Below are 57,671 nucleotides of genomic sequence, written 5' to 3' on the forward strand. Positions count from 1 at the left end.
CAGATACTGCGGGTCGTCATACATCAGGCGCTTGCCGATCCAGGTGCTGCGCAGCTGCGGATAGCGCTGCGGCTGCTGGCCGTAGCGCGCCAGCACCTGGCCGGTGAGCGCGTCCAGATCGTCGGCGGTGCCCAACGTATTGCTGGCCACGCCCTGGTAGATCGACTGCTCCAGCTGCGCCTCCTCGGAGGACGTAAACAGCTGCAACACCATGTCGTCGAGCAGCGACTTCAGGTAGTACGCCTTGGCGCGCGGATCCTGCGCCTGCTGGTACAACTGGTCACGGAAGCGCAGCTCGTTGTAGATGGCGAACGCCTCGGTCATCCACGCACTGCCATTGAGATGCAATGGCGAGGCACGCCCGCGCAGCATCCACTGCCCATGCATGGAGTGACCTGCTTCATGGGCGATCTCCACGTCACTTTCCAGATCGCCGCTGCGCAGCCCCACGAACAGCAGCGCCGGCGTGTCCGGTGCGAATATATGGAACGCGTCCTGGCTGCGGCTGCCCAGCACGGTGGCCAGGTCCATGCGCTTGTGCGCAGGATCCAGCAGCGCGCGCAGCTCGGCGACATACTCCGGCCCCAGCGGCTGCATGGCGTCGGCAGCGGTATCGCGCAGCTGTTCCAGGCTCAGCACCGGTGGCGTATAGCCAGCATCCGGCACGGTGGTATCCCACAACTGCGGCGACATCACACCGCTGCGCCCGGCGTGCTGCAGCAGCATGTCCTGATATCCACGACGCTCTGCCGCGTGGCGCTCGATCGCCGCCAGCGTCGCGTCGACCGTCTGCGTATCCATGCCCATGCGTCGATAGCCGCGTGCGGTGGCCGAGCCGTCGCCCTGCAGACGCGCGGCGGCATCATTCACCTGCACCAGGCCCAGCAGTACCGACGCCATCGGTTCACGGCGCGACTGCACGCCCTGCCAGTACCCCTTCCAGCCGGCCTCACGCAGCGCGCGGTCGGGATGCTGGGCCAGGGCCTGCTTGTCGGCGCCGGTATCCCAGCTGCGGCCAGCACCTTCGATACGCGGGAATTCCGCGCTGTGCATGATCTGCCGACGCAGGCGCGCGAACGTATCCAGCGCCGGATCGGCCAGTGCATCCACGGCATCATCCAGCTGCGCATTGGCCGGCGCCGCGCCTTCCTGCAGCGCGCGGGCGCGCAGGAATCCATAGGACGCCAGCCAGGGGGCATCCGCCGGCGCCTCACGCAGGGCGGCCCTGCCGGTACGGGCGATACGGCTGCACAGCCCCATCACCTGATCCAGCGCCTGCGCCGGGCGACGATCACGTGCGTTGCGCGCGGCCTGCAGATGCAGATACGCATGGTGACGCATGCACTGTGCCTGCAGCGCTTCGGCCTGGCGGAAGCGCGTGGCCGGCGCGCCCGCCGTGGCGCTCTGCAATGCCTCAACGCGCTCGCCCAGGGTGACCCGTGCCGCCTGTTCGGCGGCGGCGCTGGGGAAGTAAGCGCGGTCATCGGCGTGCAGCGACTGTGCGTGGGCGCCGAGGGAGGTGGTCATCGCCCACAGCGTGGCGATGACTACGGTAGTGGTGCGCATCCTGCGGGCCTGCATCGGCGTCTCCGTGCCTTGATCGGGCTTCGAGCCTAGCAGCCGCCGGTAGTCCGCGCCTGTCCCGATCTGGCCTCAGATCGACTCGTCTTCACGCTTGACCAGTGTCCAGCACGGCTTCTGCGCGAAGGTGTAGGTCTGCTGGTCGCTGCTGTCCGGCGTGCGGATCTGCACCTGCATCTGCCCATCGGCCACGGCCGTCACCTGCATCTCCCGGCCCTGCCCGGCCAGCCCGGCTGGATCGGGCATCACCGGCCATTCGACATCGGCCAATGCAGCCGGGCGTTCCACAGTGCGCGGCTCAGGCTCGGCGCCAGCGTCAACGTAGCTGTCCATCAGCGGATCGGCCGTTGCCTTTTCCTGCAGGGTGATCTCGTTGCCGAAGTGCTTCAGGAAGGTATCGAACGCCGGATGGGGGCACGCCGCGGTCGCCACTGCGGGCGCGGGTTCCACCGCCGTCGCTGTGCTGGCAGGTGCCGCTGCAGGGGCCGGGGCCTCAGCAGGCGCTGGCTGCGGCGCAGGCGTGCAGGCGGACAGCGCAAGGCCAAGGGCCGGTGCCAGCAGAGCAAGGGAACGGCGGGGCTTCATGGGATCGTCCTGATTCCGGTTTGGTCGCGCCATCCTATCCTGCCGCCTACAATCGCGCCTTCCCGCCTGTTCGAGATGCCCATGCGCCGCCTCCTGCTCCTGATCGGCCTGCTGCTGCCCGCCCTGTGGCCAGCCTTGGCGATGGCCATCGAGGTCCGTGAAGGCGACCTGCTGTTCGTCACCGCGGGTCACGGTGGCCTGAGCGCGGCAATCGACGATGCGACGGGAAAACAAGGGGCGCCCAGCTTCGACCATGTCGCGCTGGTGGCGTCGGCACCGCAGGGCTGGGAGGTGCTGCATGCCGACGAGAAGGGCTCGCGCCGGCAGACGCTGGACCAGTTCCGCCAGGATGCGCGTGGCAAGCAACGGCAGGTCGTGGTCTATCGCCTGCGCGCGCCGCCAAGGAATGCCATCACCGATGCAGTGGCCACCGCACGCACGATGCTGGGCAAGCCGTACAACACCGCCTATGTGTTGAACGACGAAAGCTACTACTGCTCGGACTTCATCGAACGCGCATTCCGTGCGCACCATGTGTTCGCGCTGCAGCCGATGAACTTCCGCAACCCGCAGACCGGTGAGATCTCCCAGCATTGGGTTGATCTGTATCGCGGCATGGGCCTGGACGTACCGCAGGGCCTGCCCGGTACCAACCCCAACGACATGGCCGCAGCGACGGTGCTGCAGCGGATCGGTGTGCTCGAATAAGCGAAGCCCCGCACGGGGCGGGGCTTCGTCGGTGATGGATGGCGGCTGCCAGGATCACTCTTCCTCGTCCTGCCCGCCCTGCTGCTGGTTCTGGTTGCGCTTCTGCTGTTCCTGCTGCTGTTGCTGCTGCTGGTCGCGGCCGCGTTCCTGCTGCTGATCCTGCTGGTTCTGCTGGCCCTGCTGCTTCTGGTTCGGGTTCTGGTTCTGCTGTGCCATGTCCGATCTCCAAATGCCACGCGCGGAATGCGGTGGACGGGGCCATCGTCGGCAGCGATTGGTTAACCATGCGTTGTGAGCGGGCTACACCTGTGTGTACGCGCGTGAATGAACCCGCGCCAGCCCTTGCGGCACAAGCCACTGAAGGATTCATGCGGGTTTGGAATGTGGTCATGCTGCAGCCGGAAACGAACGCATTCAGCAGCCTGCACCGGCGTAGCGCGCGCAGAGGGGCCTGCCCCTTCGGTCCCGTCTGCAGCACGCAGGCAGGTTTGCGGATCGAGCGCGGGCTCGGCGCTGCACCCGTTACGGCATCACCGGCGGCACATAGACCAGCGTCATGCCCAGCAGCCACAGCAACCCCAGCACCAGCGGGATGTGCACCAGCAACTGGATGAAGGTGAAGCCGACGATGTCGCGGGCCTTCAGGCCGAGCACGCCCAACAGCGGCAGCATCCAGAACGGATTGATCAGGTTCGGCAGCGCTTCGGCCGCGTTGTAGACCTGCACCGCCCAGCCCAGGTGCGCCTTCAACTCGTTCGCGGCCTGCATCACGTACGGCGCTTCGATGATCCACTTGCCGCCACCGGACGGCACGAAGAAGCCCAGCACCGCCGAATACACGCCCATCACCAGCGCGAACGTATCGGTGCTGGCCACGTGCACGAACAGGCTCGACAGCCGATGCGCCAGGGTCTGGCCATCGCCACCGGCGGCGTGGGTGAGGATCATTGCGATGCCGCCGTACAGCGGGAACTGGATAAGCACACCGGTGGTGCTGGGTACCGCCTTGGCCACCGCGTTGAGGAAGCTGCGCGGGCGCCAGTGCAGCAGCAGGCCCAGCGAGATGAACATGAAGTTGTAGGTGTTGAGGTTGGCAATTGCGCTGACCAGGGGCTTGTTGGCGAACTCGTTGAACAGCCAGCCGAAGGCCAGCAACGAGAGCAGCACGGTCAGCAACGGGCTGTATTCCAGCCACTCACCGGGCCGCGTGCGGCGCTGCAGCGGTTCCGGTTCGGCCTGTGCGGCACCCGGAAAATCCTCGGCGGTGCGCGCACTGCCGGCGGCAGGTGCGGTCAGCCAGGCGATCAGCAACGAGACCAGAATCAACACGGCGGTCAGCACAATCGACTGCCACAGGAAGATGGTTTCGGTGAACGGCAACACGCCGGTGATCTCCACCAGCCCCGGCGGCATGCTGGCCGGATTGGCCTGCAGCTGTGCAGCCGACGAACTCAGGCCCATCGCCCACACCGCGCCCAGGCCCAGATAGGCCGAGGCTCCGGCAGCGCGATAATCCATGCGCAGCTCGCTGCGGCGGGCCAGCGCGCGCACGAGCAGACCACCGAACACCAGCGAGAAGCCCCAGCTGAGCAGCGAGGCCAACATGCTGACCAGGCCGACGTACACCACTGCGCCGCGACCGGTGCGCGGTACGCGGGCGAGGAAGTCGATGAAGCGCGCCACCACTGGCGCAGTGGCCAAGGCATAGCCACCGATGACCACGAAGGCCATCTGCATGGTGAAGGGAATCAGGCTCCAGAAGCCGTCGCCGAAGGCGCTGGCGGTGGCCTGTGGGGTGGCGCCAAAGCCCATCGCCGCCACCGCGACGATGACCACGCCGAGCACCGCGAACACATAGGCATCGGGGAACCATTTTTCCGCCCAGGCGGCCGAGCGCAATGCTGCACGCGCCATCCAGCCGTCCTGTACTGCTGCCGTCGAAGCCATCACCTACCCTCCCAGGTTCGATGGCCTGATTCTGGGCGGTGGGGTGCGGGCTGTCTGCCACCTATTGGTCGTAGGTGGCAGGATGCCCGGCGCTGTGCGCCGCCGCCCGAGCATGGGCTCGGGCGCTACGCATAATCCGTGTAGAGCCGAGCCCACGCTCGGCTGCGCTTCTCAACGCAGCGCCAGATCCACGGCGATACCGGCAAACAGCGCGGCGCCCACCCAGTTGTTGTGCAGGAACGCCTTGAAGCACGGTCCACGCTCGCGGTCGCGGCAGATCCAGAATTCGTACACCACCAGCAGCGTCGCCAGCGCCACGCCGGCCAGGTAGTAACCGCCCAGCCCACCGCGCACGCCCACCAGCGCCATCGTTGCCAGGAACAGTGCGTACAGCACGCCCTGGATGACCAGGTCCAGATCGCCGAACAGGATCGCGGTGGAGTGCGAACCCATCTTCAGGTCGTCTTCGCGGTCGACCATGGCGTACCAGGTGTCGTAGGCGGTGGACCACAGGATGTTGCCGGCATACAGCAGCCAGCCCAGCATCGGCACCTCGCCCTGCACGTCGGCGAAGGCCATCGGAATGCCCCAGCCGAACGACATGCCCAGGTATACCTGCGGCAGATGCGTGTAGCGCTTCAGGTAGGGATAGCTGACCGCCAGGAACACGCCGATGAAGCTCAGGGCGATGGTCAGGCCGTTCAGGGTCAACACCAGGCCGAAGGCCACCAGCATCAGTACCGCGAACAGTGCCAGCGCCGCACGGCCGCTGATCGCGCCGGTCGCCAGCGGCCGCGCCTTGGTGCGCTCGACATGCGGGTCGAGCCAGCGGTCGGCATAGTCGTTGATGACGCAACCGGCCGAGCGGGTCAGCCAGACGCCGGCGGTGAACACGAACAGGGTCCACAGCGGCGGCAGGCCGCCCGCAGCCAGCCACAACGCCCACCAGGTGGGCCACAGCAGCAGCAGCGTGCCGATCGGGCGATCGGCGCGCATCAGACTCCAGTAATGCCGCCAGCGCGGCGTCGGCACCGTATGCGGCGCGGAAAGGGGGGTATCAGCCATGGCACTAGGATACTCCTGTGCCTTCTGACCGACTTTGCCGGCGGGGGGAGATTTGTGCGGCGAAACTGGATAGAATGCCCATCCCGCACCGCCTCATTGCGTTGCGATGCCCGCCCCGGCCCTGGCCGACGGCGCGGCGGTTCCACCACGCGCTCGTAGCTCAGCCGGATAGAGTAGTGGCTTCCGAAGCCATTGGTCGGGGGTTCGAATCCCTCCGGGCGCGCCATCTTCCCTCAGTCTTCCGCCCCCGCCCGCCACCACGGCATGGCGCGCTGGTCGTGGATTCATTCGGCTTCCCGATCCCCCGCTGCGGCTCTGTTGACGCCAGGCTGGAAGGGAACCGAGCGGTGAGCGCAGCCCTGCACGTCGCGGACGATGATCGAGAATTCCTCCGCAGCGCCGATCGCGCCGGGCAGAAACGCGCCGTCGCCGTCGAACAGCACCGTCATTGCCTCGCCAGGGGCGATCGACAGCCGTGCTGCCGGAGGCGCAACTTCTTCGAGGATGACATTGAAGGACCGCCACGCCTGTTCGTCAATCCGACGAACCTCTACGGTGGCTGCCCTGGCATACAGGCGTCTGTCGGCGCTGGCCAGCAACAGCTGCAGTGGCCGAGAACCATGCGGATTGATCTGGAAGCGGCCGTAGGTCATGCCATCCACCCGTGCGATGCCGGCATAGGTGATGACGACTGTCGGGCATGAGTCCGCGCGTGGTTCTTGGGCAGCGCATGCGGTCAGGCCAATGGCCAGACAGAGGACGAGATGCTTGGTCACGCCGCAGATCCTCCATTGATGTTCCGCGTGCCGCCTACCGGATGATCCGGCAGCGACGGCAGGGCACCTGCACCCTGCCGCTGCTCGACTCTTCAACGCACTAAAGCGCCGCCGAGCATCTGCCGAACACGTTGGCGGGCTTATCCCGCAGGCTCACGGCAACCACCCGGTGCTTCTGCTCGCCGCACCCACCCATGACCCCATACATGATGAGAAGTCCCTTGTCGTTGACGTAGCCGATGAACGTGCCATTCCCTTCATCCGAAGCGGCCCTGACGAGATAGAGGCTCTCCCCGGGTGCTGGCTTCAGGCCACTCAACGGCCTTGAACCGATCTTCCCTTCAACCTCTGATGCCGATACCGCGACCAGTGAATTCTTCAACATCCACTCCGCAATGGCGGCTTCACTATCCGGATCAAGCGTGGAAATGCGGTCAAGCGGCAGAGTCGTGGAATTGCCAGGGAAGATCGCATCGGATGAAACATCTACCCAGTCCGATCTCCATTCCGTATGTTGAAATTTGTTGATGCTGCACCCGCCCAGCATTGGCAAGAGCAGCAGCGCTGCGCGCAGCATGGCTTCTATTTGCACTTTAATCTCCTCTTAATGCTCTCCCTAACCCGATCATCAGGCAGACCCAGATGCTCTGCCATGATGTTCCCCTCCCACCCGGGAACGGGGGCTGTGCTGCGCGGATTCGTTGACGTCACGTCATACATGTCCGTTCGTCCATCGATCATGAACTTCATTAGATGCCCAGCCTCATGGGCAGCCGTCCATTCACTTGCACCTGCATACCATGTCCCGACGCTCCCCCCTCTGACGTTGGAGACGCCATTACCCAAGGGAACATCCACTCGATTCATCCGGCCTTTCGTGGGCTGACTAACTGTGACCTTGAATCCTGGAGCGGACCATGTGGATTCAATAGAGTTAATCATTCTGTTCACCACTTCAGGACTTGCGCCGTCCCCACTGAACTTAATCGGGATGTCAATGTTGACTCCGCCATCCTCACACGTGCAATTTGCCATCAAGCCTAGCGGATCTGAGGAACCCAGCGAGTTGCTCGAGACATAAGAATACGTCGAAATCCCGCCGTCCAACCCAATCGGATCACTCTGCGAGTACCGCCCCACCGCCGGGTCGTACTCCCGCTGGTAGTTGTAGAACAAGCCACTCGCATCCGTCGCCTGCTGCCCCGGGAAGCGCAGCGCCAGATCAAACATCACGCCATCCCCATCGGGATCATTGGCCGGTGCCTGATCGCCAAACACCTCACTCTTGTTGCTCCACTCCCAGATCGCGACATCCCGCACGGGGTCGATCACTACTCGCGGCGTACCCAAGTGATCGGGCTGGATGTACGCCAGCTCCGGCACGCCCGCGGCTGGTGTCTGGATCAACGCCACCGGGTAGTTGTCCAGCCAGATCGCCTGCTGCTGCGCCTGCCCGGTCGCCGAATAGTTGCCAACCCACTGCCCGGCTTCGTCATAGACCGTGACCTGCGCATTGCCACTGGCCGGTGCGCGCAGCACGCGCTCACCGCGATGGTTGTAGCCGTAACTCTCCACTACAGCAGCGCCCTGCTTCACCGCATTCATGCGGTTGGCATCGTTGTAGGCAAACGTCTTGCTGCCAATGCTGGTGGTGTTGCCTGCGGCATCCTGGTTGCGCGCCTGACCATCCACAGCAATCAGGCGATGGCTGTCAACCGGATAGGTGTAGCTTGCGGTCCCGACCGAGGTGGTCAGTGAGGTACGGTTGCCGGTGGCGTCGTAGCCATAGGTTTCAATCGGCGTACCCGTGGCGCCATCCTGGGTCTGGGTCAGGCGGCCCAGTGTGTCGTAGGCGTATTTAGCAAGCACCTCAGAACCTGCACCGCTCTTCAGCTCGGTGATCGAACCAACGGGATCGTAGCCATAACCCAGTGACAGGCCGCCTGCCGCGGGGTCATGCACCGCCTGCGGGCGGTAGTCCAGATCCAGTGGGCGCTGCAGTTGGCGCCCATTGCCGTAGGTCCAGCCGGTCGCCGGCCCGAAGGCTGCATAGGTCACGTTGTTGACCACCACCTGCCGGGCCTGTCCCGGGCGAGTCAGCCCAATCTGGCTGATACGACCCAGGGCGTCGCGTACGTAGTCCGCCACACTTCCGTCCGGGTAGGTCAATGCGGTCAGGCGACCAGATTTACTGTACGCATAGCGCAGTGTGCTGGCCACGCCATTGATCGTCTGCACCTTGCGGGTGACCTGGCCGAAGCGGTCATGGCAGTACACGGTGCTGCCATTGGCGTGCAGCACCTGACCCAGGCGACCCTTGGCGAAACGCTCGTCACTGGCACATACCGCTGGCGCGGTGTCGTAGTGATAGCCCACGTCCAGGTTGGGATCAGGATAGGCGATACCGACCAGTCGATTGAGCGCGTCGTAGCTGTAGGTGGCAGTCACGCCGCGCGCATCGGTGCGGGTCTTGCGATTGCCAGCAGCATCAACAGTGAAAGTAGCACTCCCACTGTCCGGGCTGACCTGCCCGGTCAGATCACCAAAACCATTGTAGGCATACGTGGTGTGCAGCCCCTTCGGGTCGGTCACCTGGGTGACTTGATCCAAGGCGTTGTAGCTGGAGCGGATCTCCGCAGCAACGCCGCCCACGTCCTGCAGGGTCTGCGCCAGGCGGTTCAGCGGATCGTACTGCTGGCTCGTCACCCGCTGCAGAGCATCGGTGACCGACTGCGGATTGCCATTGGCGTCGTACGCAAAGCCGGTGGCGTTGTTGCCGGCATCCTTCAGCGTGGTCAACTGCCCTAGAGTGTTGTAGACGCGGGCCAGCGTGCGGCGCAGCGTCCCCCCTGCATCGACCGTATTTTCCTGCAGACGGTTGCCGGCATTGTCCAGGGTGTAGTGAATGGTGTTGCCGGCACTGTCCGCAATGTCCGTCAGCCGCTGGGCGGCGTCGTAGACATAGGTGACGCTGCTGCCGTCGGGCTCGGTGACCTGCTGCACGTGGCCGGTGGGCCAATAGCTCAGTTGGGTGCTTCGGTCTTCGGCAGTAGTGGCGCCACGCGCGGTGATCGACGTCGGCCAGCCACGCGGATGATAGGTGTAGTCGGTCACCACGCCATTGGCATCGCGCACCGATAGTGGGCGCCCCAAGGCATCGTAAGCGAGTGTTTCAACGGTATGGCCCAACGCACTGGTGATGCTGCGCAGATCACCCTTGCGGAACGCACAGGTACCGTTGGTCGCACACCCCGCATCATCGGCGGTGTACCAGGCATACGTCACAGTATCGGCCACGTCCGTACGCGGACCGTCGATGCTTCGCAGTAGGCCCACCTGCGGGCAATCCGGACCTTCGGCCTCGCAGTAGTTCTGCGTGGTCACGCGGGTCTGGTTGGTCGTGGTATCGCGCACGGTGACGCTGGTCGGCTGCAGGCGCGCGTTGCGGGTGATGCGGGTCTCCTGGTTACCGACGGTCTGCTGCACCAGGCGATTGCTGTCGAGCGCGACACGCGTCTCGCTGACGCGTTGCTGGGGTGTTCCAGACGCTTCGGTGGTGGTTGTCACGGTCACAGCACCGGCCGTAGGGTCGTTGGCCTCGGTGTAGGCGTACTGGGTAACCACGCCACGTCGGTCGGTGGAGGACTGCAGGCGACGGCGGAAGTCCGTGCCCTCTGGGAGGTAGGTACGGCCGGCGGTGCCGTTGCTGTCGGTGATGCCATTGACCTTGCGTGGCAGGCCACTGCTGCCACTTGCGGTAAGCGCGTACGTGCTCTGCTTGCCGAGTGCATCGGTGACGATGACCGGGCCGGCAGTCGTGTAATCCAGCCGTACCCCATCAATGCCGACGTCAGCCTGTGTGCAATCGCCCGAATGACGGCTACAGGTCACCCGCCCCTTGGCATCGTAGCCATACCAACTGTAGCGCCGGTTGTCCTCGGCCGTAACGCCGGTCAGATGTCCAGGGAAGCGCGTGTCTTCGTAGTGATAGGTCCTTGCTCCACCGTCAGCATAGGTGACAGTGGTCAACTCGCCTGTCACGGAGTATCCGTACGCCGCCACCAGTTGGCCGGCTATCGACATCGTCGAGATCAGTGCATCGTCGCCAGGCGCAGCGTACTGGATATCCAAACGACGGCCAGTGGAATGGGTGATGCTGAGCAGCCGGCCACGAGCGTCATGCGCATAGACCAATGACGTGCCGTCCTCGAAGTCGCGGCGCTGCATGCGACCTTCCACATCGAACAGAACGCGCTCTTGGACACGCGATAGCAGCCAGTTACCCCCCTGCTGCATGGCACGATCACCACTGCCGTCAACAGCTTCGTATTGCGCTCCCACCTTTTGGAAGGCTATCTGGCCGCCATCTCCCTCGATCAGCCCGACTTTCAGCTCGGTGCTCGGGGGGAACGTCGAGTCATCCACCGCAGCCGCAAGCCGGAGATTGTGCGAGTGCGTCCAGCCTGTGCCCAGCGCCCCGCCTGCGGTATTGGTAAGGGAATGATAGTGGCGACGGAAGCTGATCCAGCCGAGATCGAAATCAAGTTCTGGTTGGGATTTGTCACCTGTTGTCGGGTCACAAGGATTTCCCACTGGACACTGCTGAGGCGGGATTGGAGTGCTCGTATAGGCGAACATCGGCGACATCATGGGCTCATCCTGCTGAAGCAACGAGCACATCTGGATGGATTCATCCCACTTCATGCTGGAACGGTTCGGACACACGGCAGTTCTGTCGCGCCGCGCGTGCTCCCAGCTCTTCACCTCCCTGCATTTCTGCGTACTAGCGAAGAAGTAATTGGCTGTGTAGTGAAACTTTTTGTCTTCGTGAGTGATGCTTCCGTCGTCACCTTGCCCAAGTCCCGGAAACTCCGCCCAGTCCTCCTCCACAAGCGTGGTGGCCGGACACTGGGGATCGCTCACGCGAAGGGCGAGGATCGCACTGCGGACTTGATCTTCGGATGCATACTCCTGTTCTGAGTATGTGTAGACCCAGTCGGTGCTGACGATCGCTTCCGGCTTTGCGCGGTAGTCGTAGATGACCTTGCTTGCCAGCACGCGCTGCCGCTTGACCTCCCAGACGAACGGCTTGTCGACCTCATACCGGGCAAAGAAGGCCCTGATGTCCTTCTGCACCGCAGCTTCGGTGCCCCGCGGCTGGCCCATCGACAGGTAGCTCTCCCACTTCTTCTGCACCTCCTGCGCCTGCACCGCAGTGGTACCTACGCACCCCAGCGCGGTCATCGCCAGCGCTGCGTACGAAAGATCCTTCAATCGCTTCAACATCCCTGTTCTCCATCCTGGGCGGTTACCGCGCCGGGAGGAACGAAGGCGCTTGGGCAGCCATTGCCCCTTCCCGCCCTGCTTCGGATCGTCCCTGTTCCGGATTGCAGCGTGGCCGCATGGGGACGTTATCTCCGATATGGGTTACGCATTCAAGTCAGAAACTGTGGAACAGGTTGAATTTCAGAGTTTTCTGATAGTCGCCAGCCATCTATGACGGACGGCAGATACAAAAACGCCGGGCAGTACCCGGCGTTTCCGTCACAACGTGGAAGGGTGCAGACCTCAATACTTACCATCAAACGCAAAGATCGGCTTGCGCTGCTTCCACGCACCCGCAGTGAAATCCGGGAACTCCAGCGTCTGGAAACTGTTGGCGATCGACTGCTCGCTCAGCGGCGTGATCGCGCTCCAGGTCACCGCATCGTAGATGTCGATCGGCATCGGTGCCTTGGCCTTCAGCGCTTCCACGAACGCATGGATCACGAACCAGTCCATGCCACCGTGCCCTGCACTCGCAGCAGTGTCGGCATTCTGCTTCCACAGCGGATGCTCGTACTGGTCCTGGTACGTCTTGAACTCTTCCCACTGGTGCGGCGGGCTGCGGCCTTCGATGTGGATCGAATGGTTCACGTCCATCCACAGGCCCTTGGTGCCCTGCACGCGGAAGCCCATCGAATACGGTCGCGGCAGCGAGGTGTCGTGCTGCAGCAGGATGGTCTCGCCGTTCTCGCAGGCCAGCGTGGTGGTGACGATGTCGCCGAGCTTGAACTTCACCTTGGTGCTCGGGTGGGTGGTGCCACCACTCTTGGCTACGGTGTAGTCGTGCAGCCCGCGCGCCTTGGTGGCGAATGCGTTGATGTGGGTGAAGCGGTTGCCGCGGTTGATGCCGGTATACATCGCGCACGGGCCGATGCCGTGGCTGGGATACAGCTCGCCATTGCGCTCCACCGAATGCTCGGTGCGCCAGCGTGCTTCACTCCAGCCCTTGGGGCCGAATTCCACGCCGCTGTCGTAGGGCTGGTTCGGGTCGCCGGAATTGAACTTCACCCCGCGCAGGTCGTGCTGGTAGCCGGCCTGCAGGTGCACCAGCTCGCCGAACAGGCCCTGCCGCACCATCTGCAGCGCGGCCATCACGTCGCGGCGGTAGCAGACGTTTTCCAGCAGCATGTACGGGGTGCCGGTGGACAGCTGGGTCTTCAGCACGTCCCAGTGATCCTGCAGGGTGATGCCGGCCACCACTTCACAGCCTACGGCCACGCCGGCCTGCATCGCGGCAATCGCCATCGGTGCGTGGTATTCCCACGGTGTGGCGATGATCACACCGTCGATGCCCTTCTGTTCCAGCAGGCGCTTCCATGCATTGATGTCACGGTCCTGGCCGTAGGTCTTCGGCGCAGGCTTGCCCGCCTTGCTGACCATCTCCACCGCGCGACCGAGCATGATCGGCTCGATATCGCACAGGGCAACGACTTCCACGTCGTCGCGGCGCACCAGTTCCTTCAGCAGCACCAGGCCACGCATGCCGGTGCCGATCACGGCCAGGCGCACCTTGCGGCCACGTGCCCATGCCGGGGTCTGCGGCAACAGGCTGCTGGCGGCGACAGCGGCGCTGGCCGCGATGAATTCCCTACGCTTCATGGCAAACACTCTCCTCTTGAAGGCGCGCCAGCCTTGGCCGGCGCGCCTGGTCACGCAAACGGAATTACTTGAACCGGTAGCCGATGGTCACACTGTAACCACGACCGAAGATGGTGGCGTAGTCACTGGAGTCACCCAGGAAGCTGTTCGGATCGTAGAACGGCAGGCGGTTGAACAGGTTCTTGACGGTGAAGCTCAGGTTCCAGGCATCGTCCGGGCGCCAGGTGACGCTCATGTTGGCCGTCCACCACGACGGTGCACCATCGCACTTGCTCTTCTGCAGTGCCAGGTAGCCGCCGGTGCAGGTTTCCTTGTTGTTGCTCACTTCGTCGACCTGGTCGGTGGCCCACTTGGTGCCACCCACGTAGTTGACGAACATGCTGGTGGTGACCTGCTTGTAGGTCCAGTCGGCATTCAGCGTCGCGCGCAGGCGCGGGTTGTTGTAGTAGCCCACCACGTCGCCGTAGAACCAGCCGTTCTGTTCATCCATGTAGAAGCGGTTGCGGTTGGCGATGGTCGCGGCCAGGCCGATGTTCAGCCCACCCCATTCACCCAGCGAGAAGCGGCTGCGCGCGTCGATGTCGAAGCCATCGATCAGGGTCTTGCCGCGGTTCTTGTACTGGCCCACCACGCTGGCCACGTTGCCGGCCGAGTAGCCCGGCAGCGTTCCCGGGCAGCTCACACCGCTTGCCGGGTCGGCGCACATCGCCGCCAGCTGCGCCAGATTGGCGCGATCGCTGTCGGTGATCGGCGAACGCGACGACGAGATGATGTCTTCGGCGCGGCGGTAATCCGGGGCGACGATCTCGTTGTCGCGGTAGATGAACCAGTAGTCGGCCGACACCGACAGCCAGGTGGCCGGCTCATAGACGAAGCCCAACGTGACGATCTTTGCCTTCTCCGGCTTCAGGTTCTGGTTCGGCTGGGTCATGCGCGCCACGGTGCGGCTACAGTCCACGTTGAGCAGGCTCTTGCCCAGGTCGACATCACCGCCGCGCTGCGATTTCAGCAGCAGGTTGGCGATGGCGTTGGTCTCGGCGCAGCGCAGTTCATCGCGGAAGCCACCCAGCTGCGCATACACGCCGCCGTTGCCGGACTCAGCCAGGCTGGGGGCGCGGAAGCCGGTGGAATAGGTACCACGCAGCATCAGCTGGTCGAAGGCCTGGTACTTGAAGCCGATCTTCGGCGCGACGTTGGCGCTGAAGTTCGGATACTTGTCCACGCGCACGGCGGCATCCAGTTCCAGCTTCTCGGTGATCGGCGCCACCGTTTCCGCGAACAGTGCATAGGTGTTGCGCGCGCCATCGAACCACGAGCCACCCTGCTGGGTGATCAGGCCGGCGGCCGCGTCGGCGTTGCCGGGGGTGTAGAAGGTTTCGCGGCTGGCGTTGAAGCCGAACGCGGCGCGCATGTCACCGGCCGGCAGCTTGAACAGCGGGCCCTCGATCTTGCCGTCCAGGGTATGCAGGCGCGTCCACGACTGGATGTCGAACGTCGGGAAGGCGCCGCGGATCAGTGCGCCGTTGGCCTCGCTGATCTCGCCGAACTTGTACGCCGGATGATCGGAGATGATCACCCGGCCTGTGCCCGGGTCGATGCTGTACGGGCCGAAGGCCTTCTCGAAGCCCTTCACGTTGACGTTGATCGTCTGGTAGGTGGTCGAGTGCGTGCCGGCGGTGGCGAATGCGGTTTCCCAGTTCCAGTCACCGACGTTGCCACGCGCGCCGGTCAGCACGCGGTAGCTCTTGTCGGTGTTGCGCTGGCCGAAGTAGTTGGCGCCGGCATCCTGCAGCAGGTACTGCAGGCCGACCACGCCACCCATCATGGCCTTCAGCTGAGGGCTGGCGTGGTTGTACTCGTTGTTCGGGCCCAGGAACGGATACAGGAACTGGTTGACGTTGTTGCCGGTATCGCGCGAGAACCAGCTGGTCGGGTTGCCGGTGGTGGTGCCGTAGCTGCGCGGCGTACCGCCGTTGGCACGCAGATCGATATCGGTATAGGTGGCCTCGGCGAAGATCTCGGTGCTGTCGCCCACCAGGAAGGTGCCGTTGAGGTAGGCGGTGTTGCGCTCGGATTTGGCGCCCGCGTCGATCTCGTTGTTCATCCAGGTTTCCCAGACGCAACGCGGACCGGCGGCTTCACCCTGCAGTACGTTCTGGCAGCCCGGCGCGGCTTCCTGCACGCGGCGGCCGGTGACCGGATCGAAGGCGAAGTAGCTGCCCGGGTTGAACTGGCCCGGCTTGCTGCCCACGCCCAAGCGCAGGTTGTTCAGATAGTTGGGGTTGTTGACGTAGTACTGGTCCGGGCGCTTGTCATAGAAGTCGGCCAGCGGGATCGCGTCGCGGCGGTACATGTTCACCGCGCCGTAGATGTTGAAGCGGTTCTCGGTGAGGTCACCGAAGCCGGCGGTGATGCTGGCCTGGCGCTCGCCGTAGGAATCGATGCGCGAGGAGGTGTCATTGGTGAAGCTGATCTCCGCGCCCTGGAAGTTGCGCTTGGTGATCACGTTGATCACGCCGGCCACTGCGTCGGTGCCGTACACGGCCGAGGCGCCGTCGGTCAGCACTTCCATGCGTTCGATGGCGGCGGCGGGAATCGCATCGATGTTGACAAACTGGGTCTGGAAGCCGGCTGGCGCGCCGTAGTACGACAAGCGACGGCCATTCAACAGCACCAGCGTGCCCTGTGCGCCGAGGCCGCGCAGGTTGGCCTGCGATGCGCCGTCCGAGCCGGTGAACAGCGAGCGCGAATCCTGCTGCGCTGGCCGCGCGGCCGGCAGGTTGTCGAGCACCTGCAGCAGCGTGCGCGCACCCATGTTCTGGATGTCCTGCTTGCTGATCACCTGCACCGGCGAGGCGGTTTCAACGTCGGTGCGGCGGATGTTGGAACCGGTGACCTCGATGCGGGCCAGGTCGGTGGCCTTGTCCTTGCTCTCCTGGGCGAAGGCAGGAACGGCGACCGACAGCAGCACGCCGGCAATGGCCAGCGACAGCGGTGCGATCGAGCGACAGGGGGGGCGGTGGTGGCGGGCGGGCAACATCGGGGTTCTCTCCTGGCAGGGGTGCGGCGCGAATGGTGGATCGGCGGGCAAAACGCTCCCGGGCCACGGCCCCCACAGTCGTGGTGAAGCCGTAGTCGGAATGGGCGGGGGAGGAGCGGTGTTACGTGGCGGTCATGGGGCGACGATGCTGGCGGAGTCGCCCTCCTGGCCGATCAGCACGGCGTTGGCCCAGTTGGCACAGACCTGGGCGGGTTGGCTGCCCTGCGCACCCAGCGTGCGCAGGCTCAGGGTGGAAAGGCCACGGATATCCAGCTCAGGCTTGACCACACCGGGCGCCTTCACCAGGCCGCTGTCGTACAGCAGATGGTTGTCACCCCAGACCTGGAACTGCAGGCCACCGGCCGTGCGGCAGGCGTCGTCGATGCCGAGGTCGGCGCGCAGCAGGCGCCAACCACCCTGCAGGCGCAGGTCGATGCGGCTGCTGGCGGCTACGCCGAGGCCCCGGCGGAACTGCAGGCCGTTCATGCGCATGCCGGCGTCACCAGTGAACGCCTTGTCGGCGCGCACCTGGCTGGCCAGCGCGGCCGGCACCGGCAGCTCGGAGAGATAGCGCTGCCGGGCCGGTCGCTCCGGTTCCTGGTGTTCGAGGATGTGGAAGGTGGACAGGGCAATCGGGCCGACGTCGCGCGGTTGCAGCGCATCGAAGGCACGCGCACTGCCCTGCGCGGCAGTCACCATCGGATCGGTACTGCTGGCGCCATCACCTTCGGGGTTCTGCACGCTCAGCACGCGGAAGCGCAGCAGGCGGCCGGCGTGGGCCGGGAAGTCGATGCGCTGCACGCCTTCCTTCAGCTGCAGGTGGCCGCGGGCGATGGGCTCTCCCCATTCGCCATTGCTGTCACCCAGGTACACCTCGTAGTCGCGCACCTGGCCGTGCTTCCAGTTCTTGTCGTTGCGCGGTGCGATGTCGATGCCATCGATCATCCTGCGTTCGCCGAAGCCGATCACCCACTCATGGGCACCGGTGCGCACGGCCTGGTTGCGCACGCTGCGGAACCACGTGGCCGGATCATCATCGAAGGCATTTTCCAACGCATGGCCGGGTTCTTCGGCCGGGCGGTTGACCACCAGCAGGCTGTCGGCCGGCAGTTCGCGGCCCAGCACCGGTGCGGCCGGGTAGGCATCGTCGGCGGCCGCTGCGGCGACGGCGAAGTCCAGCTGCAGCTGCAGCGGCTGGCGGATGTCCTGCGCAGTGGTGCGTACATGCAGGGTGCCGCGACGCTCCTTGGCGTCGAAGTACCAGCCCTCGTTGTCGCTGTTGAACGCGGTCGCGTCGGCCAGCGCAGGCAGCATGCGGCCAGCGGCCTGCACTGCACGCGGCGCCTGCCGGCTGAGCACACGCAGGCCATAGCGTCGCTGCGCCAGCTGGCCGTTGTACTGGCCCTGCACCGGATCGATCTGCACCTGCACCGGGCCACTGCCCTGGGCAGGCGCCTGCACGCGGATCAGCTGCGTGCTCGACTCGCCCTGCTGGTAGCGGCGGGTGTTGCCATCGTCTTCGTACAGCACGTACTGCGAATCTCCCTGCGGGTACAGATCGAAGGTCACTTCATCGAGGGGTTTCTCGCCGTCGAACAGCATCGACGGGTACATCGGCAGGATCGCACCGGCACGCACGAACAGCGGCAGCGTGGCCAGGTCCACCTGGCGGTCAAGCTGGCGGCCATCGGCGGCGGCCTGCACGCGACGACCATCCCAGTAGTCGATCCATCCGCCGGCAGGCAGGTGGATGTCGCGGCGCCAGCCACGGCTGGCGGCCTGGCTGCGGTACACCGGTGCGACCAGCAGGTCGCGGCCCAGCAGGAACTGGTACTTGTAGGTTTCATCCTGCGCGTGCGGATCGCGCGGGTTGTCCCACATCAGGCCACGCACCGGCGGTGCACCGGTCTGCGCGGCCTCGTGCACCAGCCCGTACATGTACGGGGTCAGGCGCATCTTCAACTTCAGGTAATCGCGGTTGATGCTGCGGTAGGGCTCGTCGTACCACCACGGATGCTTGCGTGCGTTCGACGACCAGCCGCTCATGCCCATCAACACGGGAGTGAACGCCTTCCACTGCAGGTCACGGGTGAAGGTCTCGGCGCTGCCGCCGAAGATCGCATCCACATCGCCACTGGCGTAGGCCATGCCGGACAGGCCCGAACCCACCAGGGTCGGCACATGCCAGCGGATGTAATCCCAGCTGCTGCTCTGGTCGCCGGTCCAGGCCACGGCATAGCGCTGGATGCCGGCCCAGCCCATTACCGTCCACAGGAACGGGCGCGAATCGGAATTGTCGAGGATGCCGTTGAATGCCTGGCGGTTGGCATCCATCGCGAACTGGTAGCCCTTGCCGGTCCAGGCCACATCCAGCTTCTGCACGCGGCTGCCGGCCTTGCCCACTTCCCAGGCGATCTTGTCGACGCCGTTCTCGGTCCACAGGCCAGTGCGGAAGCCATATCCGGCCAGGCCCTTCACGGTTTCCGGCAACTGCTTGTAGCCGCAGCCGTAGCCATCGTTGGGCAGGATCCAGCCGCCGGGCATGTCGTTGGCGCGGTACTGCTTGGCCACGCTGTCGATCACATCGGGGGTGGTGCCGGTCGGGCCGTCGCTCCAGCCTTCGGGCACGGTGCCGGGCTTCTTGCTGTTGTCGCCGTCGTTGTAGCAATCGGCATCGCCGTAGGACAGCGCCCAGCGCGCGACCATGTTCGGGCGGCCGGTCAGCTGGGTGTAGCGCTCGATCAGCTTCGGGAGATCGGCGCCAACGAAGTAGTAGGCATCGAAGCGGTCTTCGCGATGCAGCAGGGTGGCCTGGTCGCTCTGGCGCAGGTCGTAGCTGCCGTCGCTCCACGTGTTGCGCAGCATGCCCCAGCCACGGCTGCTCAGCAGCATCGGCGCCGGGCTAGGGCGATCGCCCTCTTCCCAGCCGCCGGAGTACGAGACTTCCAGTTCGCGGCCCTTGAACTGGTAGCGGCCGTTCTGCTGGCCACCACCGTAGTAGCCTTCATCGGCCTGCGAGGACAGCACCTGCACGCTCTGCGCGGCATCCAGGTCCAGCGGCTGCAGTTCCTGCCACAAGGCGGTGGGCTGGCCGTTGTCCAGGCGCTCCAGGCGCAGGCGCAGCGGCTGCCGCTGTACATGCAGCACCAGTGCAGCGGTACGCACGCGGATCTCCTGCGCGTCTTCTTCCAGCTGCGCCTGCACGTTCGCCTTGGGCTGCGGCAGCACGATCGGCGCGGCCTTGTCGCCGGCGCCGGTCAGTTTGCCGTTGCGGCCGGCCTGCACGCGGATGATGTCGGTGGCCGGCAGTTCGATGCGGATGTGCGTGCCGTTGTCGGTCTGCAGGTCCCAGCCACTTACACCGTCGGTGCTGGCACTGGCGCTGACCGAGCGCAGGTTGCCGACCGGTGCGGCCTGGGCCGACAGGGACGCCGACAGCAATGCCGGCAACAGGGCCAGCAGCAGTGGCGAACGACGAACGCAGATTTCCACACGGACTCCCAACCCGTTCACCGGGCGTTTCGAAAGCGGTTGGGCCGACTCTAGGGCAGCGATTCGAAAGATGTCAACAAATTGAAAGGAAAAAGGAAGATATATTTATATGAAACGAAAGTTGTTGCGCTGCAATACTTTGTGTAAGCGCTTGCAGGCCCCTGTTAAGCATTGTGCGATACGGCATCTGGCGGTTTCTTTCGTTTCCAGCGGCATGCCGCACGGGGAAAGTCGGCACCGCAATATCTTTCTTTTTACTTTCGGTATTTGACATTTCGAAAGAAAACGCAGATGGTGCGCTGGCCCAACTGGAACCTCCGAATGGACGTCACCCTGCTTTCCGATGTGTCCGCCTGGCAGCGCCGCGGCGGAGCCGATACCGCTACCGAAATCGCCCAGCAGCCGGCGCTGTGGGAAGCCCTTGCACAGGATCTGTCGCGTGCCCGCGACCGCCTGCAGGCCTTCCTCGGCGACAGCCTCAATGACCCGAACCAGCGCGTGCTGTTCACCGGCGCCGGCAGTTCCGGCTTCATCGCCGAAATGGTGGCCGATGCCATCAACGCGCAGTGGCCGGCCGACGTGCGCGTGGTGCACACCACCAGCCTGCTCACCCACCCGGCGCTGTACCTGCAGCGCGACCGTCCGACCCTGCTGGTGTCGTTCGGCCGCAGCGGCTCCAGCCCCGAAAGCGTCGCCGCCGTCGATCGCGTGCGCAGCGACGTGGATGAAGCGCGCTTCCTCGACATCACCTGCAATGCCGATGGCGAACTGGCCCGTCGCGGCGCCGGCCGTGCCGATACCTGCACCCTGCTGATGCCGTCGGCCAGCTGCGACCGCGCCTTCGCCATGACCAGCAGCCTGACCTGCATGCTGCTGGCCGCGCTGACCGTGTTCGACCGTTCGCCGTGGGATGCGCGCATCGCGCGACTGAAGCAGATTGCCGGTCTCGCCCGCGAAGGCCAGGCGCAGTGGGACGCGCCCGTGGCCGCGCTGGCGCAGCGCCCGTTCAACCGGGTCATCTACCTTGGCAGCGGCCCGCTGGAAGCACTCGCTCGCGAAGCTGCGCTGAAGGTGCTGGAGCTGACCGCCGGCCGCGTGCTGGCGCTGGCCAACACCCCGCTCGGCTTCCGCCACGGCCCGAAATCCACGCTGGACGGCACCACCCTGGTGGTCGTGCTGCGCAGTGGGCAGCCGCTGGCGCGCCGCTATGAACAGGATCTGCTGGAAGAACTGCGCCGCGATGGCGTGGCCGGTCAGGTACTGTCGATCGGCCCGCATTCGGATATCGGCGCCGATGATGATTACACGCTCACCGTGCCTGCCCTGGATGACCCGTGGCTTGCGCCGGTGTGGCTGGGCTTTGCGCAGCTGTACGCGCTGCAGCGTTCGGCCGCACTTGGCCTGACCCCGGACAATCCGTTCCCGGACGGCACCGTCAACCGCGTGGTCAAGGGTGTCACCATCCACCATGGCTGAGCTGATCGCCAACGCCTGCTACGGCATCGACATCGGCGGCACCAAGACCGAGCTGGTGGTGTGCGATGCGGCGATGCAGGTCACCTGGCGGCGCCGCGTGGCCACTCCGCAGGGTGACTACGACGGCTTCCTGCAGGCGGTGGTGACACTGGTCGCTGAGGCCGATGCCGCGCTGGGTCGCAGCGATGCGGCCATCGGCATCGCCCTGCCCGGCGTGCGTGATCGTCGCAGCGGCCGCCAGCTCAGCGCGAATGTTCCTGCGCTGACCGGCCAATGCGTGGCGAGCGATCTGCAGGCACGCCTGCAGCGCCCGCTGCATTTCGGCAACGACCTGCAGTGTTTCGCGCTCTCTGAAGCGCATGGCGGCGCGGCCGATGGCTACCCCAGCATGTTCGGCGCCATCCTCGGCACCGGTGCCGGTGGCGGCTTCTGCCTGCAGGGACGCCTGCTGTCCGGCTTCAACGGCCTGGCCGGCGAATGGGGCCACTGGAGCGTGCCAGGGCACCTGCTGCAGCGCCATGGCCTGCCGCTGATCGATTGCGCCTGTGGCCTGCAAGGCTGCGTGGAACGCTACGTGTCCGGTAGTGGCCTGGCGATGATCGAGCGCCACCTCGGTGGTAGCGCTGCCGATGCCAGCGTGGTGATCGCCCTGGCCGAAGCCGGCGACGCGCGTGCACGACAGGCGCTCGACATCCACCGCGATCTGCTTGGCCACAGCCTCGCCGCACTGGTGCTGGCCCTGGACCCGCACGTGATCGTGCTCGGCGGTGGTCTTTCCCAGTACGCACCGCTGTACCAGCTGCTGCCTGCGGCCATCGCCGCGCATCTGTTCAACGGCGTGCAGGTACCGCCCATCGTGCCACCGCGCTTCGGTGATGCCGGTGGCGCACGCGGTGCCGCCCTGCTGGCCTGCCAACCCTCGTTTTCCTGATTGACCGGAGCTTGACCATGTCCCCGTTGCAGACCCTGCTTGCCTCCCACCGCGCCGGTGCCAACGTCGGCCTGTACAGCGTCTGCTGCAGCAATGAACAGGTGCTGCGTGCGGCCATGCACGTGGCGTTGGCGCACGATACCGTGCTGCTGATCGAAGCCACCTCCAACCAGGTCGACCAGTTCGGCGGCTACACCGGCATGACCCCGCCGCAGTACCGCGACTACGTCGGCACCTTGGCCGATGAAGAAGGCTTCCCGCGGGAGCGCCTGATCCTCGGCGGCGACCACCTCGGCCCGAATGCCTGGCAGAAACGCCCGGCTGCGGAAGCAATGACCCATGCGCGCGTGCTGATCGAAGCCTACGTTGCCGCTGGTTTCCACAAGATCCACCTGGACTGCAGCATGTCCTGCGCCGATGACCCGGTGCCGCTGCCCGATGCCATCGTCGCTGCACGTTCGGCCGAACTGGCTGAAATCGCCGAACGCACCGCCGCCGAACACGGCCTGCCGCCGCCGGTCTATGTGATCGGCACCGAAGTGCCGATTCCCGGTGGCGAAGCCTCGCTGGCCGGTGGCCTGCAGGTGACCACGCCGGCCGCCGCCGCACAGACCCTGGCCATCCACCAGCAGGCCTTCGATACCCCGCAGCTGCGCGATGCATGGCAGCGCGTGCTGGCAATGGTGGTGCAGCCGGGCGTGGACTTCGACCACAGCAGCGTGCACGAGTACGACGCTGCCGCCGCCAGCGAGCTGGCCGACTTCCTCGAACAGCAGCCGCGCATCGTGTTCGAAGCGCATTCCACCGACTACCAGCGCGAAAGTGGCCTGCATGCCCTGGTGCGCGACCATTTCGCCATCCTCAAGGTCGGCCCCGCGGCCACCTTCGCCTACCGCGAAGCGCTGTTCGCGCTGGCTGCCATCGAAGCCGAGCTGCTGCCGGCCGCACAGTGCTCGCGCCTGCCGCAGGTGCTGGACGAAGTGATGGTGGCCCAGCCGAAGTCCTGGCAGTCCTACTACCAGGGCGACGAAGCGACCCTGCGCCTGCTGCGCAGCTATTCCTTCAGCGACCGCTGCCGCTACTACTGGGGCGAGCCGGCGCTGCTGCAGGCCGTGCAGACCCTGTTCGCCAACCTGGAACGGCACGCGCCACCGCTGGTGCTGCTCAGCCAGTATCTGCCCGAGCAGTACCGCGCCGTGCGCGAGGGCACCCTGGCCAATACGCCTACCGCCCTGGTGCAGCATCGCATCGGCCTGTGCCTGGGCGAATACGCCCGCGCCTGCAGCGCCAACCAGGCCGGATCCCGCAAGCACAACGCAACTTCGGCTGCCGCCGTACTTGCGAACGGCTAATCTCTACCTTTCCCTGCGAAACCGAGAATGGCCATGCGCAACACCCGCTCCCGCCGGCAACAGATCCTGCAGCTGCTGATCGAGCACGGCTCGGTGCAGGTAGCCGATCTGGTCGAGCGCTTCGGCGTGTCGGCGGTGACCATCCGTGCCGATCTGACCCACTTCGAAGCGCAGGGGCTGGCCACGCGTACCCACGGTGGTGCCACCCTGGTGCGAACGCCGCCGCAGGAACAGGACATCCATGAAAAGGATGCGCTGAACCTGCCTCTGAAGGATTCCATCGGCACGGCGGCCGCGCGCCTGGTGCAGGCCGGTGACAACATCATCATCGACTCCGGCTCCACCACGATGACGTTGGCCCGCCACCTGCGCGAACATCGCGATGTGACGGTGATGACCAATGGCCTGAACATCGCCTGGGAACTGGCCAACGCCGCCGGCATCACCGTGCTGCTGACCGGTGGCCTGCTGCGCCAGCAATCGCTGTCGCTGCAGGGCAGCCAGGCCGAAGCCAGCCTCAACTCCTACAGTTTCGACACGCTGTTCCTGGGCGTGGATGGCCTGGACCTGCAGTTCGGCCTGACCACGCACGACGAAGCCGAAGCCCGCCTCAACCACCGCATGGTCGAACGCGCGCGGCGCATCGTGGTGCTCACCGACGCCTCCAAGTTCGGCCGCGTCAGCCTGCACCGCATCGCCCGCCTCGATCAGATCCACGCCATCATCACCGACGCCGGCATCGACGAGGCAACCCGCGAGGGGCTGCAGCGGCTGGGCATCGAAGTGATCATCGCCGAGCCCCCCGCATGACCGACACCCGCTCCCTGCACGGCCGCATCCTTACCCCGTTGGGCTGGCGTCGCGGCCAGGTCCAGTTCGATTCGCACGTGCGCCAACTGCAGGTGGACGACCACAGCGGCGGCGATGACCCGCAGCTGCCGGTGATCCTGCCCGGTTTCATCGACCTGCACGTGCATGGCGCGGCCGGCGTGGACCTGATGCAGGGCGGCGACGTGGCCCGCACCATCGCCCGCACCCATGCGCGCTTCGGCACCACCACCCTGCTGGCGACCACCATGACCGCCGGCCTGGATGAGATCGAGTACGCGCTGCAGGGTGTTGCTGCAACAATGGCCGCGCCCGATGCCGATGCCGCGTGCATCGCCGGCGTGCACCTGGAAGGCCCCTTCATCAGCCCGCAGCGGCTGGGTGCACAACCCAACCGCACGATCGAGGCGACCGTGGCGCTGGTGCAGCAGCTGCACGCGCTGGCGCCGATCCGGGTGATGACGCTGGCGCCTGAGATCGGCGAGCACACCGCACTGATTCCCGCGCTGTCCGCACTCGGCATGCGCGTGCAGCTCGGCCATAGCGCCGGCACCTATGAGGAAGGTGTGGCCGCATTGCAGGCGGGTGCTTCCGGCTTCACCCATCTGTTCAACGGCATGACCGGCGTCGACCACTATCAGCCTGGCATCGCCGCGGCTGCCCTGGCGCACGCGCAGTACGCCGAGATCATTCCCGACCTGCAGCACATCCACCCCGGCGTGATCCGTCTGGCCGCACGCGCGATTCCACGCCTGTACGCGGTGACCGACGCGACCGCCGCCACTGGCATGCCCGATGGCGAGTACGCGCTGGGCGAGCAACGCGTGCACAAGTGCGGCGGCTGCGTGCGCCTGGCCACCGGCTCGCTGGCCGGCAGCGCGCTGACCATGGACCAGGCGCTGCGCAATCTGGTGCAGGTGGGATTGGAACTGGCTGACGCGTCGCAACGCGTGTCCACCTTCCCCGCCGATTACCTGGGCTTGAGCGATCGCGGCCGCATTGCGCCCGACGCCCGTGCCGACCTGGTGGTGCTGGATGCGGAACTGCGCCTGCAGCAGGTCGTGGTCGGTGGCCGCGTGATCGACCTGAACTAGGCGACGCACGTCTGTAGAGCCGAGCCATGCTCGGCTGCTTTTCGCACCGACATCGACGACGTCCGCGCCGCGCTTCGCGCGGCAAGCCGAGCATGGCTCGGCTCTACATGAAGCGCGCAAGCGCATTGCATCAGCCACGCACCATCCCCGTTATTCCAGGAATACGCCGATGACCGCAGCCACTGCACCTGCCGTACCCGCTTCCACCGCCCCGCGCTGGCCCGTACGCTACCTGCTCTTCATCGGCGGCCTCGGTGGCCTGCTGTACGGCATCGACATCGGCATCATCGCCGGCGCCCTGCCCTATCTTGAAGCCACCGCCAGCCACGCCTGGCAGCTCAGCAGCCAGCAGCTCGGTTTCGTCGTCGCTGCGGTGCTGCTGGGCAGCGTGCTGTCCTCGCTGTTCGCCGGCATGATCGCCGACCTCATCGGCCGTCGCGGTGCGATGCTGCTGGCCGGCATCCTGTTCACCGCCAGCATCCCGATCATGGCGCTTGCGTCGGGCTACACTCCGCTGCTGCTGGGGCGCCTGCTGCAGGGCGTCAGTGGTGGCCTGATCGGCGTGGTGATCCCGCTGTACCTGGCCGAAGTGCTCAGCCCCGAGCGGCGCGGCCGCGGCGCGGCGATGTTCCAGCTGCTGCTGACCGTCGGCCTGGTGCTGGCCGCGTTGATCGGGCTGTACCACGCGCATGCCGTGGACGCCGCCGCGGAAGCGGTGCGCTCGCTGCCGGTAGCGCAGCAGGCGCAGGAACTGTTCACGGTGAAGGACCACGCCTGGCGCACCATCTTCTGGACCTGCCTGGCGCCGGGCCTGCTGTTCTGCGCCGGTATCTTCTGGCTGTCCGAATCGCCGCGCTGGCTGGTGCGCCGTGGCCGCATCGATGATGCCCGCCGCAGCCTGCAACGCGTGCTGCCCGCGGCCGATGTCGAGCCCACGCTGGCACAGATCCAGGCGCCGGAATCGAGCAGCAGCGGCAAGCGCGACCCACTGCTCAGCCGTCGCTACGTGGTGCCGTTCGTGTTGGCCTGCGTGGTGCTGGCCTGCACCCAGGCCACCGGCATCAACTCGGTGCTGGCCTATGCGGTGAACATCCTCAACCAGGCAGGCCTGTCCGGCTCGGTCGCCAACGGCGCCGACGTGGCGATCAAGCTGCTCAACGCGGTGATGACCGTGGTCGCGCTGCTGCTGGTCGACCGCAAGGGCCGCAAGTTCCTGCTGATGCTGGGCAGCGGTGGCATCTGCGTTGCCTTGCTGGCCGCAGCAACGCTGTTCTTCCAGGCCGAACGTGGCCGCGCCGACGTGCAGCCGCAGCTGCAGGCCGCGGTAAGTGGCGACGGCCTGCAACTGGTACTCGACGACGCGCAGTGGCAGCGTCTTGCCGGTAGCGTCGACCGCGAGGGCCGGCCGCTGCAGCTGACCGTGTCCTACGCCTACGGCGACTTCACCAACGTACGCGCCCTGCGCAGCGACAACCTGACCGACCGCGAGCTGCGCATCGAACGCGCGGGCACCGTGCAGCCGGACAGCGTCATCGGCGCGTTCTTCCGCACGTTGCACCTGAATCCGTTCGCCGACCCGGCCAGTGCCGCGCAGGCACCGCTGCGCATCGAGCAGGCGCGCATCGGCCCGATCCCGCCGCCCGCGCATGGCTGGGCCGTCGCCACCTGCATCCTGGTGTTCGTGGCGTTCTTCGCGGTTGGCCCCGGTGTGTGCGTATGGCTGGCGCTGTCCGAGCTGATGCCCAATCGCATCCGCTCCAACGGCATGAGCATCGCGCTGCTGATCAACCAGTTCGTGTCCACCACCATCGCCGCGATCTTCCTGCCGACGGTGGGGCACTACGGCTACGCCAGCATGTTCCTGTTCTGGGCCGGCTGCACGTTCGTGTTCTTCCTGGTGGCTGCGCTGTGGCTGCCGGAAACCAAGGGCCGCTCGCTGGAAGAGATCGAAGCCGGGTTCGCCCGGTAGCGGTCGACCTTGGTCGACCTCCGCGCGCAGCGCGGAGGTCATATGGCTGGATCAAAGCGCAGTCGACTTTCAGCCGACGCTACCCATCGCGCTGCCGCAGTGAAGCAGCCCTCAGCGCAGCTTGCGCAGCTTGAACGCCACCAGCACCTGCAGCACGCCGTACAGCAGGCTGCCGATGCCGATCCACAACGTGGTTACCGCCACGCCGGCATACGGGTTGGCTGCAAACAGCAGGCCCAGCACGATTGCCAGCACACCGCTGAGGATCAGCAGCCACTCACCCTGGATCTGCTTGCGTACGCGAATGGCGAAGACGATGCGGTAGATACCCGCCACCAGCAGCCATGCCGCCAGGAACAGCACCAGCACGCTGGCAGTGGCCAGCGGATTGATCACGGCCAGGATGCCGAAGCCCAGCGAGGCGACGACGTAGAGCAGCAGCCAGCCGCGCGAGGCGCCGCTGCTACCGGTGACCAGCGCCAGCAGGCTGATGACACCCTCGACGATGGCCATCACGCCCAGCGTCCACGCCAGCGCGATGGCGGCCGACATCGGCCAGCCGATCGCGATGATGCCGAAGCCCAGCGCGACCAGACCGTACAGCAGCAGGATCCACCAGCTGCGTCCAACGGCCGACAACAGGGGAGACAAGGGGGAATTCATGACCACTCCTTCGATCCGGGTTCGTGATCATCCTAGCCCCTGTCGATGAAAGGAGCGATCACGGCACGCGAGCGCAGACCCATGCACGCACCTCCCCTGCACCCACCAGCCGCAGCGTCTCTGCAATCTCCAGCACGGTACTGCCGGTGGTCATCACATCGTCGACGATGGTCAGCCGCGCTGGGACGGCGCCGCGCACATCGAAGGCGTCGAACAGGTTGTCGCGGCGCTGCTCGGCGCTGCGTTCGGACTGCGGGGCGGTGTGGCGACGACGATACAACCCGCGCCACGTCGGCAACTGCAGCAGGCGACACAGCTCGGCGGCCTGGTCGTAGCCACGCTGGCGCAGCCGCTTGCGGTGCAGTGGCACGGGTACCAGCGGCGCGCACGACCATGGCGGCGGGTTGCGCAGCATCAACTGCGCAAGCAGGCGCCCGGCAGCCAGATCCTGATGGAATTTGTAGCGGACCAGCAATTGATCGACCGGCGGTAGATACAGCAGGCTGGCATGGGTCGCGGTCTGCGCTGGCGGCTCATCGCGGCAGGTTCCGCAGATGGGAAGGGCTTCATCCGGTAGCGGCAGCGCGCAGCGAAGGCAGGCGCGACCCGCCCACGGCAGCTCGGCGAGGCAGGCGGGGCAAAGATCGAGGCTGTCATGGCCGCGCTCGCTGCAGACCAGGCAGCGCAGGGGCAGCAGCAGGCAGAAGGCAGCCTGCAATGGTTCACCAAGGGCAGAAGGCAGTGGGAGGCGCATGCCGCAGCATCGCCCTGCAAGCGCGACCTGCACATCGGTGAAGTAGCTGGATACATGTCAGTACAGGGAGCGTTGCCCTTGGGGGTCCGCGTCTTGCGCGGCCGTAAGCCTGCGTCGCACCTGCTACCGCGCGCTTTCCCTCCACCACGCGGATGCCCAGACCGTGCTTGGCCGAGATAGGGGTCACATGGTGGCAGGCGCGATCGAAGGGATCGCGGGTGATCATCACGCCCGAGCTGTCCGAGGGCGCGGCAAACCATCCCTGCGGATCCACCGCCAGCTATCATCACCATGGGCACGGTTGCCCTGGACGGATCTCTGCTGCATGGACGGACTGACGCTTGTCAAAGCAACCGCGCAGGATGCGGATGTGGTCTTCAGACTGATGCAGCTGTACTACTTCGAAGCTTCGGCCTGGAGTGATGAGGAGATCCGTGCCGATGGTCTTTACGACTGCGCACTTGCCGATGTCCGGGCTCGCCTGCAGGAAGAACCCGAGTGGACCCGTCTGCTCTGGCTCGATGGCCTGCTGTGTGGATTCGTCCAGGTGGATGACGTCGAGTTCCAGGGGCGGCGCGTGCCAGAGTTGGCGGATCTGTTCATCCTTCCAAAACATCGCGGTAAAGGCATCGCATCAGCAGTGGTTGCAGACCTCGTGCGGCCAACAACGGGGGAATGGTTGCTGGCCACATTCCGCAAGGACCATGCAGCGCACGCATTCTGGGAGCGCAATCTTGCAAAGATGGGAATGGCTTGCAGCGTCCCAGCCGGGTCAGAGGGAACAGACTTTCGCTTGTTCCTGATCAGGGCAATATCCTGATGTTGATGCACCTGTCCAATGCATGGCGGTGCAGATTATTCATCAAAACCGCTTGTTTTTCCCTCTTCGGGACCGTGCACTGTCGACCAGCGCTGTGCACGAAACTCCGAACGGATCGACGTCAGGCGCGCGCAAGCGCGATCCATCGGTAGCCGAAATAGACGGCGCCTGCGGCAACGGGCGCCAGACTTATCCAGAGCGGCAGCCCGAGCACGAAGAACATCAGTGTGGCGGCGGCAAGCGCGAGGATCGACAGCCCGATCACCCTGATATCAAACAACGCGATATCCGCTGCGTCTTCTTTCCAGGTGTTTTGCGCCCGGCCCCTGCTGGCGCGCTGCCGACGCAGCAGCCATGCATCGGAGACGAAGCTGGCTATCCCTTCCAACAGATCACCGATGAAGCCAGACATGGACGATCCCTGACGGCCGGATTGAAGGGGTAGATCTTCAAGGCGCGCGCGCTGGCGCGTCAAGCGATCGTTCCCGGGGCCCGGGGGAGCCGATCCAGCGTGGTGGATCGTGGCATGCGCTGCTTGACAGGCAACCGGGATGTCCTGACTCTCCGCAGCATGACTATCGACGTTGAACACCTGAGCCTGCGCGAACTGAACGCCCTTGTGACTGCTGCCGAGCAGCGGAGGGCGCTGGTCGCCAGCCGCCGCCCGGTGGCCGTCGTCCGCCGCAAGCTGATCGCCTTCGCTGCGCAATGCGGTTACACGATCGAGGAACTGATCGACACCGCACCCGCCGAGGCCACGGCCCCGGCGAGAAAACCTGCCGCACGGCGCAAGCCCGGCAAGGTAGCCGCCAAGTACCGCGATCCGGACAACAAGCGCAACACGTGGTCGGGCCGCGGCCGGATGCCGCGCTGGCTTGCCGAGAAGACCAAGCATGGCCGTAGCCCCGCTGATTTCCTGATTCCCGGGCTGGGCCGGTCCGCCGCTCGCAAGACCAGCACGATCGGCCAGAAGACGGTTTTCAAGCAGGGCTGATTGGTCGTTTGAAGCCGCCGCGCCACTCACGGCGGCGTCTCATCGCTGAACCGTGCAGCCAGCGCACACGTTTCCGGGTCGGGCGGTGCATCCGCTGGTCTGCCTGCTGCGTACCTTCCATGCCCCCATGCCGGGGGCGGAAGTACTCAGGAGACGCACCATGCACGCTCTTCTTCAACGTATCGCCCTCACCGCCAGCCTTGCTGTGCTCTGCGGCACCGCCTCGGTCAGCTTTGCCGCTGACACGGTGATGGTCGGTGGCGCTGCGATGTACCCGAACAAAACCATCGTTGAGAACGCCCTCAACTCGAAGGATCACACCACGCTGGTCGCAGCCGTGAAGGCCGCCGGGCTGGTGGACACGCTCAATGGCAAAGGCCCGTTCACGGTCTTTGCGCCCACCAACGAAGCATTCGCCAAGTTGCCCGCAGGCACGGTCGACACCCTGGTCAAGCCGGAGCACAAGGCAGACCTGACGAAGATCCTGACCTACCACGTGGTTGCCGGTACCCACACCTCGCAGCAGCTGATGGCCGATGCAAAGAAACACGGCGGCACGGTGTCGCTGAAAACTGTGGAAGGCGAGCCGCTGACCGTGAAGCTGCACGACGGCGCGCTATGGGTGGTTGATGCCAAGGGCGGCAAGGCCGCTATCAGCATTGCCGATGTCAGGCAGTCCAATGGCGTGATCCACGTGGTGGACACGGTGCTGATGCCGAAGTGATCTGATGCGCCGGGCGGGCATTCACGCGAGTGCCCGATCTGGTTCGGGCGTGTACGGCCGGGCATCTGCAAGAATCTGCTCCTGCAGCGGCATCCGCAGCACTTGCGGGATGTAGCAGACGTCATACCCCGAGACGATTGAGTACGTGCACCAGCTCCAACTGGTTGCAGCCTCCAGCGGGCAACACGCCATCTGCGCCCGGCACCCCTATCTCGAACCCATACTCCACATCCTCGAAGTACAGCAGGCCCTGTGGAAATTGAGCCACGACCAGCACCGGCTCAATCAACCCCAAGCGATGCAGCCGCACCGGATGGATCGGCACCCTCAGCAAGGCAAAGGCTGCCTGTTGCTGCGGCGAGCAATCCTGCAGCTGGCGAGCAATCAACGCTTCCAGTTCCTGCTCGGTCATCGGTTCCCAGCTGTCCATGTAGGCTCCTGCAGTTTCACTTCCCGCTGTCGGGATCATCAGCGTGCCCTTCGTACCTCGCTGTAACGCATGCGCGACAGATCACCTGCTGCCTCCAGGACGCCCCGCTCCACCAGCGTGCGCACACGCCCTGCGTAGAACACATCTGGAATTCCCGGTTGACGTTCGGCGTCCAGCGACATCGCCGTACCCACGACATAGGCGACTTTGCGGAACTGGCCGTCACAGTGGGAAAGCAACTGCTGATCGATCCACGCGAGGTCCTCGTCGGTCAGCGATGCGATGCGGTGCCGCTGCTCGTTGGTGAGGTCCGCGTCGCTGTCCGGTGCATCGTCAGCATCAGGTAACCGGCCATTTACAGCCAGAAGGCGAACCAGTACGAAAAAGCCAAAGTCAGCCAACTCCGCTTCGGACAGGCTTTCGGGGTCGGCAAGCATGCTCGGTGGATAGTCTTTGAATGTAACGAACGTACGGTGCTGCCACATACCGGCAGTCTCCGATTTGCGCAGGTCATCCAACACCAGACGCACACCTCCATCAGGCAGATCAGCCAGGCTGCACAGCACAGCGTTGCGACAGGTTGCAGCGTTCTGATGCGGGTTCATGCCGATTCTCACGTTCCATGTGTAGCGGCGAACTTAGCACCGCCGCATTGGATTTGGGTGGCGGCACGCTGTAAACCATAAACATAAATACATGGTTGACAGAAGTCCCAGCCCCACCCAGACTGCGCCCTCGCTCCAGCCCTTCCAAGGTCCCGCCATGGCAACCGCCATCCGCCACGACTGGCACCACGACGAACTGCAGGCGCTGTTCGACCTGCCCTTCCCGGAACTGCTGTTCCGAGCCGCCGCGGTCCACCGCGAGCACTTCGACCCGGCCCAGGTGCAGGTCTCCACGCTGTTGTCGGTGAAGACCGGTGGCTGCCCGGAAGACTGCGCGTACTGCCCGCAGGCGCAGCGCTACAGCACCGGGGTCAACGCACAGAAGCTGATGGACACCGACGCGGTGCTGGCCAAGGCACGCCAGGCGAAGGCGGCCGGTGCTTCGCGTTTCTGCATGGGTGCGGCCTGGCGTTCGCCGAAAGACCGTGACATTCCGAAGGTGGCTGCGATGATCGCCGGAGTGAAGGCGCTGGGCCTGGAAACCTGCGCCACGCTGGGCATGCTCAGTGGCGAACAGGCGCGCGCGTTGAAGGACGCCGGCCTGGACTACTACAACCACAACCTCGATACCGCGCCGGACTACTACGACTCGATCATCCACACCCGGCAGTACCAGGATCGCCTGGATACGCTGGGCCATGTGCGCGATGCGGGGCTCAAGACCTGCTGCGGCGGCATCGTCGGCATGGGTGAAACGCGCGCGCAGCGCGTCGGCTTGCTGCTGGCGCTGGCCACGTTGCCGGCACATCCCGATTCGGTGCCGATCAACAAGCTGGTGCAGGTCGCCGGCACACCGCTGCATGGCAGTGCCGAGCTGGACCCGTTCGAGTTCGTGCGCATGATCGCCGTGGCGCGCATCGCCATGCCGCGTTCGATGGTGCGGCTGTCGGCCGGCCGCGAAGCGATGAGTGACGAACTGCAGGCGCTGTGCTTCCTGGCCGGCGCCAACTCCATCTTCTATGGCGACAAGCTGCTGACCACCGGCAACCCGGAAAGCGAGCGCGACATGGCCCTGTTCGCACGATTGGGCCTGCAGCCGATGGCGGTGCAGGTGGACGCCGGCGGTCACGACCATGGCGGCACCGTGCACGCCGATATCAGCGCCGATGCTCCCGGCTGCGGCTGCGCCCACGCGGCCTGAGCCGGCGGCCAAGCAGGCGTCGCGGCAACGCGCTACCCTAGCCGCCCCGTCGCCGCATCCAGCCGCCATGGCACGCCCCGACCTGACCGCCCGCCTCCAAGCCCAGCGCGCGTTGCGCGATGCACAAGGCCGTCGCCGCCCGCGGCGCACGGTCACCCGTCGCGATGGTGTGCGCCTGGAAGTCGATGGGCGCTGGCTGACCGGCTTCTGCAGCAACGATTACCTGGGCCTGGCCCAGCAGTTCAGCGTGGTCAACGCACTGCAGGACGCCGCCGCGCGCGAAGGTGCTGGCGCAGGTGCTTCGCACCTGGTCTGCGGCCACCACGCGCTGCATGACGCATTGGAACGCGAAGTGGCCGAGTGGCTCGGTTACCCGCGTGCGCTGCTGTTCGGCAGTGGCTTCGCCGCCAACCTGGCCGTGCAGCAGGCGTTGCTGAGCGAAGAGAACGATGTCTGCGTGCAGGACAAGCTCAACCACGCCAGTCTGCTCGATGCCACGCGGCTGGCCGGCGCGCGCCTGCGCCGCTACCCGCACCTGGATGCGGAAGGTGCGATGCGCCAGCTCAAGCATGCGCCCGATGGCGCGGCGATGCTGGCCACCGATGGTGTCTTCAGCATGGATGGCGATATCGCGCCGCTGCGTGCGCTGTCGCTGGTCGCGCGCCTGCAGCAGGCGTTGTTCTACGTGGACGATGCGCATGGCGTGGGCGTGCTTGGCGATGGCCGTGGCGCGGTCGCCACCGCCGGCCTGGGCGTGGACGATGTGCCGCTGCAGCTGGTCACCCTGGGCAAGGCGCTCGGTGGTTCCGGCGCGCTGGTGCTCGGCCGCGAAGACCTGATCGAGCATCTGGCCGAAACCGCACGCCCCTACATCTACACCACCGCCATGGCGCCGGCATTGGCGGCATCCGCGCTGGAAGCGGTGCGGCTGGCCCGACGCGATCATTGGCGGCGCGCGAAGCTGGCCGATCTGATTGCACTGTTCCGCGGCGAAGCGCGCCGTCACGGGCTGGATCTGATGGCATCGGAAACGCCGATCCAGCCGTTGCTCTGTGGCGACGACCACACCGCCGTGGCGATGTCGCAGGCGCTGGAACAGGCCGGCTGGCTGGTCGGCGCGATCCGCCCACCGACCGTGCCGGAGGGCAAGGCGCGCCTGCGCGTCACCTTGTCCGCGCTGCACACCACCGAACAGGTGCGCGGCCTGGTCGAAGCCATCGCCGTTGCACGCGACCGCGTGGCCTTTGCCGCGCGCGAAGTGCTGCCGCCGTCGTTGCCGGCGCTGGCCTGAGTGATCGTGTAGTTCCCCATGCATATCGAAGTGACCGGCCATGGGCCGGACCTGGTACTGATTCACGGCTGGGCCCTGCAGGGCGGCGTATTTGCGCCGCTGGTGCAGCGTCTGGCCGATCGGTTCACGCTGCATCTGGTCGACCTGCCCGGCCACGGCCACAGCCGAGACGACAGCACGCCGCTGCGTCTGCCGTTCGTGGTCAACGCCATTGCCGCGGCCACACCGCCGGCGGTGTGGTGCGGTTGGTCACTGGGTGGCCTGTTCGCGCTGCACGCGGCGGCCACGCTGCCGAAGGTACGTGGTCTGGCGATGATCGCCGCCACGCCGCGCTTCGTGCGCGCTGATGACTGGCCGCACGCTGTGGAGCCGTCGGTGTTCGAGCAGTTCGGTCGTGACCTGGCGCAGGACTTCAGTGGCACCCTGGAGCGTTTCCTGGCACTGGACGTGATGGGTTCGGCGCATGCCCGCGAGGAACTGCGCACCCTGCGCCAGCGCCTGGTCGAACGCGGTGCGCCTACCGAACGCGCATTGCGCGAGGGCCTGCAGCTGCTGGAGAACACCGACCTGCGCGGCGCCCTGCCCGCACTGGGCAAGCCCAGCCTGTGGATTGCCGGCCAGCGCGACCGCCTGGTCTCGCCGGCCGCGATGCAGGCCGCTGCCGCGCTGGCGCCGGGCGGACAGTCGCTGACCGTCGCCCATGGCGGCCACGCCCCCTTCCTCGGCCATGCCGATGAAGTGGCAGCCGCTCTGCAACACTTCGTTGCCGGCCTGTCACCGGCCGATGGCGGACAATGAGCCTCCCAACGCTTCTGCAGGACTGACGCATGGATCTGGGCATTTCCGGCCGCTGGGCACTGGTCTGCGGCGCCAGCAAGGGGCTTGGCCTGGGCTGCGCACGGGCGCTGGTGCGCGAAGGCGCGAACGTGGTCATCGTCGCCCGCGGTGACGCTGCGCTGCAGGCCGCGGCTGCGGAACTGCGCGCGCTGCCCGGTGCCGCTGAAGTGCGCGCCATCGCCGCCGACGTCACCACCGAGGCGGGCCGCGCCCACGCGCTGGCCGCCTGCCCGCAGGTCGACATCCTGGTGACCAACGCCGGTGGCCCGCCGCCGGGCGACTTCCGCACGTTCGAGCGCGACGACTGGATCGCTGCGCTGGACGCCAACATGCTGGCGCCGATCGCGCTGATCCGCGCCACCGTGGACGCGATGATCGAACGCGGCTTCGGCCGCATCGTCAACATCACCTCGTCATCGGTGAAGGCACCCATCGATACGCTGGCGCTGTCCAACGGCGCGCGCAGCGGCCTGACCGGCTTTGTCGCCGGGCTGGCGCGGCGCACCGTCGCCCACAACGTCACGATCAACAATCTGCTGCCCGGCCAGTTCGATACCGACCGCCTGCGCGCCAACTTCGCACACGCCGCCGACCAGGACGGGGACGTGCAGGCCGTGGCCGAACGCCGCCGCCAGCAGATCCCCGCCGGCCGCTTCGGTACGCCGGACGAATTCGGCGCCGCCTGCGCCTTCCTGTGCAGTGCACAGGCGGGTTACCTCACCGGGCAGAACCTGCTGATCGACGGCGGCGCCTACCCCGGTACGTTCTAAGAGACTTTCGCAATGCCGTCCCACTTCGATGCCCGCCATGTCCGCCGCGCCTTCGCCCGCGCCGCCACCAGCTACGACGCTGCCGCCGCCCTGCAGCGCGAGGTGCAGTCGCGGCTGCTGGAATCGCTGGATTACCTGGAGGCGCGCAAGCCCGAGGTGGTGCTGGATATCGGTGCCGGCACCGGCCATGCCAGCGCGCTGATGAAGAAGCGCTGGCCGAAGGCGCAGGTGATCGCGCTGGACGTGGCACTGCCGATGCTGGACCAGGCCAAACGCCAGGCTGGCTGGTGGAAGCCGTTCCAGCGCCTGGCCGCCGATGCCACCGCGCTGCCGTTGGCTGACAACAGCGTGGACGTGATCTTCAGCAACCTGTGCCTGCAATGGGTGGATGACCTGCCCGCGGTGTTCGCCGGTTTCCGCCGCGTGCTCAAGCCCGGTGGGCTGCTGCTGTGTTCAACCTTCGGGCCGGAAACGCTGGTCGAACTCAATGAAGCCTTCGCCGCCGCCGATGACCGGCCGCATGTCAGCCGCTTCGCGCAGATCGCCCAGTTCGGCGATGCGCTGATGATGGCCGGCTTCCGCGACCCGGTACTCGACCGCGACCTGTTCACCCTCACCTACGACGATCTGCCCTCGTTGATGCGCGAGCTGCGCGCGATGGGTGCGACCAACGCACGGGTCGATCGCCGCCATACGTTGACCGGTCGCGGGCGGTTTGCGGCAGCCGCAGCGGCGTACGAACCGATGCGCCGTGACGATGGCAAGCTGCCCAGCAGCTGGGAAGTGATCTACGCCCATGCCTGGGCACCCGACCCGGGCGCACCGATCCGCGAAGGCGGGCATGACATTGCTTCCGTGCCGGTGTCGGCAATTCCGATCCGGCGCAAGCAGACCTGATTCGAAGGCGCCGCCGGGCATGGCCCGGCGCTACCGGGCGCGCGTTATGGGTAGCGCCGGGCCATGCCCGGCGAGCGCAGCGGCAGCCGCTCAGGTGTTGGCCGGCGAACTCAGCGGCGGCCGCACAAGATCGCGGTGGAAGAAGTAGATCTCCTGCACCAGGAAGCGCCAGCTGGTATGGAAGCTGCGGAAGCGCGTGCTCGGCGTGGACGATGCCAACGCCTGGATGCCCAGCGCCTTGCTCAGGCGCAGCGCGCGCGCCATGTGCAGTGGGTCGCTGACGATGATCACCGAATGCAGCTTGCGCTGGTCCATCAGCCGCTTGGCCTCGACCAGGTTCTGCACGGTATTGCGCGAGGCGGTCTCGATGAGGATCGCGTCATCGGGAATGCCGTGCTTGAGCGCGTAGCGCCGCGCCACCTGCGATTCCGAGAAGCGCGCACCGGTGCCGCCATAACCACCGGTGAAGATCAGCAGTGGCGCGTAGCCGGCGTCGTACAGATCCAGGCCATGGCGGATGCGCTCTTCAAATACCGGCGACGGCTTTGAATCATAGGCGGCCGCGCCGAGCACGATGATCGCGTCCGCCTTGGCGGCCTGGTCGCGTTCGCCGACCCAGACGATCCAGGCGGTCACACCCAGCAGCCAGATCACCAGCAGCACGAACAACCGCCACAACCAACCGAGCAGGCCGGTACGTTCGCGATGGCGGCCGCGGCTCACGGCGCTCCCCAACGCAGGGCAGGCAGATCGACATTGCCGCCGGACAGGACCAGTCCCACGCGCAGGCCGGCGAAGCGCGCAGGCTGCGCAAGCACCGCCGCCAGCACGATCGCCGAGGACGGCTCGACCACCTGCTTGAGCACGTCCCACAGCAGGCGCATCGCCGCCACGGTCGCGGCATCATCAACCACGATGACCTCGGCGCCCGCGGCCTGCAGCAACGCGAAGTTGGGCGCACCGATCAGCGTGCGCAGTCCATCGCAGATCGTGTCCGGAGCAAATGCCTCCTGTCGCTTGCCGGCGGCCAGCGAACGGGCGGTGTCGTCGGCGCCGGCCGGCTCGGCCAGCACCAGCCGGGTGCCCGGGCTGGCGTGCTGCAGGGCCAACGCGGTGCCACTGGCCAGGCCACCGCCGCCCACCGGCACCACCAGCACGTCGAACGGACCCGCGCTGTGCAGCAGCTCCAGCGCGGCCGTGCCCTGCCCGGCCATCACAGCCGGGTTGGTGTACGGGTGAACCAGGGTAGCGCCGGTATCGGCCTGCACCTTGGCGCAGGTGGCTTCGCGGTCGGCGATGGTGGCCGGGCAGCGCCAGAGGGTGGCACCATGCCGGGCAATGTTGGCCAGCTTGGCGGCCACCGCCCCTTCGGGCACCACCACATGGCAGGGAATGCCCCGCGTGCGGGCAGCCAGCGCCAAGGCGGCGCCGTGGTTGCCGGAGGAATGGGTCACCACGCCTGCACTGGCGTGATCGGCATCCAGCGACCACACCGCATTGCAGGCGCCACGGAACTTGAACGCGCCACCCCGCTGCAGGTGCTCGGCCTTGAACGCCAGTCGCGCACCGGCCAGTGCGTCCAGCGTGCGCGAGCGCAGCACCGGGGTCACGCTGGCATGGGGCGCGATCCGCGCGGCGGCGGCAAGGACGTCATCAGCGCGGGGCAACAGTGAATCGCTCATGACGCAAGATTAACGTATGCCTCCGCGCTGGCGAGGGCGCCATCGGTCATGCCAGCATGCTGGCGTACACCGCCATTCATCCTGGCCGGCGGAGTTAAGGGCTGATTCAACGCCGGCGGCTGAAGCTGCCTGCATACCCGTCCTCTGGGGGGACCCATCATGAAAACGCGCCTGATGCTTGCCGGTGGCCTGTTGCTGGCCCTGACCGGTTGCACCACTTATGACTATGTCGGTGGCCGCAGCGGTGGTTACTACCACGGTGCGCCGTCGGTCGAGTACCGCTACCCCAATGGTTACCCCTATGACGCCGGCTACCCGTATTACGGTGGCTATGGTGGCTACGGCGGTGGCTATTACGGCTACGGCGGCCCGTACTACCAGCGGCCGATCTACCGCCCGCCGCACAACAACCACCGCCCGCCACCGCGTCCCGGCAATGGCGGCGAGAACCGTCCGCCACCGCCGCCGCGCCAGAACAATGGCGGCTCGCCGTGGCGCAACATGGATTCGATGCGTCGGCCGTCGCAGCCCGCGCAGCGGGTCGAGCGCCCCTCGCCGCCGCCGCAGGCACGACCGGCCCCGGCTCCGCGTGCGCCGAGGATGAACAGTTCCCCCTGGCGCGCGATGGATCAAGAGAGATAGCTCACAGTTGCGGGTGTTTCGTCTTGCATTTCACACGGTCCAAGCCTCAATCTACGCAGGTGGTGACGGCCAGCGTCACAAAGTGACAAAAACGTTAAGGGCACGTCCCAAACAGCTCTGCGTCGATATCCGACAGGAACATCTGGATCCCCCCTGTTCCGGCCCTGTCGGATGTCGGCACCTTTGAAGACGAACGGCCCCGCCTTGCGGGGCCGTTTGTTGTTGGGGCGCCGCAACGGCATCCACGCATGGCGTGGATCTACCTGGACACTGCGCGCGGGGGCCGTTTTCACGCCATGTCTGGTCGCAGCCCGGGCAACAAGACAGTAGATCCACGCCATGCGTGGATGACGCTTTCCCGGAAGCCGCAAAAAAAACAGGGCCGGACAGTCCCCCGACTGCCGGCCCCTCTGCTTCCCCATCGTGCGCCTGTACCGGCCCCTGTTCCAATTCCGGTCACCAGCGCCTGCGGCGCCAGCCACGGTGGGTGCTATTGGGTTATCTGCAAATATCCTGCCAACTTTAGGGTTGATTTCGACGCCAGCCGACCGGCGCCGGCGTCCCTGCCCCGATTGGCGCTAAAATCGCCACCCCGGCGCGCCCCCAAGCTGCGCCCGCCCCCTTGCTGAACAGCCTCCATGATCGATTCCTTCCATCGTTACGACGTCATCGTCATCGGCGGCGGCCACGCCGGCACCGAGGCCGCGCTGGCTGCGGCCCGTACCGGCGTGCGCACCCTGTTGCTGACCCACAACATCGAAACGGTGGGGGCGATGAGCTGCAACCCGGCCATCGGCGGCATCGGCAAGGGCCATCTGGTCAAGGAAATCGACGCCCTCGGCGGTGCGATGGCGCATGCCGCCGACCGCGCCGGCATCCAGTGGCGCACGCTCAATGCCTCCAAGGGCCCGGCCGTGCGCGCCACCCGCTGCCAGGCCGACCGCAACCTGTACCGCATGGCGATCCGCGCCATCGTCGAAGGCCAGGCCAACCTGACCGTGTTCCAGGCGGCGGTGGATGACCTGGTCATCGAGGGCGACCACGTGCGCGGGGTCATCACCCAGACTGGCCTGCGTTTCGACGCCGAGGCCGTGGTGCTGACCGCCGGCACCTTCCTGGCCGGCAAGATCCATGTCGGCCCGACCCAGTACGCTGCCGGCCGCATGGGCGATCCGCCAGCCACCACGCTGGCCGCGCGCCTGCGCGAGCGGCCGTTCCAGGTGGACCGCCTGAAGACCGGCACGCCGCCGCGCATCGACGGCCGTTCGCTGGACTACAGCGTGATGGACGAGCAGCCCGGCGACACGCCGCGCCCGGTGATGTCCTTCCTCGGTTCGGTGGATGAGCATCCGCAGCAGGTCAGCTGCTGGATCACCCACACCAGCGAGCAGACCCACCAGATCATCCGCGACGCGCTGCACCGCTCGCCGCTGTACAGCGGCCAGATCGAAGGCATCGGCCCGCGCTACTGCCCGTCCATCGAAGACAAGGTGGTGCGCTTCGCCGAGAAGGCCAGCCACCAGATCTTCGTCGAGCCGGAAGGCCTGGGCATCGTCGAGATCTATCCCAACGGTATTTCCACTTCGCTGCCGTTCGACGTGCAGCTGGAGATGGTGCGCAGCATCCGCGGTTTCGCCAACGCGCACATCACCCGCCCTGGTTACGCCATCGAATACGACTTCTTCGATCCGCGCGGGCTGAAGGCCTCGCTGGAAACCAAGCTGGTCAACGGCCTGTTCTTCGCCGGCCAGATCAACGGCACCACCGGTTACGAAGAAGCGGCCGCGCAGGGCTTGCTGGCCGGCCTCAATGCCGCTCGCCAGGTGCGTGGCCTGGATGGCTGGTGCCCGCGTCGCGACGAAGCCTACCTCGGCGTGCTGGTGGACGACCTGATCACCCACGGCACCAACGAGCCGTACCGCATGTTCACCAGCCGCGCCGAATACCGCCTGCAGCTGCGCGAAGACAATGCCGACCAGCGCCTGACCCCGACCGGCCGCGACATGGGCCTGGTCGATGACCATCGCTGGAGTGCCTTCGAAACCAAGCAGGCCGCCGTAACCGCAGAACGCACCCGCCTGGGCGCGCTGTGGGCGACCCCGGCCAATGCGCTGGGCCGCGAAGTACAGGAAACGCTCGGCGTGGCAGTCAGCCGCGAAACCAACGTGCTGGACCTGATCAAGCGCCCGGAACTGGATTACGCGCAGCTGATGCAGGTGCCCTCGCTCGGCCCCGCCGTGGCCGATGGCAAGGTGGCCGAACAGGTAGAGATCGGGGTGAAGTACGCCGGTTACCTGGATCGCCAGCGCGAGGAGATCGAGCGCCAGCAGCGGCATGAAGCAACCCCGATTGCCGGCGATTTCGACTACGCCATCGTGCGCGGGTTGTCAGCCGAAGCGCTGCAGAAGCTGGAGCGCGTTCGTCCGCAGACCATCGGCCAGGCACAGCGCATTCCGGGCATGACCCCGGCGGCGATCTCGCTGCTGCTGGTGCACCTGGAGCGCGCGCGGCGCGGACGCGTGGCGTAACGCGGGATCGGCAAATGCCATCCACGCATGGCGTGGATCTACTCGCGGTCCGCTCTGGTAGGTGTCGACCTTGGTCGACACGGATGCATGAAGCATCCCGGTCGCGGCAGGCGCCCGCGGGGTCGGCATCGGCGGAGCGCGTATCATCATCGCGATTGCCCTGATCTGCTGGAGACACCGATGACCCCGCTGCGCCCTTTCCGCGACAAGATGCCGGTGCTCGGCCAGCGCGTGTATGTCGATCCGGCCTGCACCATCATCGGTGATGTCGAACTGGCCGACGACGTGTCGGTCTGGCCGGGCACGGTCATCCGCGGCGACGTCAATTTCGTCCGCATCGGTGCACGCACCAACGTGCAGGACGGCACCATCATCCACGTCAGCCACCACAGCCCGTACAACAAGGCCGGCTACCCGACCCTGATCGGCGAAGGCGTGACTGTCGGCCATGGCTGCATCATCCACGCCTGCAGCATCGGCGATTACAGCCTGATCGGCATGGGCGCGTGCATCCTCGACGGTGCCCGGGTCGAGCGCCATGGCTTCGTCGGTGCCGGTGCAGTGGTCGGCCCGGGCAAGGTGGTGGGCGAAGGCGAACTGTGGGTGGGCAACCCCGCCCGTCCGGCGCGCACGCTCAGCGACAAGGAGATCGAGTCGCTGCACTATTCGGCCGACCACTACGTGCGGCTGAAGGACGAGTACCTGGGCTGAGGCCGCATCGCCGGTGGCCGGGCTCTGCTAAAGTCTGGGCCCGACCAGGAACCGTCGAGACCCCCATGCCCGTGGCTGCACGCCGGAGAGGACTCCAGCGCCCACTTCGGCGGCCATCGCGCTGATGGCCGCGCCGATGCTCGATACCTACCGCGAGGTGGTAACGCCGGAAGGCGTGCCGCTGCAGTTGCCTGCGGCCGGACCGATGCCGCGCGCCCTGGCCTGGCTGATCGACCTGGCAGTCCGCTTCGGCGCGCTGACCGCGCTGTCCATTCCGCTGGCCCTGCTCGATGAGTTCGGCCGCGGCCTGTACATGGCGCTGATGTTCCTGCTGATGTGGGCCTACCCCATCGTCTGCGAAGCGCTGTGGGGCCGCACCCTCGGCAAACGTGTTCTTGGCCTGCGGGTGCTGGCACAGGATGGCGCACCGGTGGGCTGGATGGCTTCGATCACCCGCAACCTGCTGCGCACCGTGGACATGCTGCCCTTCGGCTACGCGCTGGGCCTGATCAGCAGCCTGTTCGATCCGCATGGCCGCCGCCTGGGCGATCTGGTTGCCGGCACGATGGTGGTGCATTCGCCACCGCACTACCTGCCGCCGCCGGCCACCATCGACAGCGTGCTGGCCCCGCCGCAACCGCTGCGGCCGGAGGAACAGGCGGCAGTGATGGCCTTCGCCGAGCGCGCGCCACGCCTGTCTCCCGCGCGCCAGCAGGAGCTGGCCGGCATCGCTGAGCCATTGACCAGTGCGTCCGGCCAGGTCGGCGTGCTGCGCCTGTATGCGATGGCCAACTGGTTGCTGGGTCGACGATGAAGCAGGAACAGTTCGTCGCCCGCCATCAACAGGAATGGCATGACCTGGAGCAGTGGCTGCAGCATCGCGCCGGTGCCTCGCGTCGGCGTCGGCGCAAGCCGGGTGCAGAGGAGGCCGGCGATGTCAGCTTCCCACAGCGCTACCGACGGCTGTGCCAGCAGCTGGCGCTGGCCCGCGAACGCGGCTACAGCCCGCAGCTGGTGCAGCGTCTGCAGCAGCTGATGCAGGACGGCCATGGCGTGCTGTACCGCACGCCACCCACCCGCTGGCGGCGCGCACTGGAATTCCTGGTCGCTGATTTCCCGCTGCTGGTACGCAGCCAGGCGCGCAGCATGTGGGCGGCGCTGGCGATGTTCGCGGTGCCCGCGCTGGCCTGCTTCGTGCTGGTGCAGGTGTACCCGGACAGCATCCACCTGCTGATGGACAACAGCCAGATCGCCGAGATGGAACGCATGTACGATCCATCCGCCGAGCGCCTGGGCCGCGACAGCGGCACCGACTGGATGATGTTCGGCTACTACATCATGAACAACATCGGCATCGCCCTGCGCACCTTCGCCAGCGGCCTGCTGGCCGGATTGGGCACGCTGCTGGTGCTGTTGTTCAACGGCACCACCATCGGCGCGGTGGCCGGCCATCTGCAGCACATCGGCCACGGTGGCCCGTTCTGGCGCTTCGTGGTCGGCCATGGTGCGTTCGAGCTGACCGCGATCGTGATCGCTGGCGGTGCCGGCCTGCAGCTGGGCATGAAACTGCTGGCGCCCGGGCGCCGCCGCCGTCTGGATGCGCTGGTTGAAGGGGGGCGCATCGGCGCGCGGCTGTGCCTGGGCGCGGCCTTCATGCTGCTGCTGGCAGCGTTCGTGGAAGCGTTCTGGTCGTCCATCGCCGAAATCCCGGCTGCAGTGAAGTTCAGCGTGGCCGGTGTGCTGTGGGCCGGCGTGCTGCTGTGGCTGTGGCGCGGTGGACGCGGAGGCAGCCATGCGGATTGACCACCTGGACGTGGTGCTGCGCGCGCGCAGCAGCTGGGAAGCAATGGAGCTGGGCACCGCGCTGACCCGCCGCCATGCACGCGGTGTGTGGGGCAGCTGGCTGCTGGCCAGTGCGCCGTTGTTCGTGCTGTTCAATGCGCTGGCCTGGTGGCTGGATGCCTTCGGCTGGGCCTGGCTGGCGATGTGGTGGTGCAAGCCCTTGTTCGAGCGCGCACCGCTGTACGTACTTTCGCGCGGCATCTTCGGCGAGCGGGTCGGTCCGCGCGCTGCACTGCGCGCGCAGCGGCAGTGGGGTGGCAGTGGCTTCTGGGGCTACCTGGGCTGGCGCCGCTTCAGCGGTCTGCGCAGCCTGTGCCTGCCGGTCAACCTGCTGGAGGGCAATGCGCCCGCACAGCGCGGCGCTCGCCGGCGAGCGGTCGCTGCCGGCGCCGCAGGCCCTGCACTGGTGCTGGCGATGATCTGCCTGGCCTTCGAGCTGGTGCTGGTGGTGGGCGCGATCGCAACCATCTTCATCTTCATTCCCCTGGAACTGCTGCCCGAATCCTGGCGCGCGGCGTGGGCGATGGTCAGCGTGGAAGCGCCTGCGTGGGCCAAGCTTGGCCTCAACCTGCTGTGCTGGCTGGCAGCGGCGCTGATCGGCCCGTTCTACGTGGGCGCCGGCTTCGGCCTGTACTTGAACCGGCGCACGCAGATGGAAGCGTGGGACGTGGAAATCGCCCTGCGCCGCCTGCGCGAACGCTTGCTGCCCATCGCCTCTTCGTTGGTGCTGCTGCTGTCCCTGGCGCTGCCGTTGGCGCCCGCGCACGCGCAGGACGCCGACACGCCGGACGCCGGGCAGACCGCCACGGCCAGCGCCGAGGAAGACGAAGACGCTGAAGAAGCCGAGGAAGCAGCCACTGCGGAAAACGATCCGGCCAATACACCGGCGGTGATCTTCGGCGACAAGGCGATGGATACCGCTGGCTTCCGCCAGGCCGTGAACCGCGCTTACGAAGATCCGTTGCAGCGGCCGACGCGGCAGGTCAGCCGATGGAAGCCGATCGAAGAAGCGGCCGAGAAGAAGAAAGACAAGAAGGATCTGCAGAAGGACAGCGGCAGCGACGCAGACCGCAAGGCGCGCAAGAGCGGCCAGCTGTGGCTGGCCCGGATCGCCGAATGGGGCCTGTGGGGGCTGCTGGGTGTCCTGCTGCTGGTGCTGCTGTTGACCGCGCGGCTGTGGCTGCCGTGGTTGCGCGGTTCCGGCCGCCGCAAAGAAAAGCAGGCACCGCAGGTCACTGAAGAACAGGTGGAAATGCCGGTGGTGCTGCCGCCGGATGTGGCGACCCAGGCCGGCCTGCTGTGGGACCAGGGACGACCGCGGCAGGCGCTGGCCCTGTTGTATCGCGCCAGCGTACGCACGCTGGTGGAGCGCACCGGCATCGCTTTGCCGCCTGGTGCGACCGAAGCACAGTGCCTGCGTGCCTCGCGGCGTCTGACCGACAGCACCGACCGTGAACTGTTCGCGCGCATCGTGCGCATGTGGCAGTACGCCGCCTACGGTGGGCGCCTGCCTGCCCGCAGCGATTTCGACGCGTTGGCCAGCACGTTGCGCCAGCAGTACGGGTGGCAGGCATGAATCCGCGCCTGTTCTGGTCATTGCTGCTGGGCGCGCTGGTCCTGTTCGGGGTACCGCTGACGATCCTTTTCCTGCGCACGCACGAAAAGGTGACCGAGACCGTCGTGCTGCCGCCGCAGGGCGAAGCGAGCTACAACCCGCTGTATGTGCTGGGCCAGGCCCTGCGCGCCGACGGCATCGAGGTGCAGTCCAGGCAGCGGTTGGACCTGGCACAGATGCCACTGGCCGCCACCGATACGCTGGTGCTGCTGCAGGACACCGCCGACATGCCGCCGCGCACTGCGCAGGCCCTGCTGGATTGGGTGGATACCGGTGGCCATCTGCTGCTGCGCACGCAACCTCCGGCCGAGGACGATGCCGGCAGCACGCAGGGGCCATTGCTGGACAGGATCGGCGTGGACAGCCTGTTCCATGGCAGCGACTGCCAGCCCTTCCACGTGGTCGATGATCCGAGCCACGTCGAGTTCTGCGGCGGCCGGCGCTTCAGCCTGGGCTTCCAGGCCAACGCCACGGCCGAGCGCCGGTGGGGCGGCAACGAAGGGCTGGTGTTCGCGCGCCTGCCGCACGGCAAGGGCCGCATCGACGTGCTGGCGGACATGGACGTCATGCGTGGTGAAGGACCGAACGCATCAACGCGCCGCCGCACAGTCGATGCCGTCGCCCGCGATGGCCTGCATGACCTCTCGCACCGCGACCTGACGCGCTACCTGCTCGATCCCAACTATGGGCGGGGCACGGTCTGGCTGGTGTACGGCAGTCGCCCGCCCTCGCTGGGCGCGCGCATCTTCTACCAGGGCTGGCCACTGTGGGTGCCGCTGCTGCTGGCGATCCTCGGCTGGCTGTGGTCGCGTGCGCAACGCTTCGGCAGTGCCCTGCCAGCACCGGTGATCGAGCGCCGTTCGCTGCTGGAACACGTCCGCGCCAGTGGCGAACTGCTGCTGCGCTTCGGCCATGGCGCGCGTCTTTACCAGGCCGTGCAGGCGCTGTTCCTGCATCGCCTGCGCCTGCGTGCACCCGTGGCTGCCGCGCTCGACGGTGCCGCGCGTGACCAGGCCATCGCCGCAGTGCTGCAATGGCCGGTCAGTCGTGTCACCAGCGCACTCACGCCGCCTTCGCCGCATGATTCCTCCGCCCTGCGCGAGCGCATCCGCTTGCTGCTCCAGATGAGATCCCTGCTATGACCGATGCCCCTGAACTTCCGGCGGCCGCCACCGCCCGCCTGATCGAACGCGTCGACGCCATCCGCCAGGCCGTCGGCCACGCCTTCATCGGCCAGGCCGATGTGCTTGACCAGATCCTGGTCGCCCTGCTGGCCGGTGGCCACGTGCTGATCGAAGGCGTGCCCGGCCTCGGCAAGACCCTGCTGGTGCGCGCGCTGGCGCAGGCGCTGGAACTGGACTATGGCCGCGTGCAGTTCACCCCCGACCTGATGCCCAGCGACGTCAGCGGGCATGCGGTGTACGACCCGAAGAGCGAGAGCTTCAAGATCCGCCGTGGCCCGGTGTTCACCAACCTGCTGCTGGCCGATGAAATCAACCGTGCCCCGGCCAAGACCCAGTCCGCGCTGCTGGAAGTGATGCAGGAGGGCCAGGTCACCATCGAAGGCAAGGCCTTCACCCTGGCGCCGCCGTTCATGGCGCTGGCCACGCAGAACCCGCTGGAACAGGAAGGCACCTATCCGCTGCCGGAAGCGCAGCTGGACCGTTTCCTGCTGAAGGTGCTGATCGACTATCCGCAGCTGGAAGACGAGAAGCGCATGGTCGCGGCGATCACCAGCGGCCGTGCCGCCAGCGATTTCGACCTGAGCCAGGTGCCCCGCGTACTCGGTGCCGGTGAACTGTTGGCGTTGCAGCAGGCCACCGCGGCGATCACCGTCGATGACGAAGTGATCGACTACGCGGTGCGCATCGTGGCCGCCACCCGGCAGTGGCCCGGCATCGCCGTTGGTGCCGGACCGCGCGGCAGCATCGCCCTGGTACGTGCCTCGCGCGCGCAGGCGGTGCTGGCCGCGCGTGATTTCGTCACCCCCGATGATGTCCGCGACATCGCCCGCCCTGCCCTGCGCCACCGCATTGCACTGGCACCAGAGCTGCAGATCGAAGGCCAGGATGCCGACGACGTACTGGGTGCGCTGCTGGCCAAGGTCGAAGCGCCGCGCCGATGAGGCCTGCGCCGCTGCTGCTGGCGTTGCTGTTGGCCTGGGCTGTGCTGGGTGGCGTGGTGCTGGGCGGCCCGCTGCCGCGCTGGAGCTGGGCGCTGGCCGGCGCATTGATTGCGGTGCTGGCACTGGTTGATCTGTGGCGACAACGGCGACGGCCGTCGCCCAGCGTCGAACGCGACGCGCCCGAAGCGCTGGCACTGGGCGTGCGTCGCGAGATCGGCCTGCGCCTGCATAGCGAACAGGCCATGCACGTGCATGTGTTCGATCTGGTGCCGGGCGGTTGGCCACTGGAATCAATGCCGCAGCGCGTGCAGTTGCGGGCCGGCCATGTCAGCTCGCTGCATTACCACGTGCAGCCGCAGCAGCGCGGCCGCTTTGCCTTCGAGGGTGTGCAGCTGCGCATCCGCTCGCCGTGGCGATTGTGGTGGCAGCAACGCACGCTGCCACCGGCGCTGGAGGTACGGGTCTATCCCAACTTCGTGCCGCTCACCCGCTTCGCACTGTTCAGTGCCGACCAGGCCTCACGCCTGGTGGGCGCCCATGTGAAACGGCGGCGTGGCGAGGGCACCGACTTCCACCAGATGCGCGAGTACCGCATCGGCGACAGCCTGCGCCAGCTCGACTGGAAGGCCACCGCACGCGCGCGCAAGCTGATCTCGCGCGAGTACCAGGACGAGAAGAACCAGCAGCTGCTGCTGATGCTCGACAGCGGCCGCCGCATGCTGGCCAGCGAAGGCGGGCTCTCGCATTTCGACCATGCCTTGAACGCCTCGCTGGTGGTGGCTTACCTGGCGCTGCGCCAGGGCGATGCCGCCGGCCTGTTCGCGGTGGGCGGCGAGCGCCGCTGGGTGGCGCCGCAGCGCGGCATGGGCACGGTGCAGCACCTGTTGCGCGCCAGCTACGACCTGCAGCCACAGGCCGTGGCCACCGATTACCTGGCCGCCGCCACCGAAGTATCACTGCGCCAGCGTCGACGCGCGCTGGTGATGCTGGTCAGCAACGTGCGCGATGAAGACATCGAAGACCTGCTTGCTGCCGTGCGCCTGCTGCAGCGCCGCCACCTGGTGTGCGTGGCCAGCCTGCGCGAGCGCGAGCTGGATGCCGCGCTGGAGGGCGAGGTGCATACGGTCGAGGATGCCGCGCAGGCCGGTGCCGCCGCGCTGTACCTGCAACAGCGCGCGCAGGCGCATGACGCGCTGCGTGCCGAACGGGTGATGGTGCTGGATGTGACCGCAGATGCGCTGCCCGCCGCGCTGGTGGAACGCTACCTGGCGGTGAAGCGCGAAGGGTTGCTCTGAGCGGTAGCGCCGTGGACACCGGGCATGGCCCGGCGCTACCGGCCCGTTGCTCTGGTAGTTGCCAACCTCGGTTGGCACACAATCAACGGCGCCGACCAAGGTCGGCATCTACCAACGGCGTTGCTGCACACCGGGGACGCCATCAGACGTAGATCCGCGTCGGCGCCTCATCAACGATCGCGTGCGGCACGAAGCGCGCGCTGTCGCGGGTGATCGCGCTGTCGTCTTCGCGGATGCCTATGCCGCAGGCGTGGTCGCCGATCACCCAGCTGCCGATCAGCGGGTAACCGCCTTCGAAGCGGGTGAGCGGGTGCGCACGCTGGAGGATGGCCGGACCGTCGTACGGGCCGTCGCTGCGCTGCGTGCTGCCGTCGGCCAGGTGCATCTCGATGTTGGCACCTTCGCGCGAGAACAACGGCTTGCGCACCCAACCCGAGGCCAGCGCGCTGCCGTCATCGAAATGTGCTTCCAGCAGGTTCGGATGCCCAACGTTGCGCTGCCACAGCAACGGCAGGATGCCCTTGTTGCTCAGCACCGCCTTCCACGCCGGTTCCAGCAGCTGCACGCCCGAGCCCGGCAGCGCGCGGCCGAATTCCTCGGCCATCAGGTCTTCCAGCGGGTACAGCTTGAACAGCGTGCCGATCACCGTATCGTCCAGCGCGGTGAAGCGCCCATCTTGGGACAGGCCGATATCCTCGATGGCGATCGCTTGCCCGTGCAGGCCCGTCTGCGAGGCGCAGTCGCGCAGGTAATCGACCGTACCGCGGTCTTCGTCCGAGCTGCCCACCGCACTGAAGTACAGCGGCGGCGGCAGCTGCGTGGCCAGTTCGCCGAAGCGTTCGACCAGGGCTTCATGGATCGCATTGAACTGGTCGGCATGCTGCGGCAGGCGGCCGGCATTGCGCTGGTCCTCCAGCCACTGCCACTGGAAGAAGCTGGCTTCGAACAGCGAGGTCGGCGTGTCGTAGTTCAGCTCGTACAGCTTGGCCGGGCCGGTGCCGTCGTAGGCCAGATCCAGGCGCCCGTACAGATGCGGCTGGCGCTGGCGCCAGCTGTCGGCGATCCAGTCGCGGTAATGCGCGGGGATCGCCAGCTGGTCCATCAGGCGCTCGCTGCCGATGACATCGCCAACCAGGTCCATCGCCATCGCATGCAGCTCGGCGCTGGGGTCTTCGATGTCCTGTTCGATCTGGCGCAGGGTGAACGCGTAATACGCGCTTTCATCCCAGTACGGCTGGCCTTCGATGGTGTGGAAGCGGAAACCGGCTTCCTCCGCGCGCGCCCGCCACTGGGCGCGCTCGGCAATACGGATACGTTGCATGGATTGATCAGCCGCCGACGCTGCTGCCGCTACGGCGCGCACTGGTGCTGCCGAAGCCGCTGCGGCTGGCGGTCACCGCACGGTTCGGTTCGCTGCTGACCGGGGCCAGCCCGGCCTTGCCCGCGCCGATGCCGCTGGCGGTGTTCAGGCCGCCGCTGCCACCCGGGGCAGGACGCGCCCAGCCGGCGCTCTTGTCCTGGTAGGCCGGCGCCGACGCCGGCGCCTGCGGGGCCAGGCCACCGCGGTTGCTCAGCATCTGCGACATGAAGAAGCCCATCATCATCGGGCCGATGAACGAGGTACCGGCCGAGGTGTGCTGCTGCACGCACTGCTCAGGCTTGTAGTCCTGTTGGCAGGCTTCCTTGGTCGCGTACTTCGGCGCTGCATCGGCGGACTTCTTCTGCGCCTCGGCAAATGCATTGCGGCAGGCAGAAGGATCGGCGGTAGCCGTGGTGCAGGCCTCCACCGAGGTATACAGGCCTTCCTGCACCTGCACCTGCTCTTCCTTCTGGCAGGCAGTGAACAGCAGCGGCGCAGCGCTCATCAGCAGCAGCGCGGTGGTGCGGGAACGTTTCATGGCCTCATGCCTTCAAGTCGGAACAATGCCCCATCATGCCAAATCCCGGCCAACAACCGGAATCGGCAAAGTGGGAAAGATGAACGATCTTTCATTTTCGTCGTTCTCTCCCTCGCGCCATCCACGCATGGCGTGGATACACGTGTCGACCAAGGTCGACACCTACCAACAGCAAGAATCGGGTCAGAGCCCACTGTGCAGCAACGGGATCCGACCCTGTCAGATCGCGGACAACTGTCGAAGGCGGGGTGGGTCCGGTGGCGGGGGTGTCCGCGGCATGGATGCCGCGGCCAAGCCCCCAAGGACGGGTTTACGGCGTCCCCCGCCACCGGACCCACCCCGCCATCCCACGGAATGCGCGCCGTTGCCGTTGCCGTTGATTCGGCAGGTGCAGGGCGCAGCCCTGCCGGACCACCACCGGTGGTTGCAGCAGCAACCGAAAAAATTGGCCATGATCAACCGACCCCCACGTCGTACGGCCCGCCCGTTCCGCCAGCCATGCCTGAATACCGCTCCCGCACCTCCACCGCCGGCCGCAACATGGCCGGCGCCCGCGCCCTGTGGCGTGCCACCGGCATGAAGGATGGCGACTTCCACAAGCCGATCATCGCCATCGCCAACTCCTTCACCCAGTTCGTGCCCGGTCACGTGCACCTGAAGGACCTTGGCCAGCTGGTTGCGCGCGAGATCGAACAGGTCGGCGGCGTCGCCAAGGAATTCAACACGATCGCCGTGGACGACGGCATCGCCATGGGCCACGACGGCATGCTGTACTCGCTGCCCAGCCGCGAGATCATCGCCGACTCGGTGGAGTACATGGTCAATGCGCACTGCGCCGATGCGCTGGTGTGCATCAGCAACTGCGACAAGATCACCCCGGGCATGCTGATGGCCGCACTGCGCCTGGACATTCCGGTGGTGTTCGTGTCCGGCGGACCGATGGAAGCCGGCAAGACCAAGCTGTCCGAGCACAAGCTGGACCTGGTTGATGCCATGGTCGTCGCCGCCGATGACAGCGCCTCGGATGAGAAGGTTGCCGAGTACGAGCGCAGCGCCTGCCCCACCTGTGGCTCGTGCTCGGGCATGTTCACCGCCAATTCGATGAACTGCCTGACCGAAGCGCTGGGCCTGTCGCTGCCCGGCAACGGTACCACCCTGGCCACGCATGCCGACCGCGAAGCGCTGTTCCGCCGCGCCGGCCGCCTGATCGTCGAGCTCTGCCACCGCTGGTATGGCGGCGAGGATCCGCGCGCACTGCCGCGTGGCATCGCCACCCAGGCCGCGTTCGCCAACGCGATGACCTTGGACATCGCCATGGGCGGGTCCACCAATACCATCCTGCATCTGCTGGCTGCCGCGCAGGAAGCGGAGGTCGACTTCGACCTGTCCCACATCGACGCACTGTCGCGGCGCGTGCCACAACTGTGCAAGGTGGCGCCGAACTCGCCCAAGTACCACGTCGAAGATGTGCATCGCGCCGGTGGTGTGTTCGGCATCCTCGGGGAGCTGGACCGCGCCGGGCTGCTGGATACCTCCGTGCCCACCGTGCACAGCGCCACGCTCGGCGAAGCACTGGATCGCTGGGACGTGATGCGCAGCGACAACGACACCCTGCACACGTTCTTCAAGGCCGGCCCGGCCGGCATTCCCACCCAGGAAGCCTTCAGCCAGGCCACACGCTGGCCGTCGCTGGATGTTGACCGCGCCGAAGGCTGCATCCGTGCGCTGGAGCATGCCTATTCGCAGGAAGGTGGGCTTGCCGTGCTGCGCGGCAACCTCGCCGTCGACGGCTGCGTGGTGAAGACTGCGGGCGTGGACGAATCGATCCACGTGTTCGAAGGCAATGCGCGCGTGTTCGAAAGCCAGGACGCGGCGGTGGCCGGCATCCTCGCCGATGAAGTGAAGCCCGGCGACGTGGTGGTGATCCGCTACGAAGGCCCGAAGGGTGGCCCGGGCATGCAGGAAATGCTGTATCCGACCAGTTACCTGAAGTCGAAGGGGCTGGGCAAGCAATGTGCGCTGCTGACCGATGGTCGTTTCTCCGGTGGCACCTCGGGCCTGTCGATCGGCCATGTCTCGCCGGAAGCGGCCAGCGGCGGTGTGATCGGGCTGGTGGAGGATGGCGACCGCATCCGCATCGACATCCCGGCGCGGCGCATCGACCTGCTGCTGGACGACGCCACGCTGGCCCAACGCCGCGCCGACGCCGATGCGCGTGGCTGGAAGCCGCGTGCACCGCGCCCGCGCAAGGTCACCAGCGCGCTGAAGGCCTACGCCCTACTTGCCACCAGCGCCGACAAGGGCGCCGTGCGCAACACCGCCCTGCTCGACGATTGACAGAAAAGGGGACGGAGGGAATTAAGTCGTAAGTGCCACAAACGACTTAATCCCCTCCGTCCCCTTTTAGGAGGGTCAGCCGATGGTGCGCTTGAACGGCGGCAGCGCGTCGATGATGCGCTTGCCGTAACGACGGGTCAGCAGACGCGAGTCGAGGATGATCACGCGCCCGGTGTCGGTGGAGGTGCGGATCAGGCGGCCGGCGAACTGGGTCAGCGTGCGCAACGCATGCGGAATCGCAATCAGGTTGAACGCATTGAGGCCACGTGCTTCCACCCACTCGCTCAGCGTGGCGGTCTGCGGATCGGTCGGCACCGCGAACGGTACCTGGGTGATCACCACCGTGGTGCAGGCCTCACCGGGAAGATCCAGGCCTTCGCCGAACGAGTTCAGCCCGAACAGCACCGAGCCCTCGCCGGCAGCCACCCGGCGCAGATGTTCGTCGATCATGCGCGTCTTCGACATCTCGCCCTGCACCAGCACCTGCTTGCGCTTGGCGGCCGGCATCAGGCCAGCCACCTTCTCCATCTTCCAGCGCGAGGTGAACAGCACCATCGAGCCCTTCGTCCAGTCCAGTTCCTTGCCGATGTAGCGCGCCACTTCACGCGGATGGCCTTCGCGGTCATCGGGCGTGACCGGGAACGGCGGCACGATCAGCTCGGCCTGGTTGGGCAGGTCGAACGGGGAGGACAGTGAGACCATCTCGGCGGTTTCGGGGATGCCGTTGTCGATCGCCAGCGCCTGGAAATCGCCGCCGCCGGTCAGCGTCGCCGAGGTCAGCACCACCGAATCCACTTCATCCCACAACAGCTTGCGCAGCACGTGCGCGGCCGACACCGGCGAGCCATGCAGCACCAGGTCGCCATCGCGGGTGGCGGTCACCCAGCGCGCCATCGGCGGCGCGCCTTCCTTGTCCTCGCGGCGCCAGACCTGCCACAGGTTGTACTGCTGCTCGATCATCTCCAGCGCCATGCCCAGGTTGCGCTGCAGGCGCTCGCGCGCCGGATCGTCCGGCTTGCCCTTGGCAACCTGCGCGGTGGCCGCATGCGCCCAGTTGTAGAGGCTGCGGGTATCGTCGGCCAGCGCCTCGATCGGCTCGCGCCAGGCCTCGGGCAGGCGCCCGTTGGCGGCGCGCCACATCGGTTCCTCATCGGCCGGCGCCGGCATCCACACCGCTTCCACGTGGTCGCGGAACATGCGCAGGCCCTTGGCCACGTTGCTGGCCGCGTCGATGGCTTCGTTCGGCAGCAGGTTGCCGAGGCGGTCCTTGTCGACCGCGCGGTAGGCGCCGGCGATCAGGATCTGCAGGCGGCCGGTGCGCTTGGCCATTTCATCCAACGCCAGGCTGGCCGCGCCCTGATCGATGGCCACATTGCCAACGTGGTGGCCTTCGTCGAGCACCAGCAGCATGTCCGACGGCGCGGCGATCATCGGCTGGCCGTTATCGCTGTCACCAATGGACAGCGCCGACAGCAGCAGCGCGTGGTTGGTGACCACGATCTGCGCGTCACGCACGGTGTTGCGCGAACGCAGCACCGCGCACTGCGCCGAGTACGCACAGCGCCGCCCCGCACAGCCCGAGGCCGGCGTGGTGATGCGCACGCGCAGGCCGGGGCTGATGGTTTCCGGTGCATTGTCGATGTCGCCGTCCCAGCTACCGTTGCTGAAGGCCACGGTGAGGCGCTTGGCGATGTCCATCTCGATCGGCGCCAGCGGCCGGTCGAACAGCGGTTGCTCATCCTCGAACATGCCGTTCTGCGCGCCCTCGCCATGCGCTTCGGCGGCGTTGCGCGTGCACAGGTAGCGGGTGCGGCCCTTGGCCAGGGCAACGGTCGCCTCCAGGCCGGTGGCCTTGAGGAAGTTCGGAATATCGCGCTCGACCAGCTGCGACTGCAGCGCCACGGTACCGGTGCTGATCACCAGCTTCTTCTTGCTGGCCAGCGCAATCGGCACGCCGGCGGTCAGGTAGCCCAGGCTCTTGCCAACGCCGGTCGGCGCCTCGACCACGCCCACGCCACCGCTGGTGGACAGCGCACGCGACACCACGCCGATCATCTGGCTCTGCGAGCGGCGGGTGGAGAAGCCGGGGGTATTGGCCTGCAGTGTCGTGTACGCCTTGCGGATCGCGTCCTTCAAGGTGTCATCGAGCTTGCGTGGAGCGGCGACGGTTTCGGTCACGCCAGAACTACCGTAGCGGGGTCAGGCCGGCCATTGTCGCATGGCCGGCCACGGGCTCCGAGGCGCGGGCGCTGAACAGGGTCAGCCGCGTCGCACGATGGCTGGATGAGCGCCCCGCAACGCCACCGGCGCTGCCACTGCCGCCATCGCGGTCAGGGCGTCGCAGTGCGCTGCCGCAGCAGCCGTACCAATGCCCAGACCAGCAGTACCGTGCCGACGGCATCGAGCATCGCCAGGCCGAAGTGGACCACGCCCAGCACGGTGCTCAGCTGCGAGATCGCACTGAAGTCACCCCGGCTGACCATCCACATCGGCACCAGGTTGGCCAGCAGGCTGCCCATGCTGGACCCCAGCAACAGCAGCAGGCCGGTCAGCGCGCCGGTGCGTGCCGGATCGCGCGGTGCGCCCATCACCCAGACCAGGCCGACGCACAGGGCGATCAGCACCGGCAGGCGCACGCCGACCATGGTCAGCAGGGAGACCATCAGAGCCTGGCTGTCCATCGATCAGTCCTGCCCAGCGAAGGCACCGGCACCGGCGCGCAGCTGCTGGTAGACCGCGTCGGTCTGAGGGCGTACGGCATGCCACTGCAGGAAGCTCTCCGCCGCCTGCTCGACCAGCATGCCCAGGCCATCGACCGTGTTGCGGCACTGCGCAGCGCGCGCCCAGGCCAGGAAGGCGATGGCAGCCTCGCCGTAGTTCAGGTCGACCGCCGTGGTCATCGAATTGACCAGCGACAGCGGCAGCTTGAACTCGGCGTCGCGATCGCGGCCGGCCGAAGTGGCGTTGAGGATCAGCTCGAAATCTCCGAGGTCGCGCAGATCGTCCCAGTAACGGCTGAGCGCGCGGCCCGGCTCGCCCATGGCATCGATCAGTTCGTCGGCGCGTTCCGGCGTGCGGTTGACCACCACCAGTTCGGTGATGCCGGCATCGAGCAGCGCCGGCGCGACGCTGCGCGCCGAACCACCGGCGCCCAGCAGCAGCACGCGGCGGCCGCGCAGGTCCAGGCCGTGGCGGTCGGTGAGGTCGCGCACCAGACCGATGCCATCGGTGGTGTCACCGTG

Annotated in this window: 47 protein-coding genes, 1 tRNA gene and 1 pseudogene (2 of these 49 cut by a window edge); 26 read left to right on the forward strand and 23 right to left on the reverse strand. The window is 66.6% G+C overall.

Annotation, left to right across the window (positions count from 1 at the left end; all coding sequences use genetic code 11):
- Together CR156_RS18635 and CR156_RS18640 are read right to left on the reverse strand one after the other, a co-directional pair.
- Positions 1 to 1,581: the 5' portion of a M3 family metallopeptidase gene (locus tag CR156_RS18635; protein WP_100553907.1), read on the reverse strand. Its footprint begins 258 nt before the window's first position; only the first 1,581 of its 1,839 coding nucleotides appear in the window; its start codon is at positions 1,579 to 1,581; the stop codon falls past the left edge of the window.
- A 72-nt stretch (positions 1,582 to 1,653) separates the two neighbouring features.
- Positions 1,654 to 2,166: a hypothetical protein gene (locus tag CR156_RS18640; RefSeq protein WP_100553908.1), complete on the reverse strand. Its 513-nt coding sequence runs from the start codon at positions 2,164 to 2,166 to the stop codon at positions 1,654 to 1,656.
- 81 nt (positions 2,167 to 2,247) lie between these two features.
- Between CR156_RS18640 and CR156_RS18645 the strand changes: the two genes are divergently transcribed.
- Positions 2,248 to 2,874 (forward strand): YiiX/YebB-like N1pC/P60 family cysteine hydrolase, encoded by a 627-nt coding sequence (locus tag CR156_RS18645; protein ID WP_100553909.1) that lies wholly within the window; start codon positions 2,248 to 2,250, stop codon positions 2,872 to 2,874.
- 54 nt (positions 2,875 to 2,928) lie between these two features.
- On the opposite strand, the gene CR156_RS23015 is transcribed toward CR156_RS18645, so the two are convergent.
- The 3 genes from CR156_RS23015 to ubiA all read right to left on the reverse strand — a co-directional run bounded on the left by CR156_RS23015 (position 2,929) and on the right by ubiA (position 5,886).
- Positions 2,929 to 3,090: a hypothetical protein gene (locus tag CR156_RS23015; RefSeq protein ID WP_165378361.1), complete on the reverse strand. Its 162-nt coding sequence runs from the start codon at positions 3,088 to 3,090 to the stop codon at positions 2,929 to 2,931.
- 306 nt (positions 3,091 to 3,396) lie between these two features.
- Positions 3,397 to 4,821, reverse strand: coding sequence for a short-chain fatty acid transporter (locus CR156_RS18650; protein ID WP_207764213.1), 1,425 nt, complete (start codon positions 4,819 to 4,821; stop codon positions 3,397 to 3,399).
- 171 nt (positions 4,822 to 4,992) lie between these two features.
- Positions 4,993 to 5,886 carry a 4-hydroxybenzoate octaprenyltransferase gene (ubiA, locus tag CR156_RS18655; RefSeq protein ID WP_100553911.1) on the reverse strand — a complete coding sequence of 298 codons (894 nt, stop codon included), beginning with the start codon at positions 5,884 to 5,886 and terminating at the stop codon, positions 4,993 to 4,995.
- A gap of 149 nt (positions 5,887 to 6,035) precedes the next feature.
- On the opposite strand from ubiA, the gene CR156_RS18660 reads away from it, so the two are divergent.
- Positions 6,036 to 6,112 (forward strand) — tRNA-Arg (locus tag CR156_RS18660).
- A 58-nt stretch (positions 6,113 to 6,170) separates the two neighbouring features.
- Here the strand turns inward: CR156_RS18660 and CR156_RS18665 are convergent.
- The 6 genes from CR156_RS18665 to CR156_RS18690 form a co-directional block, all read right to left on the reverse strand.
- Complete coding sequence (locus CR156_RS18665) at positions 6,171 to 6,662, reverse strand: adhesin (protein WP_100553912.1); 492 nt, start codon at positions 6,660 to 6,662, stop codon at positions 6,171 to 6,173.
- Positions 6,663 to 6,762: 100 nt separating this feature from the next.
- Complete coding sequence (locus CR156_RS18670) at positions 6,763 to 7,254, reverse strand: hypothetical protein (protein ID WP_243381920.1); 492 nt, start codon at positions 7,252 to 7,254, stop codon at positions 6,763 to 6,765.
- Complete coding sequence (locus tag CR156_RS18675; RefSeq protein WP_100553914.1) at positions 7,245 to 11,948, reverse strand: RHS repeat-associated core domain-containing protein; 4,704 nt, start codon at positions 11,946 to 11,948, stop codon at positions 7,245 to 7,247. Before CR156_RS18675 ends, CR156_RS18670 begins: the two co-directional genes overlap by 10 nt.
- 282 nt (positions 11,949 to 12,230) lie before the next feature.
- Positions 12,231 to 13,586 carry a Gfo/Idh/MocA family protein gene (locus CR156_RS18680; protein WP_100553915.1) on the reverse strand — a complete coding sequence of 452 codons (1,356 nt, stop codon included), beginning with the start codon at positions 13,584 to 13,586 and terminating at the stop codon, positions 12,231 to 12,233.
- A 64-nt stretch (positions 13,587 to 13,650) separates the two neighbouring features.
- Positions 13,651 to 16,626 (reverse strand): TonB-dependent receptor domain-containing protein, encoded by a 2,976-nt coding sequence (locus CR156_RS18685; protein ID WP_100553916.1) that lies wholly within the window; start codon positions 16,624 to 16,626, stop codon positions 13,651 to 13,653.
- Positions 16,627 to 16,758: 132 nt separating this feature from the next.
- On the reverse strand, positions 16,759 to 20,118 hold the full coding sequence (locus tag CR156_RS18690) for a TIM-barrel domain-containing protein (RefSeq protein ID WP_100553917.1): 3,360 nt from the start codon (positions 20,116 to 20,118) through the stop codon (positions 16,759 to 16,761).
- A gap of 321 nt (positions 20,119 to 20,439) precedes the next feature.
- On the opposite strand from CR156_RS18690, the gene CR156_RS18695 reads away from it, so the two are divergent.
- The 6 genes from CR156_RS18695 to CR156_RS18720 all read left to right on the forward strand — a co-directional run bounded on the left by CR156_RS18695 (position 20,440) and on the right by CR156_RS18720 (position 27,768).
- Entirely contained in the window at positions 20,440 to 21,594 is a 1,155-nt protein-coding gene (locus CR156_RS18695; RefSeq protein WP_100553918.1) for an SIS domain-containing protein, read from the forward strand.
- Entirely contained in the window at positions 21,587 to 22,525 is a 939-nt protein-coding gene (locus CR156_RS18700) for an ROK family protein (RefSeq protein ID WP_100553919.1), read from the forward strand. The genes CR156_RS18695 and CR156_RS18700 overlap by 8 nt, the downstream gene beginning before the upstream one ends.
- 17 nt (positions 22,526 to 22,542) lie before the next feature.
- Positions 22,543 to 23,877 (forward strand): D-tagatose-bisphosphate aldolase, class II, non-catalytic subunit, encoded by a 1,335-nt coding sequence (locus CR156_RS18705; protein ID WP_100553920.1) that lies wholly within the window; start codon positions 22,543 to 22,545, stop codon positions 23,875 to 23,877.
- A gap of 33 nt (positions 23,878 to 23,910) precedes the next feature.
- Positions 23,911 to 24,687 carry a DeoR family transcriptional regulator gene (locus CR156_RS18710; protein ID WP_099819958.1) on the forward strand — a complete coding sequence of 259 codons (777 nt, stop codon included), beginning with the start codon at positions 23,911 to 23,913 and terminating at the stop codon, positions 24,685 to 24,687.
- Complete coding sequence (locus CR156_RS18715) at positions 24,684 to 25,799, forward strand: N-acetylglucosamine-6-phosphate deacetylase (RefSeq protein WP_100553921.1); 1,116 nt, start codon at positions 24,684 to 24,686, stop codon at positions 25,797 to 25,799. Before CR156_RS18710 ends, CR156_RS18715 begins: the two co-directional genes overlap by 4 nt.
- A gap of 169 nt (positions 25,800 to 25,968) precedes the next feature.
- The gene (locus tag CR156_RS18720; protein WP_100553922.1) at positions 25,969 to 27,768 is read left to right on the forward strand and encodes an MFS transporter; all 1,800 of its coding nucleotides are present in this window, start codon (positions 25,969 to 25,971) and stop codon (positions 27,766 to 27,768) included.
- Between the two features lie 111 nt (positions 27,769 to 27,879).
- On the opposite strand, the gene CR156_RS18725 is transcribed toward CR156_RS18720, so the two are convergent.
- The gene (locus CR156_RS18725; protein ID WP_100553923.1) at positions 27,880 to 28,431 is read right to left on the reverse strand and encodes an HdeD family acid-resistance protein; all 552 of its coding nucleotides are present in this window, start codon (positions 28,429 to 28,431) and stop codon (positions 27,880 to 27,882) included.
- Between the two features lie 58 nt (positions 28,432 to 28,489).
- Entirely contained in the window at positions 28,490 to 29,185 is a 696-nt protein-coding gene (locus tag CR156_RS18730) for a ComF family protein (protein WP_100553924.1), read from the reverse strand.
- Positions 29,186 to 29,510: 325 nt separating this feature from the next.
- Here CR156_RS18730 and CR156_RS18735 point away from each other — a divergent pair, with 325 nt between their 5' ends.
- Positions 29,511 to 30,005: a GNAT family N-acetyltransferase gene (locus CR156_RS18735; protein ID WP_165781011.1), complete on the forward strand. Its 495-nt coding sequence runs from the start codon at positions 29,511 to 29,513 to the stop codon at positions 30,003 to 30,005.
- 121 nt (positions 30,006 to 30,126) lie between these two features.
- Here CR156_RS18735 and CR156_RS18740 read toward each other — a convergent pair whose 3' ends face one another.
- On the reverse strand, positions 30,127 to 30,417 hold the full coding sequence (locus CR156_RS18740) for a hypothetical protein (RefSeq protein WP_100553926.1): 291 nt from the start codon (positions 30,415 to 30,417) through the stop codon (positions 30,127 to 30,129).
- A gap of 99 nt (positions 30,418 to 30,516) precedes the next feature.
- Between CR156_RS18740 and CR156_RS18745 the strand changes: the two genes are divergently transcribed.
- Positions 30,517 to 30,999, forward strand: a complete 483-nt coding sequence (locus tag CR156_RS18745) for an H-NS histone family protein (protein WP_243381924.1) — start codon at positions 30,517 to 30,519, stop codon at positions 30,997 to 30,999.
- Between the two features lie 160 nt (positions 31,000 to 31,159).
- On the forward strand, positions 31,160 to 31,723 hold the full coding sequence (locus tag CR156_RS18750; RefSeq protein WP_100553928.1) for a fasciclin domain-containing protein: 564 nt from the start codon (positions 31,160 to 31,162) through the stop codon (positions 31,721 to 31,723).
- 121 nt (positions 31,724 to 31,844) lie between these two features.
- Here CR156_RS18750 and CR156_RS18755 read toward each other — a convergent pair whose 3' ends face one another.
- Together CR156_RS18755 and CR156_RS18760 are read right to left on the reverse strand one after the other, a co-directional pair.
- Entirely contained in the window at positions 31,845 to 32,153 is a 309-nt protein-coding gene (locus tag CR156_RS18755; RefSeq protein ID WP_100553929.1) for a hypothetical protein, read from the reverse strand.
- A gap of 38 nt (positions 32,154 to 32,191) precedes the next feature.
- A complete protein-coding gene (locus CR156_RS18760) occupies positions 32,192 to 32,758 on the reverse strand; it encodes a DUF3658 domain-containing protein (protein WP_100553930.1) in 567 nt (188 codons plus the stop codon).
- A 157-nt stretch (positions 32,759 to 32,915) separates the two neighbouring features.
- Here CR156_RS18760 and bioB point away from each other — a divergent pair, with 157 nt between their 5' ends.
- The 5 genes from bioB to bioC all read left to right on the forward strand — a co-directional run bounded on the left by bioB (position 32,916) and on the right by bioC (position 37,754).
- The gene (gene bioB / locus CR156_RS18765) at positions 32,916 to 33,959 is read left to right on the forward strand and encodes a biotin synthase BioB (protein WP_100553931.1); all 1,044 of its coding nucleotides are present in this window, start codon (positions 32,916 to 32,918) and stop codon (positions 33,957 to 33,959) included.
- Positions 33,960 to 34,026: 67 nt separating this feature from the next.
- A complete protein-coding gene (bioF, locus tag CR156_RS18770) occupies positions 34,027 to 35,250 on the forward strand; it encodes an 8-amino-7-oxononanoate synthase (RefSeq protein ID WP_100553932.1) in 1,224 nt (407 codons plus the stop codon).
- Positions 35,251 to 35,268: 18 nt separating this feature from the next.
- Complete coding sequence (gene bioH / locus CR156_RS18775) at positions 35,269 to 36,048, forward strand: pimeloyl-ACP methyl ester esterase BioH (RefSeq protein WP_100553933.1); 780 nt, start codon at positions 35,269 to 35,271, stop codon at positions 36,046 to 36,048.
- A gap of 29 nt (positions 36,049 to 36,077) precedes the next feature.
- Positions 36,078 to 36,857, forward strand: coding sequence for an SDR family oxidoreductase (locus tag CR156_RS18780; protein ID WP_100553934.1), 780 nt, complete (start codon positions 36,078 to 36,080; stop codon positions 36,855 to 36,857).
- A 12-nt stretch (positions 36,858 to 36,869) separates the two neighbouring features.
- Positions 36,870 to 37,754, forward strand: coding sequence for a malonyl-ACP O-methyltransferase BioC (bioC, locus tag CR156_RS18785; protein ID WP_100553935.1), 885 nt, complete (start codon positions 36,870 to 36,872; stop codon positions 37,752 to 37,754).
- Between the two features lie 90 nt (positions 37,755 to 37,844).
- On the opposite strand, the gene CR156_RS18790 is transcribed toward bioC, so the two are convergent.
- Together CR156_RS18790 and CR156_RS18795 are read right to left on the reverse strand one after the other, a co-directional pair.
- Positions 37,845 to 38,489, reverse strand: coding sequence for a YdcF family protein (locus tag CR156_RS18790; protein WP_268927144.1), 645 nt, complete (start codon positions 38,487 to 38,489; stop codon positions 37,845 to 37,847).
- Positions 38,474 to 39,436, reverse strand: coding sequence for a pyridoxal-phosphate dependent enzyme (locus CR156_RS18795; RefSeq protein WP_100553936.1), 963 nt, complete (start codon positions 39,434 to 39,436; stop codon positions 38,474 to 38,476). The genes CR156_RS18790 and CR156_RS18795 overlap by 16 nt, the downstream gene beginning before the upstream one ends.
- Positions 39,437 to 39,595: 159 nt before the next feature.
- Here CR156_RS18795 and CR156_RS18800 point away from each other — a divergent pair, with 159 nt between their 5' ends.
- The 9 genes from CR156_RS18800 to CR156_RS18845 all read left to right on the forward strand — a co-directional run bounded on the left by CR156_RS18800 (position 39,596) and on the right by CR156_RS18845 (position 50,194).
- Entirely contained in the window at positions 39,596 to 40,078 is a 483-nt protein-coding gene (locus CR156_RS18800) for a hypothetical protein (RefSeq protein WP_100553937.1), read from the forward strand.
- A gap of 638 nt (positions 40,079 to 40,716) precedes the next feature.
- Positions 40,717 to 42,606 (forward strand): tRNA uridine-5-carboxymethylaminomethyl(34) synthesis enzyme MnmG, encoded by a 1,890-nt coding sequence (gene mnmG, locus CR156_RS18810; RefSeq protein WP_100553938.1) that lies wholly within the window; start codon positions 40,717 to 40,719, stop codon positions 42,604 to 42,606.
- A 180-nt stretch (positions 42,607 to 42,786) separates the two neighbouring features.
- Complete coding sequence (locus CR156_RS18815) at positions 42,787 to 43,317, forward strand: gamma carbonic anhydrase family protein (RefSeq protein ID WP_099819819.1); 531 nt, start codon at positions 42,787 to 42,789, stop codon at positions 43,315 to 43,317.
- A gap of 124 nt (positions 43,318 to 43,441) precedes the next feature.
- Complete coding sequence (locus CR156_RS18820; RefSeq protein WP_089237631.1) at positions 43,442 to 44,131, forward strand: RDD family protein; 690 nt, start codon at positions 43,442 to 43,444, stop codon at positions 44,129 to 44,131.
- On the forward strand, positions 44,128 to 45,120 hold the full coding sequence (locus tag CR156_RS18825) for a stage II sporulation protein M (protein ID WP_100553939.1): 993 nt from the start codon (positions 44,128 to 44,130) through the stop codon (positions 45,118 to 45,120). Before CR156_RS18820 ends, CR156_RS18825 begins: the two co-directional genes overlap by 4 nt.
- Entirely contained in the window at positions 45,110 to 46,735 is a 1,626-nt protein-coding gene (locus tag CR156_RS18830; protein ID WP_100553940.1) for a DUF4129 domain-containing protein, read from the forward strand. The genes CR156_RS18825 and CR156_RS18830 overlap by 11 nt, the downstream gene beginning before the upstream one ends.
- On the forward strand, positions 46,732 to 47,916 hold the full coding sequence (locus CR156_RS18835; protein WP_100553941.1) for a DUF4350 domain-containing protein: 1,185 nt from the start codon (positions 46,732 to 46,734) through the stop codon (positions 47,914 to 47,916). The genes CR156_RS18830 and CR156_RS18835 overlap by 4 nt, the downstream gene beginning before the upstream one ends.
- Complete coding sequence (locus CR156_RS18840) at positions 47,913 to 48,899, forward strand: AAA family ATPase (RefSeq protein ID WP_100553942.1); 987 nt, start codon at positions 47,913 to 47,915, stop codon at positions 48,897 to 48,899. The genes CR156_RS18835 and CR156_RS18840 overlap by 4 nt, the downstream gene beginning before the upstream one ends.
- On the forward strand, positions 48,896 to 50,194 hold the full coding sequence (locus CR156_RS18845) for a DUF58 domain-containing protein (protein ID WP_100553943.1): 1,299 nt from the start codon (positions 48,896 to 48,898) through the stop codon (positions 50,192 to 50,194). The genes CR156_RS18840 and CR156_RS18845 overlap by 4 nt, the downstream gene beginning before the upstream one ends.
- Positions 50,195 to 50,336: 142 nt before the next feature.
- Here CR156_RS18845 and CR156_RS18850 read toward each other — a convergent pair whose 3' ends face one another.
- Complete coding sequence (locus tag CR156_RS18850) at positions 50,337 to 51,515, reverse strand: glutathionylspermidine synthase family protein (RefSeq protein WP_100553944.1); 1,179 nt, start codon at positions 51,513 to 51,515, stop codon at positions 50,337 to 50,339.
- Positions 51,516 to 51,522: 7 nt separating this feature from the next.
- Positions 51,523 to 52,092, reverse strand: a complete 570-nt coding sequence (locus tag CR156_RS18855; RefSeq protein ID WP_089237645.1) for a DUF1190 domain-containing protein — start codon at positions 52,090 to 52,092, stop codon at positions 51,523 to 51,525.
- Between the two features lie 498 nt (positions 52,093 to 52,590).
- On the opposite strand from CR156_RS18855, the gene ilvD reads away from it, so the two are divergent.
- Positions 52,591 to 54,429 carry a dihydroxy-acid dehydratase gene (gene ilvD / locus CR156_RS18865; protein WP_100553946.1) on the forward strand — a complete coding sequence of 613 codons (1,839 nt, stop codon included), beginning with the start codon at positions 52,591 to 52,593 and terminating at the stop codon, positions 54,427 to 54,429.
- Between the two features lie 75 nt (positions 54,430 to 54,504).
- Here the strand turns inward: ilvD and dinG are convergent.
- From dinG to aroE, 3 genes and pseudogenes are all read right to left on the reverse strand, one after another.
- Positions 54,505 to 56,562: pseudogene (gene dinG, locus CR156_RS18870) on the reverse strand (ATP-dependent DNA helicase DinG); the annotation flags it as partial.
- A 197-nt stretch (positions 56,563 to 56,759) separates the two neighbouring features.
- The gene (locus tag CR156_RS18875) at positions 56,760 to 57,110 is read right to left on the reverse strand and encodes a hypothetical protein (RefSeq protein WP_100553948.1); all 351 of its coding nucleotides are present in this window, start codon (positions 57,108 to 57,110) and stop codon (positions 56,760 to 56,762) included.
- A gap of 3 nt (positions 57,111 to 57,113) precedes the next feature.
- Positions 57,114 to 57,671 carry the 3' portion of a shikimate dehydrogenase gene (gene aroE, locus CR156_RS18880; RefSeq protein WP_099819830.1) on the reverse strand. The gene runs 288 nt beyond the window's last position, so only the last 558 of its 846 coding nucleotides appear in the window; its start codon lies beyond the right edge, outside the window — the gene reads right to left on this strand; it ends in the stop codon at positions 57,114 to 57,116.

It is taken from the genome of Stenotrophomonas lactitubi (genome assembly GCF_002803515.1).
Classification (GTDB): domain Bacteria; phylum Pseudomonadota; class Gammaproteobacteria; order Xanthomonadales; family Xanthomonadaceae; genus Stenotrophomonas; species Stenotrophomonas lactitubi.

Excerpts from the sequence above, each read along its gene's own strand:
- CR156_RS18640 (WP_100553908.1), bottom strand. The coding sequence starts at position 2,166 with ATGAAGCCCCGCCGTTCCCTTGCTCTGCTGGCACCGGCCCTTGGCCTT.
- CR156_RS18645 (WP_100553909.1), top strand. The coding sequence starts at position 2,248 with ATGCGCCGCCTCCTGCTCCTGATCGGCCTGCTGCTGCCCGCCCTGTGG.
- CR156_RS23015 (WP_165378361.1), bottom strand. The coding sequence starts at position 3,090 with ATGGCACAGCAGAACCAGAACCCGAACCAGAAGCAGCAGGGCCAGCAG.
- CR156_RS18650 (WP_207764213.1), bottom strand. The coding sequence starts at position 4,821 with ATGGCTTCGACGGCAGCAGTACAGGACGGCTGGATGGCGCGTGCAGCA.
- ubiA (WP_100553911.1), bottom strand. The coding sequence starts at position 5,886 with ATGGCTGATACCCCCCTTTCCGCGCCGCATACGGTGCCGACGCCGCGC.
- CR156_RS18675 (WP_100553914.1), bottom strand. The coding sequence starts at position 11,948 with ATGTTGAAGCGATTGAAGGATCTTTCGTACGCAGCGCTGGCGATGACC.
- CR156_RS18680 (WP_100553915.1), bottom strand. The coding sequence starts at position 13,586 with ATGAAGCGTAGGGAATTCATCGCGGCCAGCGCCGCTGTCGCCGCCAGC.
- CR156_RS18685 (WP_100553916.1), bottom strand. The coding sequence starts at position 16,626 with ATGTTGCCCGCCCGCCACCACCGCCCCCCCTGTCGCTCGATCGCACCG.
- CR156_RS18695 (WP_100553918.1), top strand. The coding sequence starts at position 20,440 with ATGGACGTCACCCTGCTTTCCGATGTGTCCGCCTGGCAGCGCCGCGGC.
- CR156_RS18700 (WP_100553919.1), top strand. The coding sequence starts at position 21,587 with ATGGCTGAGCTGATCGCCAACGCCTGCTACGGCATCGACATCGGCGGC.
- CR156_RS18705 (WP_100553920.1), top strand. The coding sequence starts at position 22,543 with ATGTCCCCGTTGCAGACCCTGCTTGCCTCCCACCGCGCCGGTGCCAAC.
- CR156_RS18710 (WP_099819958.1), top strand. The coding sequence starts at position 23,911 with ATGCGCAACACCCGCTCCCGCCGGCAACAGATCCTGCAGCTGCTGATC.
- CR156_RS18715 (WP_100553921.1), top strand. The coding sequence starts at position 24,684 with ATGACCGACACCCGCTCCCTGCACGGCCGCATCCTTACCCCGTTGGGC.
- CR156_RS18720 (WP_100553922.1), top strand. The coding sequence starts at position 25,969 with ATGACCGCAGCCACTGCACCTGCCGTACCCGCTTCCACCGCCCCGCGC.
- CR156_RS18725 (WP_100553923.1), bottom strand. The coding sequence starts at position 28,431 with ATGAATTCCCCCTTGTCTCCCCTGTTGTCGGCCGTTGGACGCAGCTGG.
- CR156_RS18730 (WP_100553924.1), bottom strand. The coding sequence starts at position 29,185 with ATGCGCCTCCCACTGCCTTCTGCCCTTGGTGAACCATTGCAGGCTGCC.
- CR156_RS18735 (WP_165781011.1), top strand. The coding sequence starts at position 29,511 with ATGGACGGACTGACGCTTGTCAAAGCAACCGCGCAGGATGCGGATGTG.
- CR156_RS18740 (WP_100553926.1), bottom strand. The coding sequence starts at position 30,417 with ATGTCTGGCTTCATCGGTGATCTGTTGGAAGGGATAGCCAGCTTCGTC.
- CR156_RS18750 (WP_100553928.1), top strand. The coding sequence starts at position 31,160 with ATGCACGCTCTTCTTCAACGTATCGCCCTCACCGCCAGCCTTGCTGTG.
- CR156_RS18755 (WP_100553929.1), bottom strand. The coding sequence starts at position 32,153 with ATGGACAGCTGGGAACCGATGACCGAGCAGGAACTGGAAGCGTTGATT.
- CR156_RS18760 (WP_100553930.1), bottom strand. The coding sequence starts at position 32,758 with ATGAACCCGCATCAGAACGCTGCAACCTGTCGCAACGCTGTGCTGTGC.
- bioB (WP_100553931.1), top strand. The coding sequence starts at position 32,916 with ATGGCAACCGCCATCCGCCACGACTGGCACCACGACGAACTGCAGGCG.
- bioF (WP_100553932.1), top strand. The coding sequence starts at position 34,027 with ATGGCACGCCCCGACCTGACCGCCCGCCTCCAAGCCCAGCGCGCGTTG.
- bioH (WP_100553933.1), top strand. The coding sequence starts at position 35,269 with ATGCATATCGAAGTGACCGGCCATGGGCCGGACCTGGTACTGATTCAC.
- CR156_RS18780 (WP_100553934.1), top strand. The coding sequence starts at position 36,078 with ATGGATCTGGGCATTTCCGGCCGCTGGGCACTGGTCTGCGGCGCCAGC.
- bioC (WP_100553935.1), top strand. The coding sequence starts at position 36,870 with ATGCCGTCCCACTTCGATGCCCGCCATGTCCGCCGCGCCTTCGCCCGC.
- CR156_RS18795 (WP_100553936.1), bottom strand. The coding sequence starts at position 39,436 with ATGAGCGATTCACTGTTGCCCCGCGCTGATGACGTCCTTGCCGCCGCC.
- CR156_RS18800 (WP_100553937.1), top strand. The coding sequence starts at position 39,596 with ATGAAAACGCGCCTGATGCTTGCCGGTGGCCTGTTGCTGGCCCTGACC.
- mnmG (WP_100553938.1), top strand. The coding sequence starts at position 40,717 with ATGATCGATTCCTTCCATCGTTACGACGTCATCGTCATCGGCGGCGGC.
- CR156_RS18815 (WP_099819819.1), top strand. The coding sequence starts at position 42,787 with ATGACCCCGCTGCGCCCTTTCCGCGACAAGATGCCGGTGCTCGGCCAG.
- CR156_RS18820 (WP_089237631.1), top strand. The coding sequence starts at position 43,442 with ATGGCCGCGCCGATGCTCGATACCTACCGCGAGGTGGTAACGCCGGAA.
- CR156_RS18825 (WP_100553939.1), top strand. The coding sequence starts at position 44,128 with ATGAAGCAGGAACAGTTCGTCGCCCGCCATCAACAGGAATGGCATGAC.
- CR156_RS18830 (WP_100553940.1), top strand. The coding sequence starts at position 45,110 with ATGCGGATTGACCACCTGGACGTGGTGCTGCGCGCGCGCAGCAGCTGG.
- CR156_RS18835 (WP_100553941.1), top strand. The coding sequence starts at position 46,732 with ATGAATCCGCGCCTGTTCTGGTCATTGCTGCTGGGCGCGCTGGTCCTG.
- CR156_RS18840 (WP_100553942.1), top strand. The coding sequence starts at position 47,913 with ATGACCGATGCCCCTGAACTTCCGGCGGCCGCCACCGCCCGCCTGATC.
- CR156_RS18845 (WP_100553943.1), top strand. The coding sequence starts at position 48,896 with ATGAGGCCTGCGCCGCTGCTGCTGGCGTTGCTGTTGGCCTGGGCTGTG.
- CR156_RS18850 (WP_100553944.1), bottom strand. The coding sequence starts at position 51,515 with ATGCAACGTATCCGTATTGCCGAGCGCGCCCAGTGGCGGGCGCGCGCG.
- CR156_RS18855 (WP_089237645.1), bottom strand. The coding sequence starts at position 52,092 with ATGAAACGTTCCCGCACCACCGCGCTGCTGCTGATGAGCGCTGCGCCG.
- ilvD (WP_100553946.1), top strand. The coding sequence starts at position 52,591 with ATGCCTGAATACCGCTCCCGCACCTCCACCGCCGGCCGCAACATGGCC.
- CR156_RS18875 (WP_100553948.1), bottom strand. The coding sequence starts at position 57,110 with ATGGACAGCCAGGCTCTGATGGTCTCCCTGCTGACCATGGTCGGCGTG.